The 57671-nt window shown below is 44.2% G+C and carries 58 protein-coding genes and 1 pseudogene (2 of these 59 only partly in view); 34 read left to right on the top strand and 25 right to left on the bottom strand.

Annotated elements, in window-relative coordinates; genetic code table 11:
- From glgA to BQ5367_RS04135, 4 genes are all read right to left on the bottom strand, one after another.
- Positions 1–1287, bottom strand: the 5' portion of a protein-coding gene (gene glgA / locus BQ5367_RS04150) for a glycogen synthase GlgA (RefSeq protein ID WP_071441278.1). Its footprint begins 156 nt before the window's first position; the window shows 1287 of its 1443 coding nt (coding positions 1–1287); the start codon lies at positions 1285–1287; the stop codon falls past the left edge of the window.
- The gene (gene glgD / locus BQ5367_RS04145) at positions 1287–2402 is read right to left on the bottom strand and encodes a glucose-1-phosphate adenylyltransferase subunit GlgD (RefSeq protein ID WP_071441277.1); all 1116 of its coding nucleotides are present in this window, start codon (positions 2400–2402) and stop codon (positions 1287–1289) included. Before glgD ends, glgA begins: the two co-directional genes overlap by 1 nt.
- A 5-nt stretch (positions 2403–2407) precedes the next feature.
- Entirely contained in the window at positions 2408–3535 is a 1128-nt protein-coding gene (locus BQ5367_RS04140) for a glucose-1-phosphate adenylyltransferase (RefSeq protein WP_071441276.1), read from the bottom strand.
- 207 nt (positions 3536–3742) lie between these two features.
- Positions 3743–4444 carry an IS1634 family transposase gene (locus tag BQ5367_RS04135; RefSeq protein ID WP_071441275.1) on the bottom strand — a complete coding sequence of 234 codons (702 nt, stop codon included), beginning with the start codon at positions 4442–4444 and terminating at the stop codon, positions 3743–3745.
- Between the two features lie 154 nt (positions 4445–4598).
- On the opposite strand from BQ5367_RS04135, the gene BQ5367_RS04130 reads away from it, so the two are divergent.
- The 3 genes from BQ5367_RS04130 to BQ5367_RS04120 all read left to right on the top strand — a co-directional run bounded on the left by BQ5367_RS04130 (position 4599) and on the right by BQ5367_RS04120 (position 6205).
- Positions 4599–4901, top strand: a complete 303-nt coding sequence (locus tag BQ5367_RS04130; RefSeq protein ID WP_071440699.1) for a transposase — start codon at positions 4599–4601, stop codon at positions 4899–4901.
- Positions 4865–5836: an IS3 family transposase gene (locus tag BQ5367_RS04125; protein WP_083383154.1), complete on the top strand. Its 972-nt coding sequence runs from the start codon at positions 4865–4867 to the stop codon at positions 5834–5836. The genes BQ5367_RS04130 and BQ5367_RS04125 overlap by 37 nt, the downstream gene beginning before the upstream one ends.
- 120 nt (positions 5837–5956) lie before the next feature.
- The gene (locus BQ5367_RS04120) at positions 5957–6205 is read left to right on the top strand and encodes a hypothetical protein (RefSeq protein ID WP_071441273.1); all 249 of its coding nucleotides are present in this window, start codon (positions 5957–5959) and stop codon (positions 6203–6205) included.
- A 695-nt stretch (positions 6206–6900) separates the two neighbouring features.
- Here BQ5367_RS04120 and BQ5367_RS04115 read toward each other — a convergent pair.
- Positions 6901–8157 (bottom strand): IS110 family RNA-guided transposase, encoded by a 1257-nt coding sequence (locus tag BQ5367_RS04115; RefSeq protein ID WP_083383153.1) that lies wholly within the window; start codon positions 8155–8157, stop codon positions 6901–6903.
- A 307-nt stretch (positions 8158–8464) separates the two neighbouring features.
- On the opposite strand from BQ5367_RS04115, the gene BQ5367_RS04110 reads away from it, so the two are divergent.
- Together BQ5367_RS04110 and BQ5367_RS04105 are read left to right on the top strand one after the other, a co-directional pair.
- Positions 8465–9097, top strand: a complete 633-nt coding sequence (locus tag BQ5367_RS04110) for a hypothetical protein (RefSeq protein WP_074021991.1) — start codon at positions 8465–8467, stop codon at positions 9095–9097.
- Positions 9098–9115: 18 nt separating this feature from the next.
- On the top strand, positions 9116–9325 hold the full coding sequence (locus BQ5367_RS04105; protein ID WP_071441272.1) for a hypothetical protein: 210 nt from the start codon (positions 9116–9118) through the stop codon (positions 9323–9325).
- Positions 9326–9516: 191 nt separating this feature from the next.
- Here the strand turns inward: BQ5367_RS04105 and BQ5367_RS04100 are convergent, their stop codons facing one another.
- From BQ5367_RS04100 to BQ5367_RS04050, 11 genes are all read right to left on the bottom strand, one after another.
- Positions 9517–9948: a hypothetical protein gene (locus BQ5367_RS04100; RefSeq protein WP_071441271.1), complete on the bottom strand. Its 432-nt coding sequence runs from the start codon at positions 9946–9948 to the stop codon at positions 9517–9519.
- A 205-nt stretch (positions 9949–10153) separates the two neighbouring features.
- Positions 10154–10729, bottom strand: coding sequence for a PduL/EutD family phosphate acyltransferase (locus BQ5367_RS04095; RefSeq protein ID WP_071441270.1), 576 nt, complete (start codon positions 10727–10729; stop codon positions 10154–10156).
- An 89-nt stretch (positions 10730–10818) separates the two neighbouring features.
- Complete coding sequence (locus BQ5367_RS04090; RefSeq protein WP_083383152.1) at positions 10819–12054, bottom strand: bifunctional folylpolyglutamate synthase/dihydrofolate synthase; 1236 nt, start codon at positions 12052–12054, stop codon at positions 10819–10821.
- Positions 12051–12722, bottom strand: coding sequence for a uracil-DNA glycosylase (locus tag BQ5367_RS04085; protein WP_071441269.1), 672 nt, complete (start codon positions 12720–12722; stop codon positions 12051–12053). Before BQ5367_RS04085 ends, BQ5367_RS04090 begins: the two co-directional genes overlap by 4 nt.
- Before the next feature lies 1 nt (position 12723).
- Entirely contained in the window at positions 12724–13884 is a 1161-nt protein-coding gene (locus BQ5367_RS04080) for a type 2 periplasmic-binding domain-containing protein (RefSeq protein ID WP_071441268.1), read from the bottom strand.
- A 53-nt stretch (positions 13885–13937) separates the two neighbouring features.
- A complete protein-coding gene (locus BQ5367_RS04075; RefSeq protein WP_071441267.1) occupies positions 13938–14315 on the bottom strand; it encodes a DUF2752 domain-containing protein in 378 nt (125 codons plus the stop codon).
- Complete coding sequence (locus BQ5367_RS04070) at positions 14296–14646, bottom strand: DUF4234 domain-containing protein (RefSeq protein ID WP_071441266.1); 351 nt, start codon at positions 14644–14646, stop codon at positions 14296–14298. Before BQ5367_RS04070 ends, BQ5367_RS04075 begins: the two co-directional genes overlap by 20 nt.
- Positions 14643–16808 carry a type I pullulanase gene (pulA, locus tag BQ5367_RS04065; RefSeq protein ID WP_235858729.1) on the bottom strand — a complete coding sequence of 722 codons (2166 nt, stop codon included), beginning with the start codon at positions 16806–16808 and terminating at the stop codon, positions 14643–14645. Before pulA ends, BQ5367_RS04070 begins: the two co-directional genes overlap by 4 nt.
- 131 nt (positions 16809–16939) lie before the next feature.
- Entirely contained in the window at positions 16940–17536 is a 597-nt protein-coding gene (locus BQ5367_RS04060; RefSeq protein ID WP_071441265.1) for a PH domain-containing protein, read from the bottom strand.
- Position 17537: 1 nt separating this feature from the next.
- Positions 17538–18869: a TldD/PmbA family protein gene (locus BQ5367_RS04055; RefSeq protein ID WP_071441264.1), complete on the bottom strand. Its 1332-nt coding sequence runs from the start codon at positions 18867–18869 to the stop codon at positions 17538–17540.
- A 4-nt stretch (positions 18870–18873) separates the two neighbouring features.
- Complete coding sequence (locus BQ5367_RS04050; protein WP_071441347.1) at positions 18874–20256, bottom strand: TldD/PmbA family protein; 1383 nt, start codon at positions 20254–20256, stop codon at positions 18874–18876.
- A gap of 257 nt (positions 20257–20513) precedes the next feature.
- Here BQ5367_RS04050 and BQ5367_RS04045 point away from each other — a divergent pair, with 257 nt between their 5' ends.
- Positions 20514–21395, top strand: a complete 882-nt coding sequence (locus BQ5367_RS04045; protein ID WP_071441263.1) for a Cof-type HAD-IIB family hydrolase — start codon at positions 20514–20516, stop codon at positions 21393–21395.
- Between the two features lie 21 nt (positions 21396–21416).
- Here BQ5367_RS04045 and BQ5367_RS04040 read toward each other — a convergent pair whose 3' ends face one another.
- Complete coding sequence (locus BQ5367_RS04040; RefSeq protein ID WP_071441262.1) at positions 21417–23378, bottom strand: alpha/beta hydrolase family protein; 1962 nt, start codon at positions 23376–23378, stop codon at positions 21417–21419.
- 295 nt (positions 23379–23673) lie between these two features.
- Between BQ5367_RS04040 and BQ5367_RS04035 the strand changes: the two genes are divergently transcribed.
- The 17 genes from BQ5367_RS04035 (at position 23674) to BQ5367_RS03955 (ending at position 42457) form a co-directional block, all read left to right on the top strand.
- Positions 23674–24801 carry a DUF6017 domain-containing protein gene (locus BQ5367_RS04035; protein WP_071441261.1) on the top strand — a complete coding sequence of 376 codons (1128 nt, stop codon included), beginning with the start codon at positions 23674–23676 and terminating at the stop codon, positions 24799–24801.
- A gap of 15 nt (positions 24802–24816) precedes the next feature.
- Positions 24817–25029, top strand: coding sequence for a DUF5348 domain-containing protein (locus BQ5367_RS04030; protein ID WP_003819042.1), 213 nt, complete (start codon positions 24817–24819; stop codon positions 25027–25029).
- Between the two features lie 42 nt (positions 25030–25071).
- Entirely contained in the window at positions 25072–25548 is a 477-nt protein-coding gene (locus BQ5367_RS04025) for a PcfB family protein (protein WP_055200123.1), read from the top strand.
- Positions 25545–27350 (top strand): VirD4-like conjugal transfer protein, CD1115 family, encoded by a 1806-nt coding sequence (locus BQ5367_RS04020; RefSeq protein WP_071441260.1) that lies wholly within the window; start codon positions 25545–25547, stop codon positions 27348–27350. Before BQ5367_RS04025 ends, BQ5367_RS04020 begins: the two co-directional genes overlap by 4 nt.
- 28 nt (positions 27351–27378) lie before the next feature.
- Positions 27379–27609: a hypothetical protein gene (locus tag BQ5367_RS04015; RefSeq protein WP_003819034.1), complete on the top strand. Its 231-nt coding sequence runs from the start codon at positions 27379–27381 to the stop codon at positions 27607–27609.
- A gap of 96 nt (positions 27610–27705) precedes the next feature.
- The gene (locus tag BQ5367_RS04010) at positions 27706–27921 is read left to right on the top strand and encodes a Maff2 family mobile element protein (RefSeq protein WP_002566673.1); all 216 of its coding nucleotides are present in this window, start codon (positions 27706–27708) and stop codon (positions 27919–27921) included.
- A gap of 72 nt (positions 27922–27993) precedes the next feature.
- The gene (locus BQ5367_RS13035; protein ID WP_005946756.1) at positions 27994–28857 is read left to right on the top strand and encodes a VirB6/TrbL-like conjugal transfer protein, CD1112 family; all 864 of its coding nucleotides are present in this window, start codon (positions 27994–27996) and stop codon (positions 28855–28857) included.
- Between the two features lie 12 nt (positions 28858–28869).
- A complete protein-coding gene (locus BQ5367_RS13030; RefSeq protein WP_456243193.1) occupies positions 28870–29442 on the top strand; it encodes an MT-A70 family methyltransferase in 573 nt (190 codons plus the stop codon).
- A gap of 6 nt (positions 29443–29448) precedes the next feature.
- The gene (locus tag BQ5367_RS13025; protein WP_003509300.1) at positions 29449–29898 is read left to right on the top strand and encodes a PrgI family protein; all 450 of its coding nucleotides are present in this window, start codon (positions 29449–29451) and stop codon (positions 29896–29898) included.
- Positions 29801–32206 (top strand): VirB4-like conjugal transfer ATPase, CD1110 family, encoded by a 2406-nt coding sequence (locus BQ5367_RS03990; protein WP_071441256.1) that lies wholly within the window; start codon positions 29801–29803, stop codon positions 32204–32206. The genes BQ5367_RS13025 and BQ5367_RS03990 overlap by 98 nt, the downstream gene beginning before the upstream one ends.
- A complete protein-coding gene (locus BQ5367_RS03985; RefSeq protein WP_071441255.1) occupies positions 32203–33114 on the top strand; it encodes a DNA cytosine methyltransferase in 912 nt (303 codons plus the stop codon). Before BQ5367_RS03990 ends, BQ5367_RS03985 begins: the two co-directional genes overlap by 4 nt.
- Complete coding sequence (locus BQ5367_RS03980) at positions 33111–35066, top strand: C40 family peptidase (RefSeq protein WP_071441254.1); 1956 nt, start codon at positions 33111–33113, stop codon at positions 35064–35066. Before BQ5367_RS03985 ends, BQ5367_RS03980 begins: the two co-directional genes overlap by 4 nt.
- Positions 35067–35089: 23 nt before the next feature.
- A complete protein-coding gene (locus BQ5367_RS03975) occupies positions 35090–35347 on the top strand; it encodes a DUF4315 family protein (RefSeq protein WP_003509287.1) in 258 nt (85 codons plus the stop codon).
- Entirely contained in the window at positions 35334–36101 is a 768-nt protein-coding gene (locus BQ5367_RS03970) for a DUF4366 domain-containing protein (RefSeq protein ID WP_071441253.1), read from the top strand. Before BQ5367_RS03975 ends, BQ5367_RS03970 begins: the two co-directional genes overlap by 14 nt.
- Positions 36098–38188 carry a DNA topoisomerase 3 gene (locus tag BQ5367_RS03965; protein WP_071441252.1) on the top strand — a complete coding sequence of 697 codons (2091 nt, stop codon included), beginning with the start codon at positions 36098–36100 and terminating at the stop codon, positions 38186–38188. The genes BQ5367_RS03970 and BQ5367_RS03965 overlap by 4 nt, the downstream gene beginning before the upstream one ends.
- 126 nt (positions 38189–38314) lie before the next feature.
- Entirely contained in the window at positions 38315–42253 is a 3939-nt protein-coding gene (locus tag BQ5367_RS03960) for an LPD25 domain-containing protein (RefSeq protein WP_071441251.1), read from the top strand.
- 3 nt (positions 42254–42256) lie between these two features.
- A complete protein-coding gene (locus tag BQ5367_RS03955) occupies positions 42257–42457 on the top strand; it encodes a transposon-transfer assisting family protein (protein ID WP_071441250.1) in 201 nt (66 codons plus the stop codon).
- A gap of 157 nt (positions 42458–42614) precedes the next feature.
- Here BQ5367_RS03955 and BQ5367_RS13020 read toward each other — a convergent pair whose 3' ends face one another.
- From BQ5367_RS13020 to BQ5367_RS03935, 4 genes are all read right to left on the bottom strand, one after another.
- Positions 42615–42971 (bottom strand): cysteine-rich VLP domain-containing protein, encoded by a 357-nt coding sequence (locus tag BQ5367_RS13020; protein ID WP_432205934.1) that lies wholly within the window; start codon positions 42969–42971, stop codon positions 42615–42617.
- An 11-nt stretch (positions 42972–42982) separates the two neighbouring features.
- Positions 42983–44317, bottom strand: a complete 1335-nt coding sequence (locus BQ5367_RS03950) for a relaxase/mobilization nuclease domain-containing protein (protein WP_071441249.1) — start codon at positions 44315–44317, stop codon at positions 42983–42985.
- The gene (locus BQ5367_RS03945; protein WP_002566656.1) at positions 44278–44607 is read right to left on the bottom strand and encodes a plasmid mobilization protein; all 330 of its coding nucleotides are present in this window, start codon (positions 44605–44607) and stop codon (positions 44278–44280) included. Before BQ5367_RS03945 ends, BQ5367_RS03950 begins: the two co-directional genes overlap by 40 nt.
- A 229-nt stretch (positions 44608–44836) precedes the next feature.
- Entirely contained in the window at positions 44837–45205 is a 369-nt protein-coding gene (locus BQ5367_RS03935) for a helix-turn-helix domain-containing protein (RefSeq protein WP_004070797.1), read from the bottom strand.
- A 210-nt stretch (positions 45206–45415) separates the two neighbouring features.
- On the opposite strand from BQ5367_RS03935, the gene BQ5367_RS03930 reads away from it, so the two are divergent.
- The 10 genes and pseudogenes from BQ5367_RS03930 to BQ5367_RS03890 form a co-directional block, all read left to right on the top strand.
- Positions 45416–45799: a GntR family transcriptional regulator gene (locus tag BQ5367_RS03930; RefSeq protein ID WP_015564335.1), complete on the top strand. Its 384-nt coding sequence runs from the start codon at positions 45416–45418 to the stop codon at positions 45797–45799.
- Entirely contained in the window at positions 45792–46652 is an 861-nt protein-coding gene (locus tag BQ5367_RS03925) for an ABC transporter ATP-binding protein (RefSeq protein WP_071441247.1), read from the top strand. Before BQ5367_RS03930 ends, BQ5367_RS03925 begins: the two co-directional genes overlap by 8 nt.
- Positions 46645–47295 (top strand): ABC-2 transporter permease, encoded by a 651-nt coding sequence (locus tag BQ5367_RS03920; RefSeq protein WP_015542934.1) that lies wholly within the window; start codon positions 46645–46647, stop codon positions 47293–47295. The genes BQ5367_RS03925 and BQ5367_RS03920 overlap by 8 nt, the downstream gene beginning before the upstream one ends.
- Before the next feature lie 128 nt (positions 47296–47423).
- A complete protein-coding gene (locus tag BQ5367_RS13015) occupies positions 47424–47603 on the top strand; it encodes a cysteine-rich KTR domain-containing protein (RefSeq protein WP_074021989.1) in 180 nt (59 codons plus the stop codon).
- A gap of 80 nt (positions 47604–47683) precedes the next feature.
- Entirely contained in the window at positions 47684–48307 is a 624-nt protein-coding gene (locus BQ5367_RS03915) for a VanZ family protein (protein WP_025580950.1), read from the top strand.
- Between the two features lie 574 nt (positions 48308–48881).
- Positions 48882–49139, top strand: a complete 258-nt coding sequence (locus BQ5367_RS03910; RefSeq protein WP_071441246.1) for a DUF3592 domain-containing protein — start codon at positions 48882–48884, stop codon at positions 49137–49139.
- Positions 49140–49702: 563 nt separating this feature from the next.
- The gene (locus tag BQ5367_RS03905) at positions 49703–50134 is read left to right on the top strand and encodes a sigma-70 family RNA polymerase sigma factor (protein WP_015554803.1); all 432 of its coding nucleotides are present in this window, start codon (positions 49703–49705) and stop codon (positions 50132–50134) included.
- A 6-nt stretch (positions 50135–50140) separates the two neighbouring features.
- Entirely contained in the window at positions 50141–50383 is a 243-nt protein-coding gene (locus tag BQ5367_RS03900) for a helix-turn-helix domain-containing protein (protein ID WP_004611627.1), read from the top strand.
- A gap of 433 nt (positions 50384–50816) precedes the next feature.
- On the top strand, positions 50817–51020 hold the full coding sequence (locus tag BQ5367_RS03895; RefSeq protein WP_009296579.1) for an excisionase: 204 nt from the start codon (positions 50817–50819) through the stop codon (positions 51018–51020).
- 79 nt (positions 51021–51099) lie between these two features.
- Positions 51100–52305, top strand: a pseudogene (locus tag BQ5367_RS03890) (tyrosine-type recombinase/integrase); the annotation flags it as partial.
- 460 nt (positions 52306–52765) lie between these two features.
- Here the strand turns inward: BQ5367_RS03890 and BQ5367_RS03885 are convergent.
- The 4 genes from BQ5367_RS03885 to BQ5367_RS03875 form a co-directional block, all read right to left on the bottom strand.
- A complete protein-coding gene (locus tag BQ5367_RS03885; protein ID WP_071441244.1) occupies positions 52766–55180 on the bottom strand; it encodes a glycogen/starch/alpha-glucan phosphorylase in 2415 nt (804 codons plus the stop codon).
- Between the two features lie 162 nt (positions 55181–55342).
- Positions 55343–55618 carry a hypothetical protein gene (locus tag BQ5367_RS03880; protein WP_071441243.1) on the bottom strand — a complete coding sequence of 92 codons (276 nt, stop codon included), beginning with the start codon at positions 55616–55618 and terminating at the stop codon, positions 55343–55345.
- Between the two features lie 45 nt (positions 55619–55663).
- Complete coding sequence (locus BQ5367_RS13885) at positions 55664–55792, bottom strand: hypothetical protein (RefSeq protein ID WP_268874430.1); 129 nt, start codon at positions 55790–55792, stop codon at positions 55664–55666.
- A 101-nt stretch (positions 55793–55893) separates the two neighbouring features.
- Positions 55894–56460, bottom strand: a complete 567-nt coding sequence (locus BQ5367_RS03875; RefSeq protein ID WP_071441242.1) for a virulence RhuM family protein — start codon at positions 56458–56460, stop codon at positions 55894–55896.
- Between the two features lie 346 nt (positions 56461–56806).
- Here BQ5367_RS03875 and BQ5367_RS03870 point away from each other — a divergent pair, with 346 nt between their 5' ends.
- Positions 56807–57671 carry the 5' portion of an ISL3 family transposase gene (locus BQ5367_RS03870; protein WP_071440743.1) on the top strand. 434 nt of this gene lie beyond the right edge of the window, so only the first 865 of its 1299 coding nucleotides appear in the window; its start codon is at positions 56807–56809; the stop codon falls past the right edge of the window.

Here is a 57671-nt window from a genome sequence, read left to right as displayed (position 1 = left end):
ATTGGAATTGTAGTTAGCAAAACTAAATCCACAGCCTTCTTGTGTATATTGATTATAAGGTTGTACCGTATCTCTTAATCCACCCGTTTCTCTTACAAGCGGCAATGTTCCATAACGCATGGAGATAAGCTGTGAAATACCACATGGCTCAAACAGTGAAGGCATCAGGAAGAGATCGCTGGCAGCATAGATTTCATGCGATAAGGCTTCATTATAGCCACAATAGAAACAAACCTTACCTCTATTTCCCCATTCAGCTTCTCTAAGCTTTTCTTCAAGTCCTGCTTCACCACTTCCCAGTATCACTAATTGAATTGGCTGGTTACAGATATTAAACAACTGTTCAATGATCAAATAGATACCTTTCTGCCATGTCAATCTTGAAACCAGGGAAATCATCATGACATTTTCATCAACATTGAGTCCCAGTTTTTCCTGCAAAGCCTTCTTATTTTCAGCTTTTCCTTTTTTATAAGTCTTAAATGTATAGTTTTTGGTAATCAAGGAATCAGTTTCAGGATTCCACATATTCGTGTCGATACCATTGACGACACCACACAAATCAGCTTCTCTGAATCTTAGTACTGCATCCATTCTCTCACCAAACTGTGTTGTCTTAATTTCTTGTGCATAACTTGGTGAAACAGTCGTGATTTTATCAGAATATACAATACCTGCTTTCATAAAGCTGATACCGCCATCAAATCTAACATTACCATTATCAAACACATAATTGCCTAACCCTAGACAGGATTCCAGCATATCTGCACCAAAATTGCCTTGGTAAGCGAGATTATGAATTGTATATACATGCTTGATGCCACGATAGCGATAATCGTGATTAAAATTTTCCTTGCACATAGCTGCAATCATACCTGTGTGCCAATCATGACAATGCATGATTTCAGGAAAATAATCAATCTGATTCAACATTTCCAAAACCGCTTTCTGGAAAAATGCAAATCTTTCACCATCATCATCATACCCATACATAGCTTCTCTTTCAAAATATCCCTGATGTTCAATAAAATAATAAGTAACATCATGATAGATATAATAGAAAAGATTTACCTGTGTTTCTTCATAATTAATATTTACAGTATAAGTTCTCAAATAAGTAAACTTATCATGCCAGTTAATAGCAATTTTTTTATATAAAGGCATGACTACTCTAACATCATATCCACGAGCTTTAAACTCATTTGGTAATGACCCAATCACATCTGCCAAGCCTCCGCTTTTAATAAAAGGCAATCCTTCGGCAGCAACCATTAAAATTCTTTCCATTAAATACGGTCTCCCTTTCTTACATATGCCGGTGATCCACAGACACCTTGTACATTCTTTACTCGTGAAATATTTGCTTCTTTATCTACAACGATATTATTTAAATAAACGTCTTCACCAATAACTGTGTTTGGACAAATAACAGCATTCTTGACTACTGCACCCTTTTTTACGACGCAGCCTCGTCCAATGATTGAATTTTCTACTTCACCATCAATCATACATCCATTAGAAATCACACAACGGCGTACTTTCGCATTTTCTGTATATTTTGTTGGTGCAGAATCATTAGTACGTGTATAAATCGGCCAATCTTCTTTAAATAGCTCAACAGCTACTTCTGGATCAATCAGCTCCATATTAGCTTCATAATAACTTGTTAGATCTGTGATAGCTACCAAAAAACCACGATACTGATATCCACGAATATCTAATTCTTCACATTTCTCATTTAAGATATCTGTAAACCAATAAAGCGAACTTTCCTTTAATGCATCATCTACTAACTGCATAAATAAATTTTTAGATAATACATAGGTTTCCATAGAAATATTACGGGTCTTATAGTTACCACGATTTTTTCCAAAAGACAAAATACCTTTCTGTTTATTTAAATTTAATGTATCACAATCTATAAAACGTGTCTTTGCATCATCTACTGACTTATAAACAACCGTGATATCTGCTCCACTTTCAAGATGTTTTTTCAATAAGGTATCATAATTCATCGAATACAACATATAACTAGGAGCAATTACAACATAATCCTTTGTTGATTTCGCAATTGTTCGCATATTCGCTTTAAAACTAGCTATATCAGTATTGTAGAACTCTGATTCCGGAGAATTTTCACCATATAAAATACTTATACCGCCACGCTTTGAATTAATATTGTAATGACGTCCAGTACCTACATGTGAAAATACAGAACGAGGACGATTTTTCAAATAAATCTGAATTTCTTCAATTTCTGAATTTGTCATATTTGACAAAGGAAAGTCAATCATACGATACCGTCCTAAAAATGAAAATGCTGCAATAGGACGATAATCATGCATCCCTTTTACCCGGACATTCGATCCCGGAAAATTAACAATACCAAGTGCATTACACATATTTATTACCTCACATTCTTGGAAACCAATTCAATTAGTTCGCTGTTTGGATCGCCAACGACTGCATTTGGCGCTATCTTAATACCATTTGCGACTATAACACGATGCAATACAGCACCTTCACCAATTTGACAGTCTGGAAGCACTACAGAGTCCTTTACAAGAGCGTCCTTACCGATTTTTACATTTGTAGATACTACTGAGCCATCCACTTTACCATCGATTACGCAGCCTTGATCAATAAATGAATTGATAATATCTCCATGATCGCCCACATACTGCGGAACTGCACTCTTATCCTGCGTATAAATTTTCCAGCTTTGATCTTGAAGATCTAACTCTTTAGACCGATACAACAGATCCATATTAGCTTCCCATAATGAAGAAATCGTTCCAACATCTTTCCAATAACCTTCAAAGCGCCATGACCATAAACGTTTACCATCATTTAACATCGTCGGTATAATATCTTTTCCAAAATCATGATGAGAATCTGGATTTTTATCATCATCATTCAATAATTTTCGAAGCAATTTCCAGTTAAATATATAAATACCCATAGAAGCCAAATTGCTCTTTGGTTCCTTTGGCTTTTCTTCAAATTCAATAATCTGACCATTCTCATCCGTATTCATGATACCAAAACGACTTGCTTCTTTCATAGGAACCGGCAATACTGCAATTGTACAGTCTGCATTATTCTCCTTATGATGAGCAAGCATCTTAGCGTAATTCATCTTGTAAATGTGATCTCCAGAAAGAATCAGCACATACTCCGGATCATAAGAATCAATAAAATCAATATTCTGGGTGATTGCATCAGCTGTTCCTCGATATACATTAAACTCTGTATCTGCTTTTTCACGAGGCGGTAATACAAAAACACCGCTATCCTTCGCATCTAGGCCCCAATGTCCGCCTCCAGCAACATAAGAATTCAATTGAATAGATTCATACTGGGTCAATACACCTACGATATTGATTCCAGAATTGGCGCAGTTACTGAGTGGAAAATCAATAATGCGATATTTTCCACCAAAATGAACTGCTGGTTTTGCAACTTTTTTTGTCAATGCTTCCAGACGTGTACCACGTCCACCAGCAAGAATCATTGCCAACATTTGTTGTTTCATAAATTATAACCCCCTGGTATTTCTATATCTCTATTATAAATACTTTTTCACAAAATATCTACTACTTTGAGTAAAAAAATGAAAACGCTTACCAGTTTTTACCTGTTTTTAAGCTCCTGCTTACAATAATTCTATTATTTTTTTATCACCATCCTGTATTTAACGTCAACTTCTCAAAAAATTATACATCTATATAAAATGGATATGTTAATTATTAACTAACATATCCATTTGTTCATTTACAAACTTCCTGTATTCTTCTTCTGTTGCTCCCAGTGCCTTTAATATCTTCTTTTGCTTATTTGTCAGTCGATATCTTATATGATATTTCTCATCCGCTAATTTAGTTACTCCCAGCCGTTCATAATCTTTCAATACTTTCGGTACTGTGTACTCTTTTCTATTCGTTTTATACAATTCCTTTAATGACTGATAAATCTCATTCCTGATAATCAATGCTATGAATGATACGAACACTTTGCTTTCAAGTTTCTCTTCCGAATGTACTCTGAATACATCATTCCCTAAATATGTCTTTTCCATCCTGAATATCTTTTCCACCGCATCCCTATCCCGATATGTTTCCAGCGCTTCTTCTGCACTCATCTTTTTTGACGTCACTATCGCAAAATATCCCGCTTTATTTATCAGCTTCATGATTTCGTTATCTTTTCTTTGATAATTCATGAAGTATCCATTCTCATCAAATCCCAATCGATAATATTTCTCATAGCTTTTCACATCTTCTGCTTTCTTTATCTTTTTCTCTTTCTTCTTCTCTAACTCCTCATCCATCTTATTGAATCTGTTATTGATCGTAATCTTTTCTTTCTCCGCTTCTATTCCATTATAATATACATGCACATATTCTTTTTTTCCTGTATTGAATAAATCCTTCTCTACTGTCATCCCGTACAGTTTAGTGCTAGTATTAATTTAGGGCCAGTTAAACTGAGAAATTCTCCAAAGATCAATCTTGATTTTTAATAAAGAAAAGACTATCTTTATTGCGAGAAAGATATACAGATATTGTTTATAAAATTGAAAAGAGGTTTTGAATACTATGAGCAGTAAAAAGAAAGTCATTGATAAAGAATTTAAAATAAATGCAGTCAAATACAAAGAAGAACATCCTGATTTAACCTGTGAAGAGGTGGCATCAAATCTTGGAATATCTACAAGTTCTCTTTACAGATGGGTGAATGAATATGCTTCAACCGATGATAAATCGAATGTTTTTAGGGGCTCTGGCAATTTTTCGAGTGATGAAGCTAAGGAAATTGCACGTCTGAAAAAAGAAAACAGAGACCTTAAGGATGCTGTTGAAATATTAAAAAAAGCTATGAACATTCTCAACAGCCAGTAGCTGCCATCTATCAGGCAGTAAAGGAATATGTTGAACAAAATATAGGAATAAGAGGCATTTCAATAAGGTCAGTATGTAGGATTATCGGCATATCACGAAGTGGCTTGACCAGCTGGCTCCATCGAAAGAAATCAAAGCAACAGAGCAATAAGGAGAAAATCAAGAAGATGATCAGGGGAATTTATGAAACAAGCAAGGAAGTCTATGGAGCACCAAAAATAACATATATTCTCCGACAAAAAGGACTAAAAATATCACAGAAGACAGTAACCAATTATATGCATGAAATGGGCATAAAAGCGTGCTACATCAAGCCCAAAACAAAAACAACGATATCAAAAGATTTCAGCAGCAAACTCAAGAATATCCTCAAAAGGGATTTCAATCCTGAAAAGCCGGATGCAGCATGGTGTACAGACATCACGTATATATGGACATATACAGATGGTTTTGTCTATTTAACGAGCATCATGGATCTGTATTCAAGAAAGATCATAGCATGGGTGCTTACAAAGGACATGAAAGCCTCATCAGTTTTGGAAGTCATTAAAAGAGCCAAGAAGCGGCGAAATGTGAATCATCCACTGGTCATACATAGTGATTGCGGCATACAGTTTACATGTGAGGAATACAGAGAATTAACTAAAGATTTAAAGAGAAGTTATTCAAAAAAAGGGACACCATGGGACAATGCATGCATAGAATCATTTCATTCATTATTGAAAAGGGAGTGGATAAACAGATATAAAATATGGGATTATGAACAAGCGAAGAGATTAGTGTTTGAATACATAGAAACATTTTACAACACAGTGAGAATACATGGACATTGTCAATACATGAGTCCAGATTCATATGAAAAAGAATATTACAATCGTCAAATACAATCACTACAAAATTACAAAACTATCAATTTAACTGGTACTTTTTCTTGACATAGTACCAATATCAGTTCCAAAAGGTACAGGATAGAGGAATGCTTCAGGATAACAAAAAACGATTTTGTAAGCAGGCCCTATTATCACCGTCTGAAAGAGAGAATTATCGCTCACTTCATGCTCTGTTATACAGCCCTGCTGATCTACCGTCTGCTGGAAGTACAGCTTGACAGAAACGGGACACACTTTACGACAAGACAGATCATAGAAACATTGAAGAATATGAATGTCACAGACTTTGACGGATTCATATATAAATCGCTTTATACAGATTCCAGAACATTGCAGGCCATCATGAAAATCTATCCGCTGAAGCTGGATCACCAGTATTATTTAAAAACGACCCTGGATAAATTGATCGGGTAAAGACTTTATATACAACATTTTAAAATACATTCAAGGCCCCAAATCCCTTTTAAATATAGGACTTAGGGCCTTTCTGCTTCTTTAAAACTGTCGAAAACGGGATATTAAATATTATATCATATAAACCATATTAAAAATAGACTTTATTTTAGTTATATTTTAGGTATTATATAGATGAAGATAGCAATGAAATGGGGTTTTCTTATGAGAAATGTATTAAAATTGATAATATTCGTTTCCTGTATAGGATGACTACCGTTACGAGGAAACTAAAAGCAAATGTGCTATAGAGGTACAAATCTAAAGAAAGATCGTCTAGCAGAGGAAAGACCAATGAGAGATTAAAATAATAATATGCTAAGTAGCAAAAGTGGTACTGTCTAAACATACTAAGTGACAGTATAATGACGTATGTGGATTTGAGAATGCCTTAGTTTGGGCTTTAATTACAAAGAAACACAGATTTTTATAGATCACACTCTATTTTTCTTATATACATAAATCGTATATATTAAATGATATAATAATATTATAATCAAAGCAGGATCATTTTTTTCTCTATAATTCTCTATAATCATTACAATATATAAATTAAGAATAATAACTGCTTTGATTTCTATGGAAGGAGAAGTGTGAATAAAAATACGAAAAATAAACGACTTAAAAACAAGTAGGAAAAAAATATCAAAAAAACTTTATAAGTTGACTGAAATAGAAAAAATATCAATACCAGATTGTTTCAAAAAGTTTAATGTTTTTTCAACTGTTAGTGAATGGCTGTCATTTGCTTTTGGATTCATAAAGGATTCATAGTCACATGGATTAAATTCTTCTCCTGTAAGGATCATATGATAAATGCTGACCAACATCATGCGTGCAATCGCAATGATTGCTTTCTTATGACCACGGCGTTTCTTGATATTGGAATATTTCCTTTCAAAATAAGATGTCTTATCTTTGATGGTCGATAAAGCACACCGGGCAAGCAGTGGCTTGAGATATTGTCCAGCTTTTGAGATACGAACCGACTTTTTCATGCCGGCACTTTCGTTGTTGGCAGGAGAAAACCCGACCCAACAGACAAGCTGTTTATCGGATTCAAACTGCGACATATCAATTCCTATTTCAGAGACGACAAGAATGGCCGATAGAGCACTGATCCCTTTAATTTGTGTGATGTGTTGGAAAGAATCGCGCAAAGGATAGGCACGTTTGATCAATTCCGCTTCGCATGAATCGATGAGCTGATCTAAACATTCCATATGATCCAGAGATTTCTCTAGCTTGAATCGTTGATCCGATTCGATGCGATAGCCATGAAGAGAGTCTAATATCTTATCTTTGTTCTTACAGTTTTTGTGGATGAGCTTTAGTATCTTGTCATCGTCAATCACATTGGCCTTCATGACTTCTTCCATGATGTTGGAAGCGGTCTTGCTAAAAGGATCAGAGACAACAGAAGCTAAACCGATATTGGAAACAGTCATACAGTTCTGATAACGATTTTGTTCTGAAGTACGCATGCAGACCAGCTTGTATCGGTAGCGCGCGATCTCTTGCAGTTCTCGAATCTCTTTTGGAGGGATGAACGAGAATTTGATCAAGTCGTGTTTGAAGAGATCACAGATCCATTTGGAATCTTTCTTATCTGTTTTCTTGCCTTTGATGGCTTTGACATATTTGGGATGATTTAAATAAACATTGATCTCATCTTCAAGAATGTTAAAAATAGGGATCCAGTATTTGCCGGCAGATTCCATACAGGCTTCAGAACAATGATAAGATTTCAGCCAGTCTTTTAAACGATATAGATCCGAGTTTAAAGTGGAAAAGGATTGTTGAAAGTATTCCGTAATGTTGGTCTTTCTATCGGTAATTCCAACAGTAGCGACAATTACGTCTTTGTGAACATCCATACCACAACAGTTGAACCGAACGATTTTCATTGCCATAAAAAAACCCTTTCATACAAAAGGAGAAGTAGCATTGACTGTCATCAAAGCGAATCGACAACAGTTGATTGAACAATCATAAGTGTCCAGGCTCAAAGTCCTACTTATTTGTGCTTGAGATGATGACGGCAACTTATAATTATACAGGTATACAGGATATTCAATTGAGTAGAATTCCTGCTCTCCTCCGCGTGCTCTGTAGTGTACCACCTCTCTTATATGGTAACACGAAAAATGTGGCGTGTGAGATTTATTGATGAAATATTTGTGTCCTCGCGACTTTAGGCGAGGGGAAATGGAGGAAATTATGAAAAAAGCAATTAGTTGTTTTATTGCATTATTAATCGTTGTATGTATGAGCTCTTTTCATGCATTGGCTGCTAATTCTGAAAATTCAAACGAAGTTTCTTTGGATGATAATGAAACAAAAGTTTCTGAAGTAATGACTTTTGATGAAATGGCAGATTGTATTGCTGAAGATACTGGAATTGCAAAAGATGAAGCAATTAAAATACTTCTTCAAAATCCATCTTATAGTGTTAATTCTTTAAGTATAGCAACTCCTATGGCAGCAACATATCGGACTTTATCAAAATCCATCGAAGTTACATCCGTATATAAACCGACAGTTAACTTTTATTGTCAAACTAGCGAAGCAAGTACAATGGCAGGAATCCGTTATATTGAATACGCTTATATTAATAGAGGATATAATGGTATAAGCAAGCAGTTTGGTGGTACATTTTGGTACAAATTATCTGATATTAACAACATCTTTTTTATCGTTAATGGTGATTGGTATAATAATGGTACTACAACATATACTGGTGGTGTTTCTATTGGTGTAGGAGGATATGCAACTATTAATTTTACTGTTTCTTATTCCACAAATCATTATAAATATACTTGCATTGAAGATACTCTACGCTGGGGACACTAATCATTTTGGAGAGAAAAAATGACTACAAATACTAAAAGAATCATTCTTGCTATCATATATCTTTTATGTATCATCTTATTTAATCAAAATATCAATTTGTTTACAGAAGCAAATCTAATTAGTGCAACTCATATTGGTTTACTGATCACTGGTTTTTCAATGAGCACTGCATTAACAGTTGTATATATTATTTTGGATAAAATGCTGAAGGAATCAGAAAAAAAATAATAGAGATTAAAAAATAAGATGAAAATAAAGGGGTAATTTAAAATAGCATGTGAGTAAGTGAAATGCATCATTAAGATAGGGTGTGTTTCAGAAGCATGAAAAAGAAGAGATGTCAGAGGTGAAAATGATTTTCATAGGTCTGACATCTCTTTTGTGATATACCGAGATCTGAATATAGATTTAATGGAAAATTATAAGTTCTGTTCTTGATTTTCCTTCACCTTTGTCAGAATGATGCGTTTCTTTGATGGAAGAGTATACCTTTTGGATTCAGTGAGCGTGTGAAGCTGAAAATCCCTTTGAAAATGGTAATATAAGTCTGCAGCTGTCCGTTGATGTTTTCCGACAGGGCATTGCTGAACCTGCGTTACAGAAATATGGTTCGACTGAGCGATCATGAGATAAGTGTCATTGAGATTCCTAAGCTGTTTCATGACTCTGTCAAGAAGAAAGATAGAGTTTTTGAAGATAAAAAAAGTAAAGGGATTTTTACCAGAAAAGGTTCTGCCGCAATAAGGGCAGGACGGAAACGTGGGAAAAAAGGTAATGTGGAGCCGGGTTTCCGAAGGAAGGGATACTGCTTCAAGATCCCCGATTTCATTTTCTGTGATAAAATGAAACATGGCAAAGCCCTCCTTTGTGTTTTATGAGATCCAGGCAAAGAACTCATAGCACAAAGGAGCTTTTTTATGAAACACACCAAAACTTAAACCTGAAACAGCCACAACCACACGCCATTTTAAAGCGCGCTTTATTAGTACGTCAAAAAAAGACTAGGAAACTTTTGTGCAATTAACAAAAGTAACCTAGTCCTTTTTCGTTTTTTTATTAAATAATAATTTCTCCCATTGCTGTACCGCTAACAGCAGCAGCATTTGCTTCATCTGTATCAATATGCATCGCAAGTGCATATGAGTCAGATACACGTACTACTGTATCACCAAAAGTTGTTGTTCTGCCATCTGTTTCTACTTTAACACTCACGATTTGACCGTTTGTTACACCATAGTACTCAGCATCTTTTGGTGTCATATGAATATGACGTTTCGCAGCAATCACGCCTTCTTTAATTTCAATTTCACCACATGGACCTGCAACAACAATACCATTCGTACCAGCAATATCTCCTGATTCACGAATCATTGCCTTTACCCCTACGCTTCTTGCATCTGTCAGTGAAAGTTCAATCTGTGTTGCCTTACGAGTAGGTCCTAAAACACTTAACTTTAACTCACCACGAGTTCCTTTGATCGTTACTTTTTCTTCACAGGCAAACTGTCCTGGCTGTGAAAGATCTTTTTTAGGAGTTAATTTATACCCCTTTCCAAATAATGTTTCTAAGTCAGCGTCTGACAAATGAGCATGACGAGCACTCACTTCTACTAAAACTTTTTCTTTTGACATAACATAATCTCCTTACTTAACATCTACATTATAGAAGTTTCATTTTACTTTTTCAATAATAAAATGAAAGCAAAATCTAAACTTTCATCTTATTTATTATTTAATTTTTTACTTAGATAACTGCGAGCAAGTGAAATAAAATAAAGGGATCCACAGATGACCAAGACTCCATCTTTTTTCATTCCATCATCAATTGCTTCTCGATAATCTTTAATTACCTTTAAAGAAAAAGGCTGAGCTAAACGTTGAGCTTCATCTGAACGTTCATTTTCAAAGTCACAAAGTACGATATCATGACTGATACACATTAATTCTTTTATCATCTTTTCTCCTTCTTTATCTTTCAGACAACTAAAAACAAAATGAATATTGTCATAGTTCTGTAAAGAAGAAACAAGTGCTTGTATGCCGTCTAAATTATGTGCTCCATCAATGATGATCAGTGGTTCTGCTCGCATCACTTCAAAACGTCCTGCCCAATTTGTATGAAATAAACCATCTTTGATGATATCTTCCCTAATATCAAACTTCTTTTTTTCATTTAGATAATGAATCGTTTCAATTGCCAGTGCTGCATTTAAACACTGATAAAGAGCTTTTGTATTTAATTTATAGCTTTGTTTTTGATATTCAAAATGTAAATGATCATCTACATATATATGCTCAATAGAAGCAATTCTTATAAGATGAGAATGATGTCTTTTTGTTTCATGTTCAAATACATTCAAACAGTCTTCTCTGTCACTGGCACTGATGCAATCTACTCCATCCTTGATGATACCTGCTTTTTCATAAGCAATCTTTTCATAAGTATCTCCCAGATACATCATATGATCCATACCAATATTCGTAATCACAGATACCAAAGGTTTTCGAAGAACATTGGTGGCATCTAAACGTCCACCCATGCCCACCTCAAAAATCGCAACATCTACCTTTTCATCCCTAAAATACAAAGAAGCGATCAACATATCAATCTCAAACATGCTTAATTCATATTTTGTCCACAAAGGTTCTGTTTCATTAATATAAAATAAAAGTTTTTCATCACTAATACTAAGATCATTGATACGGATCCGATCATGATGACTAATCAGATAAGGTGAAGTAAAGGTACCAACTTTATATCCTGCTTTTTGTAAGATACTGCGTAAATAATTTACCGTGCTTCCTTTTCCATTCGTACCGCCTACATGGATGCTTTGAAGCTGGTCTTGCGGATCATGCAGCTCGCTCATCGCCTTTTTAAAAAGCTCAAGGCCTGAATGATGATGGCGACGCTTTTCAATGGCCGCTATGGCTTCTTCTACATTCTTCCACATCATTCATCAATCTGCCAATCAATCGGTGCATAACCATGCTGCTTCAAAAACTGATTTGTCTTAGAAAAATGACGACATCCAAAAAAACCATTATAGGCGGACAATGGTGAAGGGTGGGCACACTTTAATATTAAATGATGAGGATTTGTAATCATAGCGCTCTTATTCTGAGCATTTCTTCCCCACAACAAGAAAACAATAGGTTCACTTCGATCATTTAAAATGGAAATAATGCGATCCGTTAATATTTCCCATCCCTTATTGGCATGAGAATTGGCATGTCCTTCTCGTACCGTCAATACCGTGTTCAACATCAAAACACCCTCTTTTGCCCATTTCACAAGTTCCCCATGACTAGGTATCGTACAACCTACATCATCCTGTAATTCTTTAAAAATATTCTTTAAAGAAGGTGGCGGCATGACCCCTTTCTTTACAGAAAAACAAAGACCATGTGCCTGATTTGGTCCATGATATGGATCTTGTCCCAATAAGACAACTCGCACATCCTGATAGCTCGTATATTTTAGCGCATTAAAAATATCATACATATCCGGATGTATCTTATAATGCTTATATTCATACGCTAAAAAACGTCTTAACTGCTGATAATAATCTTTTTCAAATTCATCTTTTAATAATTGATCCCAATCATTTCCAATATGTACCATACTATTTTAACCATTCCTGATATTCTTCATCTAACTCATTCTGACAAGTTTCTATTTCTTCCAGATTACAAGCTTTCATCTTCTCAATCGTTGTATCTAAATAAAGAAAATCCAAAGCTCCGTCCGTCTTATTTTCAATACCAACCCAGTTTCTTGAAATTGCTCCATTTAAAGCAATTGTCTTTTCCTTGATATGTTCATTTTCAAAAGCAAACTGATCCAGCTGATCTTCTAAGATCAAAGGAATCAATGTATCATCATTACATAACAGCTGCATTCCTTTGACAGAGTGCATCAGTTTCACTAAATTCTTAGCTGCATTCGGATAAGCCGTATCCTTATTGATCACATAACCATATGAAATGGCCTGCGTATAAAGCTGATGTCCATTGATCGCTGGCAGCTTTTTGATCTGATACCTTCCCTGATTCACTTCTTCATCCTGGCTCAACTGCATATGATCTGTGACAAAACCACTATAATATGTGTTTTGTATGAACCAGTTGTCAAAAGAAGCAGGATCATCACATTCAATTAGCTCTAGAATCTTTTGATAATCACTGAGTGCCTCTTGAAAAGAAGCTCCCGTAAAATTAATCGTATTTTTTTCTTTCCCAGGAAGATAATTCAGATTAGAGGTAAGAAAAGCTGATGTAAAATAAATATCATCCATATAATAAAAGCCATGATCTAATTCAGCTATTTTTTCTATTTCTTCAAACGTATCAATAGCCACCCCATCACTTTCAATTTTATTTAAATCAAGAGCATAATAACTCATTCCTTGCGCCATCATTGGCTGATAGACTTTTTTAATCTTATCAAATACATCATTGAAATTCGTATTTAAACTTACCTCAACATCACTTTCAGGCTCTAAAAGATCATCTATGATCATAGGAATATATTCATCTTCTATCCAGTAAACATCATAATCTAAACTTTCATCATTCGTTATAGCTTCCGTTATATCTTCCTGGCTCACAACGCTGATTTCAAGCTTGGCATCCGGATAAGTTTCATTCCACAATTCATTTAGTTTTTCTTTATAAGTTTCATCATGAACGGCTACTTTTAATACGGCTGCTTCTTCATTTTCAATAGGACGACTGCATGAAGTCAGCAAAAAAACAGCCATCATGAACATCAATATCTTTTTCATTCTTCTATAATACCATATCTTTCATCATTTCTAAAGAAAAAGCAGTTTTTCAACTACTTGATTCCTTTCAATATACGTGCAATCAAATTATCCTCTACATACGGCATTGGATAATCCGGAAAGATCGTGATCATCCGATAAATATAGATGCCAAGCCATATAGCTAATGTCAATATCAATAGTCTTCTAAACCATTTTCTATTTTTAAAATAGGTATAGATCAGTGGAATTGACATAACAACTAAAAGATAGATAACCGGATTGAAATAAAATGCTTTTTCAAAATCTAAGCGAAGCAGATAATATGCAGCCGTTGTTATCATGCATCCCGGACAAGGAATACCTGTAATTCTTTCAAAAGGACATTGCCACATAAAAAGAACTACTAAAATGACAATTACCAGCAAAAGATTAATAATACTCTTTTTCATCGATACAGTGATTCATTTCACTGACCAAAATCAGCATACTGATAAACCCCAACTGTAAAACAGCAAGTATTGGGCATAAAAGGGAAAGTGAACTTGCTCTCATTCCTAGATCATACTGAAGATTTTCAATCTGTTTGCCTATTTTATAATACCAGTAAATATGATAGATACCACAGGTAATTACTGAAAGCAGCAGATCCATTGCCGGATCATTTCTATAATCATACTGTAATTCATTCATTTCTTTAGAAATAGCAAAAATGAGATACAAATAATATAAACCACAGGTAAATATCATAAGCAAGATTGTAGTAACAAGATTTCTTTTCATTGTGAACCTCCTTTGCGCAAAACAATGACACTCAATGGCTGTATTGAAATATAACCATTGACAATTTCATGATCGACACCACCATTATAAAAGAGAAGATCTCGAATACCCTCAAAAGAATAACTAAATTCCTGATTGCTAGGATTAAACATAATTGTCAGATCCTCCTGTTCATCATAAATGTGATAACACAATACTGTTGAATTGATATCGCTAAATGATACATGTTCCTGCACCATCTGAGCACTTGGATAACGTAGACAGGCATAGTTTTTTCTCAAACGAATGCAATCTTTTGTATAATCAACGATTGTTTTATACATATCTTTTCTTTCCCAGTTTAACCAATTAATATCATCCTTGCTGTTATAAGTATTTGCTTTACCATATTTCGTACGAGCAAATTCCTGTCCTGAATGAATAAATGGTATTCCCTGTGCAAAAAGAACTGCCGCAATACACATCTTCTGACGCATGATCCTTCTTTCACGTGTATCTTCTTTACAACACTCCTTCAATTTATCCCAGCATGTCTGATTATCGTGACACTCCACATAATTAATGACATTGACAGGTTCCATGAAATACCGATAAGTATATTGATCACTTACTGAAGCATTTAATACATCCTTCATCATCGTTAACTGTGACAAATCACCACTGCAGTAACCCTTCTGATACACTTCTTCAATTCTTGTCTGACCTTTGACCACATCTCGGAAACGATCAGAAAAATGTGCAATATGTGGCATCTTATAGTCATTAATAATCGTTGCACGCTGTTCTCCATCCAAAAAGCTTGGCATATTCCAGCCCTCACCATAGATCATGACATTCTTATCGATCTGATGACAAGCTTCATAGACCTGATTCATCGTATCTACATCTAAGATACCCATTAAATCAAACCGAAAACCATCGACATGATAAACTTCCATCAAATAGCGACAGCAATCAATGATATATTTTCTTCCCATCGCCCTTTTGGAATCAAAATCATTCCCACATCCGGAACCATTTGAATAATAACCTTCATTATTCATCTGAAAATAATAATTAGGAACGCTTTTGGCAAGTGGCATATCTTCCATTTCAAAAACATGATTAAATACAACATCAAATATCACTCGAATTCCAGCTTCATGCAATTGATGAACCATTTCTTTTAATTCTCTGATACGGGCATAAGGATCATTTGGATCACTGCTGTAGCTGCCCTCCGGTGTCATAAACTGTGCCGGATCATATCCCCAGTTATAAAAAACTGAAGGATTGTTTTCATCAACGCTTGCGAAATCCATGACCGGCATCAGCTGGACATGAGTTATTCCAAGATGTTTCAAATAAGTAAAACCAATATCTTTTTGTATCGTATTTTCATTTTCTTCCACAACGCCTAAAAATTCTTTAGAATGCTTAAAATCATGATTTTGATTCTGAGCTGTAAAATCACGTACATTCATCTCATATATGATCGCATCTGTATAATGCTTTAATTCAGGAAGCGATGGTTTTTCATCTTTGAATTTCTCAATATCTACGACAATACTGTAGTTTGAATTTGCCAATGAACTTTTCCCATAAGGATCTTCACATGCCTGCCAGCTGCCATCTACTAAAATGTAATAGCGATATGCCTTTTTTTCCATATCACCAGTTATGCTTACCTCATATACACCACGTTCTTTCCTAGTCATTAGAAAAAATTCCCCATCTAGATGCAATGTTACTTTTACAGCAGTTGGAGCCCACAATTTAAACACTGTCTTTTCTTTTGTATAGGTAGCTCCTAAATCATTACCATCATAACTAAATTGCTCGTCAAAAGATGCAAGCTTTGTAATATAGCCTGTCTTTAAAGGACATCTGCGAGCATATTCATGAAGTATATGGTAGTTTTTTCCAACTTCAATTGGATTTTTTGTTTTACAAGTATATTTATTGTAGTTCCTGCTTGTTGGCTCAATCGTTTGAATTTCAAGATTTTCCAATTTTCCATTCTCATCTTCAAGATAAAAAAGACGGCTATTACCTTCATAGCTTTGTTTTGACATATAGATGACGATCTTATCAAAATCGTCTAAATAAGCTTCAAAATAATTGATCTGTCTCATATCAAGATTATACCATACTTTTAGCTCTTTCATACAAGTTTTTATCATGATTCCTCTCGTGATAAAAACCCCAGTATCACTCATACTAGGGTTTCCATTTTATTATGAAATCTTTATCTACAATTTAAACCCATTCTATAACTTTAAATTATGAAATAATTGTTTATTATAAATACCAGTTACTCTTTATCATCATACTTTGTCTGATATCCAGGATTGTTTCCCGGGCGCAAAGCATTTGGATATTCAATATCACTTTTTACATCAAAGCTTGTTCTTGTCAACATTTTATAAACTTTTACTGGTTCATTAATACTGATAAAATCAATCTTGCCTGAATCACTCGTAATATGAATTGAGCCAACATGTTTTAGTTTTTCAATCAATCCCATCGTAATATTCACATGGTCAATTTCATGATGATCAATGCTTCGAACTTCAACTCCTAAAGCACCTCCCACTTGAATCACTCGGTGATCCGTCACAGCATATTGTACATTTTCCCATTCAATACGTCTTCTAATATAAGAAGTAAATACGCTGTAACATGGATAAAGATGAATGGCAAAGAAAGCAATAAGCAATAATAACATAGGCCCTGAAGCAACTTGTAAAAAGCTAACTATAAATACAATGTCAAAACAGCCCCATATAATTGCTATAGGAAGCATTCTCAATGATGGCAAGAAACAATAACAGAATTTATCTGGTTTCATTTGAGAAAGAATCGTTTCGTTATTTTTTATTAAATCACAAATATCTACTCTCTCATCCATATTACTCACCACTGATTGATAACTCATTCAACAGCAATGACGGTGAACTGATACCTGAAAGCGAATCATATGTGTCGTCACCCACAGCCTCAACTTTTTTCATCATATCTAAAAAATTACCAGCAACTGTAATTAAATTAACAGGACGAACGATTTTTCCATTCTTTACAAGATAGCCGCTTGCCTGCAAGGAAAAGTCAGTTGAAATCGGATTTAAACCTGCATGAAGTCCATTCAGTTCATCAATGATTAATCCATCTTCCATGATTGTTAAAAGATCATCAAAACTATTTTCTCCATTTTCAATATAGAAATTAGTAGGAGATATACCAACACTTGATGCATAACCGCTCTTAAATCCATTACCTGTTGATTTACACTTCATCATTGCAGCTGATTTTTGATTGTGTAAAAACATCTTTAATCTTCCATGATCCACAATTGTTTTTGTGAAACAAGCCACCCCTTCATCATCAAATGGAGTACTTGATAAGCCATCTTTCTTTAACGGATCATCTTTGATCGTAATCTTTTCATCAAAAATTATCTCACCACATTTATCCTTTAGCTGACTAATTCCTTTATAAACATTTTCTCCATTAAAAAGTCCACATAATGCACCAAGCAAACTACACATCGTTTCATTCTTTAAAATAACCTTATATTTACCACTCTTTACCTGAACTGCATTTAATTTACTGGTTACTTTATCTCTTAAGATTTTCACATATTCATCTACATCATAATTTTCAAGATCTCTCAGCACACGAATTTCATAAGCTGATTTATTATCATTTCCCTCATTCGCTAATACATTGGCATAGAAAACACATATTTCATCTTTCTTTGAAATATCCATTCCTAATGAATTGACAATTCTTGTTTCTGCTTTTTCACTTTCCATCATTGTTTCCATGACCTGAGCAATGCGTGAATCTGCTTTTAATAGTTTTTCTTCAACTTCTTTCAAAAACTTGATCTTATCTGCAGCACTTGTATCAGACATACAGCTAACACTTTTCTCAATTACAGGATAGGATGTATCACCCTGATAAATCATGACACTGTCTTCACTTTCAATCGCCTGGGCATTTGATTTGATCATTTTAATACATAAATCAATATTATCATCACTATCTTCTTCTAAAAAACAATAACCCATCTTTCCCTGATACAAACCACGAATCGCTAAACCACCGCTTTGTGCAATCGTAAAGCTATCAACTTTTTGTTCATAAACATTGATTGATTCTTTTTCAGCTTTCTGAATATAAATTTCAATCGTCTCAATGCCCGCCTGTTTTGCTTTTTCAATTAGTTTCTGTGTATTCATACGCTTACTCCCTTCCTCCTACGATCATACTGCTCACACGAATTGCAGGCTGGCCAACATCTGTCGGAATAGAACCACTGCTAGCTCCACACATCCCTTGTGCACGTGCCAGATTCTTGCCGACAAAATCAATCTTCAAGAGCGTTTCAGCCCCATTACCAATCAAACTCGCACCTTTTACCGGCTTTACGATCTTACCATCCTGGATCAGATATCCTTCCTGAACAGCAAAATTAAAATCGCCGGTACTTGGATTGACGCTGCCTCCGCTCATAGACTTGCAGTAAAGACCATAAGGAGTTGCTTTGATCATATCTTCAAGTTCATCTTCTCCAGCTAAAATAAAGGTATTGGTCATACGGGAAGTCGTTTCATATTTATATGACTGTCTTCTTGATGAAGAAGTTGAAGGCATGTTCATTCTTCTGCCATTCAACGTATCCACCATATAACCTTTTAAGATTCCATTTTCAATCAATAAATTACGTTTTGTGAAATTACCTTCATCATCAATATTAGCAGAACCCCAGGCATTTGGAATCGTGCCATCATCAACAGCACTTACTTTTTCATTTGCAATCCTTTCACCTAGCTTGCCACAGAATACGGACTGTCCTTTGGCTACTGAACTAGCTTCCAAAGCATGTCCACAAGCCTCGTGGAAAATAACGCCACCAAATCCATTATCAATGATCACCGGCATCGTTCCACTTGGACACTCATCTGCAAACAGCATTGTCTTAGCAATACGTGCCGCTTCTCTGCCTGCTTTTTCTACATCAATCTCATCATAGAATTCCATCCCTTTACTGGCGCCTGGACCATAAAAACCGGTTTCCATCTTATCGCCATCCATTGCAATCGCCTGTACTGCTAAACGGGTACGAATACGTGTATCACGAATATATTTGCCTTCAGTATTTGAAATCACTACTTCCTGTTTTTCATCTAAATAAGATGCCATGACCTTTTTAATCACTTCATCATAGTTCATCGCTGCCAGCGAAGCTTTACGGGCAAGCTCTATCTTCTCATTACTTGACACGCTTTCAGGATCAATCTTAATAGGATGTGCATTTTCATAAACAACTTCTTTTAATTCAAAAGAGATGTTCTTCTTTTCATCTTCAAATGACTGAGCTAAACTTTTAGCCAACCGCATCATATTTTCCATAGAAGTATCATTTGAATATCCATATACTGATTCTGTTCCATGAAAAATTCTGATTCCTGCACCATAAATCATACCACTATTGGCATTATCCACTTTCCCATTCAATAAAGAATACTGGTGCGTCACCTTTCTTTCTTCAAATATTTCCGCATGATCACCGCCACTTGATAAACAGGCTTCTAATATCTCATGCAATTGTTCTTTTTCTAGCATATCATCACCTCTTGCATTCATTATACCAAACTTCAAACGAAAGTATTTACTTTTCTCTTAAAAAGTTGTAATTTAATAAGAAGGAGTGATGCTTATCAAACGTAAAGTCAGAGCGATTATATTGTTGCTCATATGTGCGGCTATGGTCATTGGACCTATTATTGGTTATTTATTATAAAAGACTTCTGTTTTCTTTTATAGAAAACAGAAGATTTTTTTGATATGATTATTTTAAATTTAAAGGAGAAACGTAATCAATGTCTATAAAGCTTATTGTAACTGATATGGATGGAACATTATTAAACTATGAAGATGAGATCAGTCAAGAAAACACTGAAGCTTTGATATCCGCTCAAAAAAGAGGAATTCAAGTCATATTGGCAAGCGGCAGAAGTCATCGACGTTTACTTCCATATGCCCAAAAGCTTCATCTAAGCGAATATGGAGGATTGCTGATTGAAGTCAATGGGATGGCTATCTATGATCCTAAAACTCAAAAACGTAAGATCTTTGAACAGTTAACTAAAAAAGCAGTATTAAGTATTTGTACATATCTTATTTCTTTTGATGTTGAAATACAGGTATACTTTGATGATGGTTTTTATTGTTATATTCCGGATGTCTTATATGCTTATAAAAAAGAAGAAAGAGAAAAAAGAAAGCTGCCTGATGATTATCCATGGGCAGGTGGTGCATGGAGCTGGGTCAGTGACAATCGAAGTGGCTATCCACACCAAAGAATAATCCAGGATTTTCAAATGATCGATAGAGATAAGCTGAATAAAGTAAATATCACCCATAATGCCGATTATCTGGATCAGATCGAAGCAAAGATCAAACATGATTTAAAAGATTATCAGGTAGTGCGGACTTGTCCTAGAATGTTAGAAATTACACCTAAAAATATTACCAAAGGAAAAACATTAAAAAGATATATGGATACTGTAGGATTATCTAAAGATGAAGTAATGGCTTTTGGTGATGGTGAAAACGATGTGGATATGTTTAAAACAGCCGGAATTTCAGTAGCGATGGAAAATGCCGAAGAAAGAATTAAAAAAGAAGCTAGCTATGTTACCAGCGCCAATACTCAAAGCGGGGTTGCAAAGGCCATATATCAATTTGTACTTCATGAATAAAAAGAAGGAAAGCTCCTTCTTTTATTTTAAATATTTTTCCATCCAGGCTGTTATTTCTTCTAGTCTTCTTATACGATGTTTTGGTTTACCGCTACGGCTAAGCTCATGATTTTCTCCATGGAAAAGCACAAAACGTGCTTCTATGCCTAAATCGATCATCGCTGTATACAGCTGTAAGCCCTGTTCCAATGGACAGCGATAATCCTGATCACTATGGATAAAAAGCGTCGGTGTCTGAATATTTTTAGCATATTTCAATGGTGAATGTTCCCATAATTTTTCATATGAATCAAAAATATTACCATGAATCTGATCTTGTGCAAAAGTATAACCTATATCACTGGTACCATAGAAAGAAAGCCAGTTGCTGATGGAACGCTGTGTGGCTGCACATCTAAAACGATTTGAATGGGATATGATCCAATTCGTCATGAAGCCGCCATAACTTCCACCGGTAACCCCTAATCGTTTCTCATCAATCGCCGGATATTTTTCCACTACAGCATCAGTAAATACCATTAAATCATCATAATCGATCGTCCCATACTTTCCAAAGATATCCATAAACTCATTATCTCTTCCATCACTGCCTCTTGGATTCGTAAAGAAAACAAAATAACCAAGATTCGCCCAAACCTGCATTTCATGATAGAATACCTTTCCATAAGCTGTTTTAGGCCCGCCATGGATATCTAGGATAGCCGGATATTTCTTACTTGGATCATAGTCTTTAGGTTTTAACACCCAGCCTGCAAAATCAATGCCATCATTAACAAAATGTACTTCTTCATAATCACTCACATATTTATTCTTCAAAACTTCTTCATTAAAATAAGTTTTCTGAATGATCTGAGAATTACAATACTCATAAACTTCCTGAAGCTTACCATCCTTCATACCCACAAATACAATTTTTCCATCATATACATCAAAACAATCAATACTGCCACTGATATGTACTGCTTCATAACATTCTTTATTAGCATTAATAGTCATCAATACACTATCTTCATTCTGTGTAGAAAGATAATAAAAATTTTCCTTATCCACTTTCATTGATTGTCCGCCACCATAACGGCAATCACTTCCTACAGTTCCCCAAACGCTTAATTCATTATTATAGAATAAGGAAATTCGACCACTATGATCTAATAGAAAGAAGCGTTCATTTTCACTCATTCCATGTTTCCATTCATAATTGCCAAGAAAAAGAATCTGATCCATAAAATAGAAAGCATCTGAGACATAATACTCTTTTTCAGGAAGTAAAACCGAAGCAGTTTTATTTTCGAAAGAATAAACCCATATTCCATTTTTGGACGTTGGTTTATTTAAAACTTCAGTCGCAACAAATAAAACTTCACTCTTATCCTCATTCAAATGATAAGAAGATATGTCAATTTCATCAGAAGTAATCGCACTTAATTCATTAAGATCCGCATTATAAAGATATAAACGTGTAATCGTATTTCCTAAAAAGCCGGCACCATTGAAATAGAAAGGAATCTTAGTAAAAACTTTATAATCATTTTCTTCTTTTTTATTTTTTAGATACTTCTCTTTGAGTGAAATATCATCACCATAAGAATAATCTTTATTATATTGTACAGCCAATAGATAGCGATCTTTAGAAATATGTTCAAAGGACGAAACTAAAAACGGTATATCAAATGCCTTTACAGCTTCTCCGCCATCTAATGAGATCTTATAGAATGAAGTTTTTTCTTCATCAGTCTCTTTTTCTTCACGATGGCTTATAAATAAAAGAGTTGTTAGATCGATAAACTGATACTGTCCATCTTTACCACTTTGTGTAAGTGCACGACAATTGCCATCTTTCAACATATACAAATTATTCCGATAACCATTCTCTTCTTCATCACATTCGCTAAGCGAAAATACACAAATGCTTCCATCCTCATTGTACTTTAGATGGCTAATAAAATGATACTTTAAAAAATCTTTTAATTCTAATCTTTCCATAATAAATCCTCTCTTTTTTATATTATACTATTAAATTTGTATGAACAACTCTGATTATCTCCAAAAAGCCCGGAAATACGGGCATTTCACGGGATATAAGAACTGAATTTACTACCGATTTACTACTTTCGGATTGAGCTTTGACACGCTTCTGCTTCCCGTGAAGCCCAGCGCCCAAATAGTGACACATCGAAAATTGAATACGACACCGCAGACAGCGGCGTTCTCTTTTCCCCTTTGGGGAGATCAGGACGCCGCTTTTTTGCGCCCAAAAACAGAAAGGAGGCGACCGCCTATGTACTTTACTTCCGGCAGCGACCGGGCCTTTGAACAGCTCATGCAGACGAGGCCGGGCGCAGATCATTTTGACAACGGCGAGGCCGGAGCGCCGGAGGACTGCGGCACCTGCCGTTTCTACCGCCCGCACTGGAAGTACCAGTTTTGTGTGTATGAGGAATGTCCCTACCAGCCGGGCAAGCTCACCGCCCTTGACGGCGCGGTGAAATTTCAAGTGAAAGGAGTGGACGACGAGATGGCAGTTTTTCGAGTGGAGAAAAACCGGGGCTATACGGTGATGTCCAACCACCACCTGCGGAACAAGGACTTGTCCCTGAAAGCCAAGGGGCTGCTGTCGCAAATGCTGTCCTTGCCGGAGAGCTGGGACTTTACGCTGAAAGGCTTATCCCTTATCAACCGGGAGCAGATCGACGCGATCCGGGCGGCTGTCCGGGAGCTGGAACAGGCGGGCTATATCGTGCGTTCCCGTGAGCGTGACAGCCAAGGCCGCCTGCGCGGGGCGGATTACATCATTTATGAACAGCCCCAGCCTGTGCCGGATTCACCTACATTGGAAAATCCAACATTGGATAATCCAACGCAGGAAAAGCCTACGCAGGAAAAACCAACGCAATTAAATAAAGATAGATCAAGTAAAGAGAAATCAATTACGGATGGATCAAATACCGATTCCATTCTTATCCTTTCCCCTCCCTCTCCTTTGGGGGAAGAAGCGGCTGCGCCGCCGGAACGGAAAGGAACGGGAGCGAAATCACAGAGCGCCGTAGAGATTTATCGGGAGATCATCAAGGACAACATCGAGTATGAACACCTTTGCCAGTACGCCAAGGGGATTGACCGGGATATGCTGGACGAGATCGTGGACTTGCTGGTGGAAACCGTATGCAGCGCCCGAAAGACCATCCGCATTGCCGGGGACGATTACCCCGCCGAGCTGGTGAAATCCAAGCTGATGAAGCTGAACAGCTCTCACATTGAGTTTGTCTTTGACTGTATCAGCAAAAACACCACGGAAATACGGAACATCAAAAAATACCTGCTGGCGGTTCTGTTCAACGCCCCAAGCACCATCAACGGCTATTACACGGCGCTGGTGGCCCATGACATGAACACTGGCAAAATCTGAAAGGAGGCCGACCCTATGAAACAGGGTGCTTTGATTTTTGACGAGCAGACAGACCGCTACGACATCCGCTTTGACCTTGCGGACTATTACGGCGGCCTGCACTGCGGAGAAACTTTTGATGTGATGGTGGGCGGCAGATGGAGGCCGACCCGCATTGAGATGGCCGAGAACTGGTATCTGGTAGGAATCCATGCCGACGACCTCTCCGGCCTGCGGGTGCGGATTTAAGCCATCCGCCTGCCTGCTGACTTTCCAAAGGAGGGATAGCAGTTGCAGGAAGAAGTAGACCAGAAAACCATAGCGTTAGCGGTTAAGACGGGCAAGCTCACCGCCCAAGTGCTGCAAGCGGCCATCCGAAAATATCTGTCCGCCCGGCAGAAAGGGACGGGTAAGGCCCATCACGGCCAGCAGAGCTTACGGCAGCTCAAAAAGGACGGTTCCGCCCTGTCCAACATTGAGATCACCGACGCCAACATTGGCCTGTTTAAGCCCTGCGCCAAGAAATACGACATTGATTTTACCCTGCGGAAAGACCGCACTACCCATCCGCCCCGGTATATCGTGATCTTCAAATCCAAGCAGGCGGACAATCTGGAACAGGCGTTTAAGGAGTTTACAGCCAAGAAGCTCCAACAGCAGGAACGCCCCTCCATCCGAAAAACCCTTGCCGTCCTGAAAGAAAAGGCAGCGGCCAGAAGCAGCCAGCAGGCCAAGGAGAAAATCAAGGAAAGGGGGCTGTCACGATGAAGCCGGAAATGAAAAAGCTGATAATCGCCAACCTGCCCTACCTGCTGTTTGTGTACCTGTTCGGCAAGCTGGGACAGACCTACCGGCTGGCGGCTGGGGCGGACTTGTCGGAAAAGCTGCTGCACCTTGCGGACGGCTTTTCCCTTGCCTTTGAAAGCGCCGCCCCCAGCTTCCACCTGTTCGATCTGGCGGTGGGCGTGGCCGGTGCGGTGGCATTGCGGCTGATGGTGTACTGCAAGAGCAAGAACGCCAAGAAATACCGCCGGGGCGTCGAGTACGGCAGCGCCCGTTGGGGAGGCCCCAAAGATATAGCCCCGTACATCGACCCGGTGTTTGACAACAACATCCTCCTGACCCAGACGGAACGCCTCACCATGAACAACCGGCCCAAAGACCCCAAGACCGCCCGGAACAAAAATGTGCTGGTGATCGGCGGTTCCGGCAGCGGCAAGACCCGGTTCTTTGTGAAGCCCAACCTCATGCAGTGTGTGTCCAAGGACTACCCGACCTCATTCGTGATTACTGACCCGAAAGGAAGTCTGATTGGCGAAGTGGGCCAGCTCCTTGTGCGGTGCGGCTACCGGGTAAAAGTGCTGAATACCATTAACTTTTCCAAGAGTATGCGCTACAACCCGTTTCGCTACATCCATTCGGAAAAGGACATTTTGAAGCTGGTAAACACGCTGATCTGCAACACCAAGGGCGAGGGCGAAAAGAGCGCCGAGGATTTTTGGATCAAATCGGAACGCCTGCTGTATTCGGCCCTCATTGGCTATATCTGGTACGAAGCGCCAGACGATGAAATGAATTTCACTACGCTGCTTGAAATGATAAATGCCAGCGAAGCCCGCGAGGACGACCCGGAATTTCAATCCCCGGTAGACCAGATGTTTGAACGGCTGGAAGAAAAAGACCCGGAACATTTTGCGGTGCGCCAGTACCGTAAATTCCTGCTGTCGGCGGGCAAGACCCGCAGCTCCATTTTGATAAGCTGCGGAGCCAGATTAGCGCCCTTTGACATCCGGGAGGTGCGGGAGCTGATGGAGGACGACGAACTGGAACTTGACACCATCGGGGATCAAAAAACGGCCCTGTTCCTGATTATGTCGGACACGGACACGACCTTTAATTTCATTCTGGCAATGGTGCAAAGCCAGCTTATCAACCTTTTGTGCGACCGGGCCGACGACAAATACGGCGGGCGGCTGCCCGTCCATGTGCGGCTGATTCTGGACGAGTTCGCCAACATCGGCCAGATTCCAAACTTTGACAAGCTGATTGCCACCATACGAAGCCGGGAAATCTCGGCTTCTATTATTTTGCAGAGCCAGTCGCAGCTAAAGGCCATTTACAAGGACGCGGCGGAAATCATTTCCGACAACTGCGACTGTACGCTGTTCCTTAGTGGCCGGGGCAAGAACGCCAAGGAGATCGCGGAGGTGCTGGGCAAGGAAACCATTGACAGCTACAACCAGAGCGAGAACCGGGGCGCGCAGACCTCCCACGGACTGAACTACCAAAAACTCGGAAAGGAGCTGATGAGCCAAGACGAAATTGCAACGATGGACGGAGGCAAGTGTATTTTGCAGGTGCGCGGCGTAAGGCCGTTTTTCAGTGAGAAATACGACATTACCCGCCACCCCCGCTATAAATACCTCTCGGACGCCGACAAAAAGAACACCTTTGATGTGGACAGCTACCTGTCGTCCCTGCGCCGGAAAAAGCGGCGCGTGGTAACGGAGGACGAACTCTTTGACCTCTACGACATTGAGCTGTCGGATGAAGATTTTGCCGCGGAATAAAGCGGCCATGGAGAAAGGAGCGTGACCGATGGGACACTCGGACGAATGGACATTTGCGGATTATTTCAAGCAGGAGCAGGCTGTTTTCCGTGGCATGATCTCCGCTGCCGTTGCATTGCGGTGGATGATCGAACACGATTTTGAACTGCCTGACGACGCCGGTTTGAAACAGATGGAGGCGGAAGTAAACCGTGAATTGTGTGAAGCATGGGGCGAAATTTTTTCGCTGGCTGTGCTGGAATGGCGGGACGGCCAGTAACTCCGGGCCGTCTGCGGATTGTGAGGCTGCCACTGTGTACGGCGGCTTTTTTTGCACCCAAACACCATCACAATCTGAATTTATGGAGGTAAATTTATGGAATTTTTCAATAGTGCAGTTGATACTTTGCAGACCATCGTTGTGGGCCTCGGCGGCGCGCTTTGCGTATGGGGCGGCGTCAATCTTTTGGAGGGATACGGGGCGGACAACCCGGCAAGCAAGTCACAGGGAATTAAGCAGCTTGTCGCCGGAGGTGGCGTTGCCCTGATCGGTATGACCCTTGTTCCGCTGCTGTCCGGGCTGCTGGGATAACCCCCATGTGTGTTAGAAAACCCTCCGCGCCCTCTCTGATCGGGGAGGGCGCGGGAAAGGAGGTGTCCCCACATGATCGGTGATTTAATCGGGGAATGGATCAAAGGAATCCTGATCGACGGTATCATGGGCAACCTGTCCGGCCTGTTTAACACAGTCAATACCAAAGTCGGGGAAATCGCGTCGGATGTGGGCAGTACCCCGCAGGACTGGAACGGCGGCATTTTCTCCATGCTGCAAAACCTGTCCGAAACGGTGATCGTCCCCATTGCGGCGGCCATTCTCGCCCTTGTGATGTGCTATGAGCTGATCGACATGATCGTGGAAAAGAACAATATGCACGACTTCGACAGCTCCATGTTCTTCCGCTGGATTTTCAAAAGCGCCTTTGCCATTCTCATTGTGACGAACACATGGAATATCGTCATGGGCGTGTTTGACGCCACCCAGCAGGTCGTCAACCAAAGCGCCGGGGTGATTATCGGAGATACCAGCATTGATTTTGACACGCTGCTGCCCGATCTGGAAAGCCGCCTTGAAGCAATGGACATCGGGCCGCTGCTGGGCCTGTGGTTCCAGACCCTTGTTGTGGGGCTGACGATGAACATTCTTTCCATCTGCATTTTCCTTGTGACCTATGGAAGAATGATTGAAATTTACGCCGTGACCGCATTGGGGCCGATCCCCCTTGCCACGCTGGGCAATGCAGAGTGGCGCGGCATGGGCCAGAACTACTTGAAATCCCTGCTTGCGCTGGGCTTCCAAGCCTTTTTAATCATGGTGGTTGTCGGGATTTATGCGGTGCTGATCCAGCAGATCGGAACCGCCGACGACATATCCGGCGCGATCTGGGGCTGTATGGGCTATACCGTTTTGCTTTGCTTCTGTCTGTTCAAGACCGGCAGCATATCGAAAGCCGTATTTACCGCACATTGACAGACAGGAGGAATACCAACCATCGAGGAAACACAAAAGAAAACCTACAACATCCTTTACGCCGACCCGCCGTGGAGATATGAGTGCAAACGGACAGGGGCGGCGGAACATCACTATCCCACCATGAGCATTGACGATCTGTGCGCCCTGCCGGTGGAAACGCTGGCGGGAAAAGACTGCCTCTTGTTTTTGTGGGCGACTTTCCCACAGCTCCCGGAGGCGCTGCGTCTGATTAAGGCGTGGGGCTTTTCCTTTAAGACCGTGGCCTTTGTCTGGCTGAAATTGAACCGCAAAAGCCCCACATGGTTTTACGGACTGGGCTATTGGACGAGAGGAAACGCGGAAATCTGCCTGCTTGCCAAGCGGGGCCATCCCAAGCGTTACTCCAAAAGCGTCCATCAGTTTATCATTTCCCCGGTGGAGGAACACAGCAAGAAACCAGACATTACCCGCGAGAAAATCATAGCCCTTGCGGGCGACCTGCCCCGCGCAGAACTGTTTGCCAGACAGAAAACCCCCGGCTGGGATGCGTGGGGCAATGAATTGGACAGCGATTTTTCCCTGTCCGTACCAGAAACGAGGTGACTTTTTATGGCTTATGTAACTGTCCCCAAGGATTTAACCAAGGTCAAATCCAAGGTAGTATTCGGGCTGACGAAACGCCAGCTCATTTGTTTTGGCGGCGCGCTGCTGGTAGGCGTCCCGCTTTTCTTTTTGATCCGGGGCCGCGTCCCGACCAGCGCGGCGGCGCTCATTATGGTGTTTGCCATGCTGCCGGGCTTTCTGCTGGCGCTTTACGAAAAACACGGCCAGCCCCTTGAAGTGGTGGTGCGCCAGATCGTAGAGTGCTGCTTCATCCAGCCCAAGGAGAGGCCCTACCAGACCAACAACGCTTATACCGCCCTTGTGCGGCAATCCCAAATGGAAAAGGAGGTCAACGCCATTGTCCAAAAAGCAAAAGAACGAAACGAGCGCAAAAGCGCCGGTCAAGCTCACCCGCGCCGAAAAGAAAGAGATTCAGGCCGTCATCCGAAAGTATAAGGGCGACGGCAAACCCCATTCGGCGCAGGCCAGTATTCCCTATGAGGCCATGTATCAGGACGGCGTGTGCCGGGTAACGCCCCGCACCTTTTCCAAGTGCATTGAGTTTACGGACATCAGCTACCAACTGGCGCAGGCGGACACCAAGACCGCCATCTTTGAAAACCTGTGCGACCTCTACAACTATCTGGACGCCTCCATTCATGTGCAGTTTTCCTTTATCAACCGCAAGATCGACCCCAAGCAGTACGCCAAGAGCTTTGAAATCCGGGCGCAGGGGGACGACTTTGACGACATCCGCAGCGAGTATTCCGACATTTTGCAAGACCAGCTTGTGAACGGGAACAACGGCCTGATGAAGCGGAAATTTATGACCTACACCATCGAGGCGGACAGCCTGAAAATGGCCCGCGCCAGACTGCGCCGGATCGAAACCGACCTTTTGGGCTATTTCAAGAGCATGGGGGCCTCCGCGTGGGGACTGGACGCCAAGGAACGGCTGGAAGTCATGCACAGCATTTTCCACCCGGACGGGGAGCCGTTTTCTTTTGACTGGAAGTGGCTTGCCCCGTCGGGGCTTTCCACCAAGGACTTTATCGCCCCGTCCTCGTTCCGCTTCGGCAATGCCCGGATGTTCGGGCTGGGCGGCAAATACGGGGCGGTGAGCTTCCTGCAAATCCTCTCCCCGGAGCTGTCGGATGAAATGCTGGCCGACTTCCTCAACACAGAAAACGGCATTGTGGTGAACCTCCATGTGCAGGCCATCGACCAGAGCGACGCCATTAAGACGGTCAAGCGCAAGATCACCGACCTTGACGCCATGAAGATTCAGGAACAGAAACGGGCGGTAAGAAGTGGTTACGACATGGATATACTTCCCAGCGACCTTGCCACCTACGGGCAGGACGCCAAGGAGCTGCTAAAGACCTTGCAGAGCCGGAATGAACGGATGTTCCAGCTTACCTTTTTGGTGCTGAACACCGCAGACACCCGGCAAAAGCTGGAAAACGATGTGTTCTGGGCTGCCGGGATCGCCCAGAAATACAACTGTTCCCTTGTACGGCTGGACTACCAGCAGGAACAGGGGCTTATGAGTAGCCTGCCGCTGGGGGCCAGCCACACCCAGATTGAACGCTCCCTGACGACTTCCAGCGTGGCCGTGTTCGTCCCCTTTGTAACGCAGGAGCTTTTTCAGGGCGGCGACGCCATGTATTACGGGATCAACGCCAAGACCGGCAACATGATTATGCTCGACCGCAAACGGGCGAGGTGTCCCAACGGGCTAAAGCTGGGGACACCGGGAAGCGGCAAAAGTATGAGCTGTAAATCAGAAATTTTGAGCGTGTTCCTCTGCACCCCGGACGATGTGTATATCTGTGATCCAGAGGCCGAGTATTACCCCCTTGTGAAGCGGCTGCATGGGCAGGTGGTGAAGCTGTCGCCTACCAGCAAAAACTATGTGAACCCGCTGGACATCAACCTGAATTACTCCGAGGACGAAAACCCGCTGGCCTTGAAATCCGACTTTGTGCTGTCGTTCTGTGAGCTTGTCATGGGCGGCAAGAACGGGCTGGAAGCCATTGAAAAGACGGTGATCGACCGGGCGGTACAGGTGATCTACCGACCTTATCTGGCAAACCCCAAGCCGGAAAATATGCCCATCCTTGCAGACCTACACAAAGCCCTGTTAGACCAGCATATCCCGGAGGCCGACCGGGTGGCGCAGGCCCTTGACCTGTATGTGTCCGGCAGCCTAAATGTGTTCAACCACAGAACCAACATCGACATTCAAAACCGCATTGTGGCCTTTGACATCAAGGAGCTGGGCAAGCAGCTAAAGAAAATCGGTATGCTCATTGTCCAAGACCAGATTTGGGGGCGCGTCACCCAAAACCGCAGCAAGGGCAAGGCGACATGGTATTTCTGTGATGAGTTCCACCTGCTTTTGCGTGAGGAACAGACGGCGGCCTTTTCCTGTGAGATTTGGAAGCGTTTCCGTAAGTGGGGCGGGATTCCCACAGGTGCGACGCAGAATGTAAAAGACCTGCTTTCCTCCCCGGAAATTGAGAACATTTTGGAAAACAGCGACTTTATCTGCCTGCTCAATCAGGCCAGCGGCGACCGCAAAATCCTTGCGGAACGGCTGAACATTTCGCCCCAGCAATTACGGTATGTTGACAATTCCGAACCCGGCGAGGGGCTTCTCATTTACGAAAATGTGATCCTGCCCTTTAAGAACCCCATCCCGAAAAACACCCAGCTCTACCAGATCATGACGACCCGGTTAGGTGAGGGGGCGACGGTATGAGCGCCTTAACACATTTCAGCCTGTTTTCCGGGATCGGCGGGATCGACCTTGCGGCGGAAGCCGCAGGGTTTACCACCGTATGCCAGTGCGAATGGGCGGATTTCCCGATGGAAGTTTTGAAAAAGCACTGGCCGCAGGTACCAAAATTCCGGGACATTACCACAGTGACAAAGGAGGCATTTTTTGAAAAAACAGGACGAGAAACCACCACACTTATTTCCGGGGGATTCCCCTGCCAGCCCTTTTCCAGCGCCGGGAAACAACGGGGATTTGAGGACGAACGGTATTTATGGCCCGAAATGCTCCGCGTTATCCGGGAACTGCACCCCTCTTGGGTGCTTGGAGAAAATGTTGCTGGCTTCATCCATCTGGGGCTCGACAAGACGGTTTTTGACTTGGAGCAGGCAGGCTACGCCGTTAGGGTTTTCGTACTTCCTGCTGTCGCCGTCGGCGCATGGCATGAGCGCAAAAGAACTTTCATCATCGGCCATGCTGCTTCCCACGCCCCTTGCCAGCGACACGGGGGATGTGGGGAAAACTGTCGATGTACGGATGACCCCGACCGGGAGCTTCCGAAAATACAACCCCAGCGGAACCGTATGGACGGCGCGGCTGTCATGGGCGGTTTACAAACTGCTGGGCAGCCCGCCGGGGGATGTGAAACTGAATCCCGACTGGGTGGAATGGCTGATGGGATTCCCCCGGAGATGGACGGACATTCCATGTGGGCCAAAGAACCGGCGCAAATCCCGTACTTAATCAGCGACCCGCCGGCGAATGTGGCAAAGCGGTTAAAGACTTTGGGAAACGCAGTTGTTCCCCCGCAGGTGTACCCCATCCTGCGCTATATTGCAGAGATCGAAACCGGGCGCTGCCGGAACAGACCGCAAGGAGGTGATGTTACATGAACCCATTGAAACCCCGCGACAAGGTAACGCAGCACATGACCCGCGACGGCCTGACGCTGGATAACCAGACCACCGGCGAAAGCGTCAATGTGTCCAGCCGGGAGGCCGAGCAGGAATACACCGCCCAGCCGGAGGGCGCGGCGGAAAAAATACTGGAACGGGCGGACGAACTGCACGACCGCCACAAGGCAAAGAAAGCGGCCAAGGACGCCGGGGAAACCGTGGCGCAGACCACCGGCCCCGTTTCCCGGTTGCAGTTTACCGCCGAGGAACGGGCCTCCCCAGAGCTGGCCCCGTATATCAAAAAGGCAGAAAAGCGGGCGGATAAGCTGGAAGCGGCCAAAGAAGCCCTGCCGAAAAAGCGCGTCGTCACCAAGGAAACCGTTTATGACGAGGCCAAGGGCAAGGCCAAAAGCAGGCTGTATTTTGACAAGGTGGAGAAAGCCCCTCCCCAGCTCAAACCAAACCCGGCCAGCCGTCCCATACAGGAAGCCGGGCTTTACCTCCACGGAAAAATCCATGAGGTAGAACACGAAAATGTGGGCGTGGAGGGCGGCCACAAGGGGGAGGAACTGGCGGAACGGCAGGTGGGCCGCATGATCCGCAGCGGCGTCCACCGCCACAAGCTCAAACCCTACCGGGCCGCAGCCAAGGCCGAGCGAAAGTCCATCGCTGCCAACGCCGAGTTTGCGTATCAAAAATCCCTGCGGGACAACCCGGAGCTGGCGCAGGCGGTCAAGAACCCCGTTTCCCGCTTCTGGCAGAAACAGCACATCAAGCGGGAATATGCCAAGGTAGCAAGGGCGGCGGGTCAGACCGCACAGGGGGCCGCAGGCACCGCCAAGACCACGGGTGCCGCAGCCAAGAAAGCCGCAGAAAAAAGCAGACAGGCCGCGTCCTTTGCCGCCCGGCACTGGAAAGGGGCGCTGATCGTCGGCGGCGTGGGCCTCATGCTCCTGCTGGTGATGGGCGGCCTGCAATCCTGCACCGCCATGTTTGGCAGCACCGGGACGGGCCTTGCCGCCACCTCCTATCTCTCCGAGGACAGCGATATGCTGGGAGCCGAAGCCGCCTATGCCGCGCTGGAAGCAGACTTGCAGCACGAACTTGACAACTACGAAAGCCTGCACCCTGGCTATGACGAATACCGTTTCGATCTGGACGAGATCAAACATGACCCCTATGTGCTGACCTCCATCCTCTCCGCGCTGCATAACGGCGTGTTCACTTTGGGGGAGGTACAGGGCGACCTTGCCATGCTCTTTGAAAAGCAGTACATCCTGACCCAGACCATCGAAACGGAAACCCGCTACCGCACCGAAACGAGGACGGACAGCGAGGGAAACACCTATACCGTGGAAGTTCCCTACACCTATTACATCTGCAATGTGAAGCTGGAAAACTTTGACCTGTCCCACCTGCCCATCTACATTCTCACCGAGGAACAGATGGGCTTTTATGCTGCCTATATGCAGACTTTGGGCAACCGGCCAGACCTGTTTCCCAACGGCAGCTATCCCCACGCCTCCACCCCGAAAGAGCCGACCTACTATGAAATCCCCCCGGAGGCGCTAAAGGACGAAGCCTTTGCCGCCATGATCGCGGAGGCGGAAAAGTATGTGGGCTATCCCTATGTGTGGGGCGGCAGCTCCCCAAGCACCAGCTTTGATTGTTCCGGCTTCATTAGCTGGGTTATCAATCATTCCGGCTGGAATGTGGGACGCCAGACGGCGCAGGGGCTTTACAACATCTGCACTCCCGTTTCCCCGGAGCAGGCCAAGCCCGGCGACCTTGTATTTTTCGTCGGCACTTATGACACTGCCGGGATGTCCCATGTGGGGCTGTATGTGGGAAATTCGGTCATGCTGCACTGCGGCGACCCCATTTCCTACACGAACCTCAATTCAAGCTACTGGCAGCAGCATTTTTATTGTTACGGGCGTTTGCCTTAAACGCCAGAAAGGAGTAAATCACTATGGCAATGAACAAATTGGAACGCATTGAAAAGGATATTGAGAAAACCAAGGGCAAGATCGCGGAGCTGCAAAAGCAGCTTCGGGAGCTGGAAGCGGCCAAGACCGAACAGGAAAACTTGCAGATCGTCCAGCTTGTGCGCGGCCTCAACATGACCCCGCAGGAGTTCGCCGCCTTTGTGCGCGGCGGCGCGTTGCAGGCGGCCCCGGCCCCGATCCCGGACTTTGAACAGGAGGACAGCGCCCATGAAGAAATCTAAACTGTTCCGCACCTTGACGCTGGCTGTGGCCGCTGCGCTCTGCATGGCGACCACGACCGTTACCGCCTACGCCGAGGGCGCTGACCCTGACCCGGTGCCGCTGCCGGAAACCACCGAGGCCCCCGCAGAAGTGCCGGAGGAAACCGAAGAACCCACCACCGGCGGCATGGAGCCGGAGGGCGTACCTGTCACCCCGCAGGGCAACGCTACGCTGGTGGATGATTTTTTCGGGGATAAGCAGCTTATCACCGTTACCACCAAGGCCGGGAATTATTTTTACATCCTGATCGACCGGGCCAACGAGGACAAGGAAACGGCGGTGCATTTCCTCAACCAAGTGGACGACGCCGACCTGCAAGCCTTGTTGGAGGACGGGAAAAAAGAGCCGGAGGTCTGCACCTGTACGGCCAAGTGTCAAGCCGGGGCCGTCAATACGGCCTGCCCGGTCTGTAAAAACAACCTGACCGCCTGCAACGGGCCGGAGCCGAAGCCCCAGCCGGAGGAAGAAAAGCCGCAGGAGGAAAAGCCAAGCGGCATGGGCGGCCTTGTGGTGTTCTTTGTGGTGGTGCTGCTGGGCGGCGGCGCAGCCCTCTACTTCCTGAAATTCAAAAAGGAAAAAGCCGACACCACAGGCAATGACGATCTGGCCGAGTATGACTTTGGAGAGGACGAGGACGAGGACGACGAGGACGAAGCCCCGGAGCCGGACGAGGATATGACAAGTGAAGATGGAAATAAGGAGGACGAAGTATGAGCTATCAGTTAGTAATTGCAGAGAAACCAAGCGTCGCCCGCAGCATTGCGGGCGTGATCGGCGCGGACAAGAAACAGGACGGTTACATGGAGGGAAACGGCTATCTGGTGAGCTGGTGTATCGGCCACCTTGTTTCCCTTGCCGACGCCGGGACTTATGACGAGCGTTTCAAAAAATGGCGCTACGACGACCTGCCGATTCTGCCGCAGGAATGGCAGTACATCATTCCCGATGATAAGAAAAAGCAGTTTGACACCCTGCGTTCTTTGATGGAGCGCCCCGATGTTACCGGCCTTGTGTGCGCCACTGACGCCGGGCGCGAGGGGGAATTGATTTTCCGTTTCGTCTACCAGATGGCGGGCTGCAAGAAACCGTTTCAGCGCCTTTGGATTTCCAGCATGGAGGACGCGGCCATCAAGGACGGCTTTGCCCATCTGAAACCGGGAACTGACTATGACAACTTGTATCAGTCGGCCCTTTGCCGGGCGCAGGCGGATTGGCTGATGGGGATCAACGCGACAAGACTTTTCTCCATCCTCTACCACAAGACCCTGACCGTGGGCCGTGTCCAGACGCCGACCCTGAAAATGCTGGTTGACCGGGAGGCCAAGATCAGCAGCTTTCAGAAAGAGAAATACCACATCGTCCAGATTGCGGCGGGCGGCATGGAGGCGGCCAGTGAACGCATGAGAAACGCAGACGACGCCAAGGCCCTGAAAGCCGCCTGTGAAACGGCGCAGGCCGTTTGTGTGTCGGTAACACGGGAGAAAAAGACGGAGCAGCCGCCCCGCCTCTATGACCTCACCACCTTGCAGCGGGAAGCAAACCGCCTGTTTGGATTTACCGCCAAGCAGACCCTTGACTATGCCCAGCAGCTCTATGAAAAGAAGCTGCTGACCTATCCCCGCACCGACAGTCAGTATTTGACCGATGATATGCTGCCAACGGCGGAAAGCCTTGTGTCCGGCCTGTGGCCGCTGCTTCCTTTTGCAACGGGGCTTGACCTGTCCCCGCAGTTTGGCCGGGTGCTGAACAGCAAAAAAGTGAGCGACCACCACGCCATTGTCCCGACGATGGAATTTGTGCAGAAAGGCTTTGACGGGCTGGCCGAGGGGGAAAAGAAACTGCTGTCCCTTGTGTGCTGCAAGCTGCTGTGCGCCGTGGCCGCGCCCCATGTGTATGAAGCTGTCACCGCCACATTCACCTGTGCCGGGAACACCTTTACCGCCAAGGGAAAAACCATCCTGACCCCCGGCTGGAAAGAGCTTGACCGCCGCTTTAAGGCGTCGTTCAAAACAGACGCCGACGACACCGCCCCGGAGCCTGCGCGGGAACTGCCGGAGATCACCGAGGGACAGACCTTTGACAAGGTAACTGCCGCCGTCACCGAGCATTTCACCGCACCGCCAAAATCCTACACGGAAGATACCCTGCTTTCTGCTATGGAGCGCGCCGGTGCGGACGATCTGCCGGAGGACGCCGAGCGGCAGGGATTGGGAACCCCGGCCACCCGCGCCTCCATCTTAGAAAAGCTGGTGCAGATGGGCTTTGTGGAGCGCAGGGGAAAACAGCTACTTCCCACCAAGGACGGCCACAACCTTGCCTGTGTGCTGCCGGAAGTGCTGACCTCTCCCCAGCTTACGGCACAGTGGGAAACGGAGCTGACAGCCATTGCCAAGGGGCAGGCCGACCCGGAGGGCTTCATGGCTGGCATTGCAGAAATGACAAGGGGCCTGATCGTGGGCTACTCCCAGATCAGCGAGGACGCGCAGAAGTTGTTTCAGACCGAGCGTGTGGTTATCGGCAAATGTCCGCGCTGCGGGGAAAGCGTCTACGAGGGCAAAAAGAACTACTACTGCGGAAACCGAAGCTGCCAGTTTGTCATGTGGAAGAATGACCGATTTTTTGAGGAACGAGGCAAGGCGTTCACCCCGAAGATCGCCGCCGCGCTCCTTAAAGACGGAAAAGCAAAGGTAAAGGGCCTGCGCTCCATGAAAATCGGCAAAACCTATGACGGGACGGTGCTTTTGGCCGATACCGGCGGCAAGTATGTGAACTACCGCGTGGAACAGAGGGGCAAAAACTAAAAACAGCAAGCATAGGGAGTGTAGCCACACTCCCGGCAAAATTCCTGACCCGGCGCACCTGCCGGGCCGGGGATTTTCTCTTTGGGGAAGCCCCAAACCCTTATATTATGTGAAAGGAGCGATTCAATGAGCGAAGTGTTTTCCGTACTTCTTCATAACCGACAGCGTTATGAGCAAGGCAAAGAGGGCCTATGGTTTTCTCTGCCGACCACAACCGAAAAACTGCAAGCAGCCCTGCGGGAAATCGGAATCAGCACCGACAATCCACAGGACTTTTTTCTATATGGGTATAGAAGCCCACAGAAGCGACCTATTAAGCTGCCCCGTGATATGGTGCTGTCCGCAGGCATGGATGAATTAAACTTCCTTGCTGCAAGATTGGAAAAGCTGGACGCCGCCGAACTTACGGAGCTGAACGCCGCCCTGACAAGCCCGCAGAGTGATTTTCACAATATCGGCCAGATTATCGACTATCCCGAAAATGTGGACTTTTATGTGCATTTGCCGGATGTCACCAGCACAGGACAGTTGGGCGACTACTATCTAAACCGTTCCGGCATGGTGGATATGCCGGAGGAATGGAAAGCAGGGATTCTCCTGCCCCGTTTTGGCCTGCATATTGCCAACACAGAGCATGGTGTTTTTACCGATTATGGCTATCTGGTAAAAAGCGGCGACGAATGGCAGCGCGTCCATGAGGGCCAGCCAGTGCCGGAACAATACCGGGTGATGGCCTATCCTGCGCCGGAAATTCTGCGGGAGGAAAGCAAGGTACAGCCGGAGGCGGCAGCGCCTACAAAGGCCCCGCAGCCTGTCACCCCCATTCTCTTAAACGGCCAGAACAGCGCCGAGCGCATGAAAGAGATCACCGACCGGCTGGAAACCGGCATACAGGAGCTTTTCGAGAGTGAACGCTACAAAGCCTATCTCACCACCATGTCCAAGTTCCACAGTTACAGCTTCAACAACACCCTCCTGATCGCCATGCAGGGCGGACAGCTTGTGGCGGGCTACAACAAGTGGCGGGACGATTTTCACCGCAATGTAAAGAAAGGCGAAAAGGCCATCAAGATACTGGCCCCGGCCCCGTTCAAGGCGAAAAAGGAAGTGCAAAAGCTGGACGCACAGGGCAGGCCGGTGATGGGAAAAGACGGAAAGCCTGTTACCGAAGTACAGGAAATACAGGTTCCGGCCTTTAAGATCGTTTCTGTCTTTGATGTGAGCCAGACCGAGGGGGAACCGCTGCCCTCTATCGGCGTGGAAGAACTGACCGGCAGCGTGGAACGCTACGGGGAATTTTTCAAGGCGCTGGAACAGACCTCCCCGGTTCCCATTGGTTTTGAGGACATTCCGGGCGGTTCCCACGGCTATTACCACCTGACGGAAAAGCGGATCGCCATTCAGGAGGGCATGAGCGAATTACAGACCCTAAAGACAGCCATCCATGAGATCGCCCATTCCAAGCTCCACGCCATCGACCCGGAAGCCCCGGCCATTGAGCAGGCCGACCGCCCCGACAGCCGCACCCGCGAAGTGCAGGCTGAAAGCGTGGCCTATGCCGTATGCCAGCATTACGGGCTGGACACCTCCGACTATTCCTTTGGCTATGTGGCCGGTTGGAGTTCCGGCAAGGACTTGAAAGAGCTGAAAGCCTCCCTTGAAACCATCCGGGCCACCGCCCATGAACTGATTACCACCATTGACGGCCACCTTGCCCAGCTTCAGAAAGAACGGCAGGCCCAGCAGGAGCAGCCGCAGGCCGCGCCGCTGGAACAGGCCGCCGAGCAGCCAGACCCGGACAGCGTATTTTCCAAGCTGCCCCCGGAGCAACAGCAGGAAATGACCGCCAGCGTAAAAGCTATGCTGCAAACCCTGATTGACGCGGATTTGAAATCCACCGGCGAAGTGTCGCAGGGAACCAAGGAGGCGGCGCAGGTGCAGGGCTTTACCATTGCCGGGGATGGAACGCTGGAACAGGCCAAAGCCCCGCAGGAGGCCGCCTACCGTCTGGAAAGCGGCGATTACCTGTATATCCAGACATCGGAAACCGGCTATGATTACACGCTGTACGGCCCCGACTACAAAGAACTGGACGGAGGCCAGCTTGACAATCCCGGCCTGTCCCTTGTGGAAGCCGGAAAAGAAATCCTTGCGATCCATGAGCGACCGGCTGGGACAATGGAACCCCTGACCGGCGACGGGCTGGATGATTTTCTGGAAGCAACCGAACAGGCCAACGCCATTCCCCAGCCGCAGGCGTGGAATGGGATCGACGGCCTGTTGAATGGAAAGCCGTTCATGCCGGAGGCGTCCCCGGCTGACCGAGCCGCCGCTCTGATTGAACTGGCAGAGAAAAACGCCCCGCGTTTGGGCAGCGAGGAACGGCAGTTGATCGTGGCCTATGCCGAGGCCGTGGGCGATACCGACAAAGTAATCGGGCTTATCAACCGCCTGTGCGAACAGGGCTATGAGCTGCAAAAGGGCCAGATGGATTCCTTTGTGAAAAGCGAGATCGGAAGTGAGATTGCCGTTGCCAACGCCCAGCGGCAGATCGCGCAGAATCCGGCAGCGGAGCCGGTTGTCACGATCCTTTGGAGCGAAAGTCCCCATCTGAAAGACGGACAGCAAATGCCGCTGCATGAGGCCGAGGCCGTTTTCAAGGAGCTGGACAGTGCCAGACGCCATGAACGGGAGCAGCCGGGCTATACGGGCCATTGGTACGACAAGACCAAGTTCCGCATTGACTTTACCATGCAGGGCCAGCCGGACAGCTACGAGGGACGGCAGGACTTTGGCGACGGGGACGGTTCCCTGATCCAACATATCCGGGGCTACCACGAATACTATGCACAGGATGAAAGCTGGAAAAACCATGTGCTGCACCATGAGGGGCCGGAGGCATGGGAGGCGGACAAGGCCCAGCGGGATATGCTGCTGCATGAGTTCGTCCCATATATGGAACTGCATTGCAATCTGGCCGCTATGGAGCAGGAGGCCCGGCGTCCCCTGCGATCCGGGGAAACCCTGACGCCGGAACAGACCGCTTATTTCAACGCGGTTCTGGACTATGTAAAGGAGTGCCGCCCGCTTCTCAATCAGGGCCAGTACCATTTGCCGGAGCCGCCGCAGCTTGCCGATTTCGACCAGAACTTGCAGGACTACAAAAAACAGATCGAGGCAGAGCTGGAACAGGAGGCCGCCGCTGCCGGGCTGACGGTGGAGGAATATGTTGCCTCTGATTATGAAGCACCAGCGCAGCCCAACTTTTCCATCTACCAAGTGCCGCCCGGCCCAGAGGGGCGCGACTTCCGCTATCGTTCCTATGAGGACTTGCAGGCGGACGGGCTTTCGGTGGACAGGAAGAATTATCAGCTTGTCTACACCGCGCCGCTGGACAAGGACACCACACTGGACGAGATTTACCGCCGCTTCAACATAGAACATCCCTCCGATTACAAGGGACATTCCCTCTCTACGGGGGATATTGTGGTGTTCCGGCAGGATGGGAAACAGACTGCCTACTATGTGGACGAGGGGGCCGACTACCGGCAGGTGCCGGAGTTTTTCGCCCAGCCGGAAAAGCAGCTCACGCCGGACGAGTGCATGACCGGCGAACAAATCCAGACGCCAAGGGGCCGTTTCTATCTGACCGACAGGAGCCGGGAACAGATGGAGGCCGCCGGGTATGGATTCCACCACCAGTCGGAGGACGGCAGGTATCTTATTATGGCAAACGGCACAAGGGCCTTTGCCATCCCCGCCCAGCAGGAAAGCCATATCAAGACGGCGGAAATGTCCACCGAGCAGAACTACAACATGATCGATGGCATGATGAACAATGCCCCGTCTATGGAGGAACTGGAAGCAAGGGCAAAAGCCGGGGAACAGATTTCCCTTTTGGATGTGGCCGAGGCAGCCAAGGCGGAGGCCAAAAAGCCCAAGCAGACCCGAAAGACGACGCAGAAGCAAAAGAAACCGTCCATCCGGGCGCAGCTTGCCGCCGCCAAGGAGGAACAGAAAAAGAAACCCCCGGCGCGGGAAAAATCAAAAGAAATGGAGGTATGAGGAATGTATTTCACCGTGGAAGAAGAAAACCTGATCTGTCTGTACCACAACGCCGACCGCCGCAAGACGGCGGCAAATCTCCGGGCAGCTTTGCCGGACATGGACAAGGAAATGGCGGTGCTGGCCTGTCAGACCGCCGATAAGCTGGACGCCATGAGCGACGCCGACTTTGCGGCGCAGCGGTTCCACTTCACAGACGAATAAGCAAAACGCCGGGTGCGGGGGCTGTCAAAGCCTCTGCGTCCGGCGCTTCTTTTTTTGTCCATTTTCCCGCATTTAGAACCCCGTTTTGAGGGGAACAGGATAACTTTATCCACCTGCCTGCCGACCATGCGGAAAAACCCTTGATTTCCGTGGACTTTTACCGCCCTAAATGCGTAGACAGGAGGTATCTTTTCCGCTGGCGTTCCGCCTCTTTCTTCCGGCGTACCTGCACCGCACAATCCGGGCAGTATTTGGCCCGGTTGGAGTTGGGCGTAAACGCCGCCCCGCAGACGGCGCAGCGTTTGATCTCGTCCCGGCCTTTGGTGATCTCGGCGCACAGGGCCGCGTCCAGCGGCAGGACGGCCACCTTGAACCACCGGCACAGCAGCGAATAGGAAATACTCTGCACACAGACACATTCCTCCCCATCGTCCAGCAGGAGGCAGTTCCCGTTACAGTAGTTGCAGCACTCATGGGTGAGCCTGCGGGCCTTGCGGTATTGGGGGTAACTCATTCTCGGTATGTTCATCGTTCCTGCGTATGCTCCTTTCCCGGCGCTGTCCGCAAAATGCTGTCTACATTCTGTTTGACAATGCCGTATTCTTTCAACTTCTGTTTCGCTTCGCTGTACTGTGCGGACAGCCGTTCCCGTTCTGCGTCCAGCTTTTTATACTCGGTTTTGAGGGCGTACAGGTTGGGGAGCTTTGTGACCCCGGCCTCTTTGAGCGCCTTTGCCGCCGCCTCATACAAGATCAGTTGGCTTTCATGCTGCCGCCGGAACGCGGCCTTGTCTTTGGTATTTCGCAGTTCCAGCGCCACAGGCCGGAGCTGCTTGTAGGCGGAGAGGTTTTTTATCAGCAGCGCCATATCCCCAAGGCGGCGTTCTGCGTCTTTCAAGGCGGAGGCCGCCGCGTCGTTTGCCGCGCTGATCTCGGCCAGCCTGCTTTCCAAGCCCTCGTAGCTGTCGATCTGGTGTTCTGTGATGAAGTTTAAGGAATTGGCGGCCTGCTTCAAGTTGTGCAGCTTCGCCCACCGCGCATAGCCCGCCGACTGCTGGGCCTTGATACTGTCCTCCAAGGCGATCCGCAGGGAGATTTCCCCGGTGCTTCTTCTGCGCGGCCCCCGGTCTATGGAAATGCCCTTGATTCGCTGGGTGATCCGTTCCTCGGTGTAATCCTCCCCCAAGGTCTTGCAGCGGGTGAAGCGTTCCTGTCCGGGGGCGCGGAATGAAATAAACTTGCCCTGTTTGACTTCATAGCCCTGCGCCTCCATGAGCCGCAGAAAACTATCAAAGTCTTTGGCCTGCGGAATGGCCGCGTCGATAGCAATTTTCAGTTTTGCTTTCCAGCTCTTGCCCTTTTTCTGTGCGTCCCACTCGGCGTAGGTCTTGCCCTTGTCCTTGCCGGGCTTTACCACAGACAGGCCGTGTTCCTTGCACAGCCGGTCGCTGGTGCGCCGGATAAAGGCATAGCTCTGGCGGTTGGAAATGTACTTGCGCTGGTTCGCCATATCCACGGCACAGAAAATGATGTGGTTATGCAGATGGCCCTTGTCAATGTGGGTGGTAATCACATAGGGGTATTTGCCTTGCAGCACTTCATCGGCAAGCTGCCGCCCGATCTCGTGGGCCTGCTCCGCCGTGGTTTCCCCCGGTTCAAAGGCTTGTATCAGGTGGTGGGCCAGATTGTTGCCCTTTTGGTACGCCTGATCTAACAGCATTTGAAATTCAATATCCGCCGTTTCATAGGAACAGCCATAGGAAGAAACGAACAGCTTTTCATCGGTCTTGTCCGGGTTCTCGATGTAGTCCAGCGCTTTTTTCAGCGTTGACTTGATAGGATGGATCTTTGTAACTGCCATATCTGTGCCAGCGCCCCCTTGATGTCCTCCAAGTCCTGCGCGTACACAGTCCCGGTACTGTTGATACGCCTTGCAATCTGGTTGATGTTGACGCCGATTTTTTGCAGCTCTGCGGTCTGCGCCCGGACAGGGCCGGTGTCGATATGGACGATATAGCCGTCAATCAGCATTTTCCGGGCGTAGGCAGAAAAGTTTTTTGTGCCAAGCTGGGCCATCTTCTGCTGGATCAGCGCCCGTTCCTCCGGCGTCACCGGGACGCGCAGCACAAACTTTCGTTTTCGGTTTGCCACTTTCGCACCTCCATTCATTCAGGGGTTTGGGGATTTCCCCAAGATACAAACGGGAAGCCGTTTGCCGGGAGTGTGGCTACACTCCCTATGCTTGCTGTCTTTGTTCTTCTTCCCCTAAAAAGCGTTCTGACCCCAAAGAAATACCCGCAAAATCCCGGTTTTTCCGAAAAACGCATAAAAAAAGAGAGGGCGCAGCCTTGCGTCCTCCCAAAAACAAAACAGAGGGTTGTCATGCACCCTCCGTTTCGTCATTCTTCTGTTGAATTTGAATGGCCCCGTCAATCGCGCCCTCGATGATCGGCAGAAATTCTTCCGGGCAGAGTTTCAGCTTGTGGCTGACCCGCTGCCGCTGTGCGCTTTCCTCCCGCATGATCTCCGGGTTAAAATACCGTTCCACGGGAAGCCCGCAGATTTTAATAAGCTGTATGATAACCGGCAGGCTGGGAATCGTGCCGTCATTTTCGATGTTGGCAAGATAGCGCCAGTCGATATTGACCTGTTCCGCCAGCGTCTTACGCGATAACTGCTTGACTTTCCGCGCCTCTTTTACATCTGCGCCGAAAGTTTCAAAGCCGGGACAATCTTTGATATTTGCCATATAGCACCACCCATTTACATTGTATATTTCATATTTTCTCAATGGAATGTTGCTATATGCAGTAAGATTAAACTTTATAATTCATATCCCGAAACATAGGCAGAGGAAATTATTGCCACCCCCCTTTTTGAAATATTGACAAGATACGCCTCTCGTGTTATACTGTTATACAAAACAGCATAACAGTTAAAACACACGGAGGATGCAGCAATGAAACTGATTATTTCAAATGTATCTGGCATCCCCATATACGAGCAGATTAAACAGCAGATCAAGGCGGCTATTTTATCTGGCGAGCTTCAAGCCGAAGAAACTTTGCCCTCCCTTAGAACACTTGCCAAAGACTTAAAGATCAGCGTCTTAACAGTGACAAAGGCATACACAGAATTAGAGCAAGAGGGCTTTGTTAAAAATGTGCAGGGGCGTGGATGTTTCGTAATGGGGTCTGGTTCAGAACTGATTAAGGAGCAGCTTATTTGCAAAGTAGAAAACAATCTCACCGAAGCAATAAAAGCTGCAAGAATGGCAAATCTATCCACAGAGGAATTACATCGCCTTTTGGACATTTTAACGGAGGTAAAAACAGATGACTAATTATTTAGAGGTAACGAATCTTTCAAAATCTTTTGATTCTTTTCAGCTTCACAATATCAGCTTTACTTTGCCAAAGGGATATATTATGGGCTTGATTGGCCCGAATGGTTCTGGCAAAACAACGACAATCAAACTGATTTTGAATATGCTCAAGCGCACCGGTGGCACAGTCAAAGTGATGGGGCTGGATAATATCGCAGAAGAACAAAAAGTAAAATCAGAGCTGGGCGTTGTTTTCGATACAAATTATTTCAGTGATGATTGGAAAGTGTCGCAGGTTGAAAAATCCATTTCGGTATTTTATCCAAATTGGGACAGCCAGAAATTTGCGGATATGTTACGGAAATTTCACATTGCACCAACCAAAAAGGTAAAAGAACTTTCCAAAGGTATGCAGATGAAGTTAATGCTTGCCTGTGCGTTTTCATACGACGCCAAGCTGCTGATCCTCGACGAGCCGACCAGTGGACTTGATCCGGTTTCCAGAGATGAACTTTTGAAAATTCTTTCAGAGTATATTGAAGATGGCGAGCATAGTGTTTTGTTCTCCACCCATATCACAGGCGATTTGGAGCGTGCAGCCGATTATATTACCTACATCAGTTATGGCGAGCTGTACTTTACTGGCAGCAAAGATGATTTTGTAGATATGTTCCGCATTGTAAAAGGTGGAATTGAGGAATTGTCCGATGATCTGAAAAATAAGGCGGCTGGTATTCGTGCATTCCCTACGGGATTTGAGGCTCTGATGAAAACCGAAGATATTAGCGGTTTCCCTAACCTGACCGTTGATCCTGCCACCATTGATGAAATTGTAGTGTTTACAAGCAAGAAAGGTGACGATTATGAGTAATATTTTGAAATCCACAAAATTAGATATTGCATTGGTAAAACCATATTTTAAGACGATTTGCTTTACCCTGCTCCTGCCGATTGTGTTTGCCGCAATCAATCGTTCTTTGCTGACAGGGGTATCATTTGCTATGTGCTTTATTGCCATGACGACGGGATATACCTTTTCCATCACAGAAAAAAACAGCATGGATCGTCTGTTTGGTATTTTACCTGTTCGTAAAAGCGAGCTTGTGATCGGACGCTATGTTTTTGTCCTTGCAATGGGGCTTCTTTCCTTGATTATTTCTTTGATTGCACAGCCGCTTGTCTTGAAAGTGCTGGGTGAAACAGTTGGCGTATTTGATATTGTAACTGCCGCTATTGCAGGAGTATTCTTATTTGCACTCTATACCGTGTTCCAGATTCCGGGATATTACAAGTACGGCTCAATCAAAGGACGGGTATTTATGTATATTCCAGTGGCCGGTTTTTTGGTGACTTTACTTCTTCTCTCTAAAATGCCAGCTATCGGGAACTCAATTATTTCAGTCGTTGAATCTTCTCCGATACTTCTCGTTTTCCTTGCGGTTTTTGCTATTGTCGTGATGTATGCGGTTTCAATCTTCTTGTCCATTCGGGTTATGAAGAATAAGGAAATGTGAGGTGATTGTATGGATTTCACAATTTTGGCAGTTGTGCTTTTGATTGGTGTTGGCGTTCCTATCCGTAATAAACTCATACGGAAATATCGGGATAAGAAAAAGAATGATCGCAATTCGGAGTGAACAATATGGAGAAAACAGAGTTCATCCGCTGCCCAGTCTGCGGGAATAAAACACGCGACAAAATTCGGGAAGATACCGTACTTAAAAATTTTCCTCTCTTTTGTCCAAAATGTAAAAGTGAATGTCTAATCGACATTGAACAATTAGACTTACGATTAGCATTATGGGAATACCGTCGTTACTAATGACAGTATTCTGTTTGCTTTATGAGAAAATGCTCAATGCTGGAATGGGCAATAAATTTGAATTTGACAAGGAGATAATAATGATACCAATTTCTGATATTCTCATCCGCTCAATTAGTGGGTATGTGTTTATGGTTCCAGTCTTCGTACTGTATTTCTTGTGGCTCAAAAAATTGGGGAGAACACAAAGTTTTCTCCATACCGCTGCAGTGTTTGTTTTTGGTTATTATTTATTCGGACTTTTGACCGTCACAGGCATCGGCTTTACAAGCACAATGACCTTTCGCCCGAACATTTCTTGGACTCCATTTATCGGTATGATAACTGGGCCAATTGATACCATTCTGAATATTATTCTGTTTGTCCCGTTGGGATTTTTCCTGCCGCTGCTGTACAAGAAATATCATCACATGAAGACGGTTGCATTGACTGGCTTTCTGTTTTCTTTGGCTGTTGAAATTGTCCAGATGTTTGGCTGGGGTTCTTCCGACATCAATGACTTGATGACAAATACCGCTGGAGCCTGTATTGGATTTTTAGTTTATTGTCTGCTGTCAAGAATCTTGCCTGCCAATCTGAAAAAGCAACTTCAATCCAGCCGTGTCAATGCTGTGGCTGAAGTACTTCTCTTTGCTATTTGCACATTTGCCATTATGGTCACGGCTCAGACTTGGTTTGTCCATGATGTGCTGAATGTTCCATAAATTGTATCGGAAACAATCGGTCTCAGATATAAAAAAATAGTGTCTTCTGTTTGACACACCTGCAGACCGATTTTTCCGTATTGAACTTAGTCGCGTCAACGAAGCCACTACCTATGGAATTTCAATCTTTTCCTTCCTGTTATGCTTGGACAGATTGAATAATTCTCTTTGTGTTATATCTATTATTTTTAGGTAATAGTCCACAACGGCTTCTAACATGAAGGTACAAAAAATAAAAGTTGATCCTCAATCAACCCTATTATTGTACTCTTCAATTCATACTTTTCGATCTCAATGGTAGTATGGTTAGATAGACATCTGTTGCCGCTATCCCTTGGTAAGTTACCCGTTCAGCTTACCTACAAATTTAGAATACAATAAATGGCATCATTTGAACAGACTATATTTTTGGGATGAACTGTTCTACTATGAGAGCTTCGGTCTGTTTGCTGTGCTGATTCTGGTACAGTTGGCGGCCACCGGCGCAGCAGCGTTCCGCTTTTACTACAAACAAAGAAAAGGCTGAATAGAAAATAGGTATCATCAATCAAAAATATCATTGGAGGTATAACTTATGGAAAAAGAAACAATGGGAACTGTAATTTCAGTTATAAAACAATGGTGGTTAAAAGTGAATCGTAAACCTGCCCGCGTTCATGCGATGGATGGCGCAGCCTTTCCGCATACTATCAAGGTCAAATATACGATAGACGGCAAAGATTACATCTGCCGAAAATGGATTGGCGCAGGAAACAAAGTCCCTGACAAGGGAACAACGATTAAAGTTATCTATTGTGAAGATAAGCCATCGAAAGCAAGAATTGAACTCTAATTCAAATTGAATGACTAACATGGTATGTTTTGTGGCCTTTGCGGCATGAAACATACCTGCATATTCAAACATCTGCCTCCACAGCGGGGAAAAGAAAAAAACCGCTGACGGGCAGAGGATTTCGTGCGCTTTCCTGTATCACTGACGGATACGGCGGTTTTGAGTAGATCAAGGCCGCCGTTTCTTTTTGCTTCGACGACCCCTGCACCGTGTTCTGGCATGGCGGCTTTAGGAGGGAGCCGCCATGCAACGAAAACTACTTCGACAAATTCCGACAGGGGTTAGCCTGTCAAAAAAAGCCGTCCCCCGGCAGCGGGGACAAGCGGCTGTGCGTATGTACTATACTATGTAGGAAAAGAACATATTGCTTTTTGTTTCGCCCAGCGGGTCTTTGATCTGCCGGGCGAATTTTGTTATTTCCTGCGGTCTGCTATCCGGCGCAAAAAGAAATTTCAAAAAAGTGAAAAAAGGAGGCGTTTAGCGGGCAGCCAGAGAGATTCCATTCGCTCTATTGGCGGAAAGGGAGAGAACCACCACATCCCCCATAGAAAGGGGGTGAGAAGATGGAAGCGATCCCCCGCAAATACGGTGAATGGGGCCAGTTTGACCGCTACTGCAAGCTGGTTCTGTACCATGAGGCGATAGATTATCTGCGGGAAATGAAGTGCCGCCGCGACCGTGAAGTGTCGCTGGACGCTCTTTCCCCGGCTGATTGGGACAAGCTCTCGACCGTAGATCGGTATTCCTGCGACAGCTTTACATTCAGTTCGCATGGCTATGACCTACATATCGACAACGAGCTTGTGGCCGAAGCGTTTGCCAGCCTGCCAAAAGACGAGCAGAGTATTTTGATTCTCCGCTTTGTTCTGGATTTGACTGACGAAGAAATTGGCCGCCTGATGGGAATGTCCCGCAGCGCAGTACAGCGCCACAGGACAAGCACCTTAAAAGACCTGCGTGTAAAATTGATGGCGTTCATGCCGGAGGGAGGTTAAACGCGGATGAAGCAATCCAGTTACAAGGGCAAAAGCCCTCTGCCTGATTTTGTGATCGACGCGGCCTGCGCCGGTAACGCCGAAGCCGTGGAGCGTGTCTTGCAGCATTATGACGGCTATATCAATAAGCTGTGTACCCGGACGCTCTATGACGGCAGCGGTCAGCCTCATATCTGCATTGACGAGTATATGAAGCGCCGATTGCAAATCAAGCTGATCCATTCCATCGTTAGTCCCATTGGCGACTGACGGTTAAGGCCCCGGCCATAGACAGGCGGCTTTCCCTTTCCCCGCCTGCCTGTTTTCCCGGCGGCCCCTTTGCTCCTTGACAAATACGCCCGCAGGACAATGGCGGCGCGTCATAGGGCAGACGGATACATTCTGTCTGCGCCGAGCCGGGCGGCAGGTGCGCCAAGAGGTTTTCCCTCATTGGGATAAGCGGAGCGATTTTACCGGGCCGTAAAGCAGGTGTGGCAGCCTGCGGGCGACGACGCGCAGACAGGACAATGATACTCCCTTGCCGTCGTAGTCCGAGCGTTTGAAGCGTCGCAGGCAACGAGCAGGGCCGCGTGAGAACCACGCAGGGGTGAGATTCCCGTGGAGCTGTGCCAGCAGCCGTCCGTTACTTTCTGCCCACTTTCACAACAATAACCTTTGTTTTGAAAAGAAAGGGGGCCATGTTATGAGTAATAACGATGTGCCTATTTGGGAAAAATACACGCTCACCATTGAGGAAGCGTCTAAATATTTTCGGATCGGGGAAAACAAACTGCGTCGGCTTGCCGAGGAAAACCCCACCGCTGGCTGGGTGATCCTGAACGGCAACCGCATCCAGATCAAACGGAAGCAGTTTGAAAAAATTATTGATTCCCTTGACACAATATAGTGAAAAAGGGCCTTGCTCGTGTTATAATAGGTTATAAGCGTGTCAAGGCTCTTTCCGTCATGGAAAGGAGCATGACGAAATGCCAAGAAAAGAACGAGATGAAAAAAGACGGGACAACAAAGGCCGCCTTTTGAAGTCTGGAGAGAGCCAGCGATCAGATGGAAGATACGCTTACAAATACATTGACACCTTTGGAGAAACCCAGTTTGTTTACTCATGGAAGTTAGTACCTACCGACAAAGTACCTGCCGGGAAACGGCCCTGTCTTTCCCTGCGCGAGAAGATCAAGCAGATACAGAAAGACCTTGACGACGGGATAGACACCATCGGCAAGAAAATGACCGTGTGCCAGCTTTATGAAAAGTACACCCGGCAGCGCGGGAATGTGCGGAAAGGAACCCAAAAGAGCCGCCAGCAGTTAATGAAACTTCTGTCCGAAGATAAGCTGGGCGCGGCCAGCATTGACAGCGTGAAGCTGTCCGACGCAAAAGAATGGGCCTTGCGTATGCAGGAAAAGGGCGTTGCCTACAACACCATCTGCAACAGCAAGCGTTCCTTAAAAGCCATCTTTTATATGGCCGTACAGGACGATTGCCTCCGCAAGAATCCTTTTGACTTCCAGATCAATGAGGTTATCAACGACGATACCGTACCAAAGGTGCCGCTTACCCCTACACAGGAAAACGAGCTTTTGGACTTCATGCAGAACGATCCTGTCTATGCCAAGTATTATGACGAGGTGGTGATCCTGCTGGAAACCGGGCTTCGTATTTCCGAACTCTGCGGCCTGACGCCAGCCGACCTGAATTTTGAGAAGCGCTTTGTGAATGTAGACCACCAGCTTTTGAGAAGCACCGAGGACGGCTACTATATCGAAGCGCCAAAAACAGAAAGCGGATTCCGTCAAGTGCCGATGAGCGCAGCCGCCTATGAAGCGTTTGAGCGCGTGTTGAAGAAGCGCAGGGACGGCAGGTGCATTAAGGTTGATGGTTATAAGGACTTCCTGTTCCTGAACCGGGATGGCCTGCCCAAAACCGCCGTCAACTATGACGCCATGTTCAAGTGCCTTGCCAAGAAGTACAACAAGTGCCACAAGGAGCCGCTGCCCGATGTGATGACGCCGCACACCATGCGGCATACATTCTGTACCAGAATGGCAAACGCGGGCATGAACCCCAAAGCATTGCAGTACATCATGGGACACGCCAACATTGTAATGACGCTGAACTATTACGCCCACGCTACTTTCCATTCCGCACAGGAGGAAATGGAACGGCTGCAAGCCAAGGCAAAAACCACCACAGAGGCCAAGCCGGAAACTGCGGCGGAAAACGCCGAGGAAACCAAGGCGGCATAAGTAGTACGCAGAATTTACTACTACTTTTACTACTTTTGAGAGTGAAAACATGAGGGGTAATAAAAAGATTTGTGAGGTTCTTCCGATATGAAAAGTGCCGGAAAAGCCCGAAGTAACGGGCTATACCGGCATATAAGAACATCTAAAGAGATAATTAGAAATCTATTAAATTATTCTAATAAAAATATAGGTAGTATTCTCTTTGAACAATTTATTTTTTTTCATTTTAAATTCTTTTTCATCATAGTATTTTCTCATAGTATCTCCTCCCTCGTCTAACAACTGTATCGTAAAGACAAAAGTCTTTTTTGCCAATAACTTATTAGTTGAAAAGAGGAATTCAACTGATAGTTGAACCAAAAAAATCTCTATGTTTTCACATAGAGATCTATTTTACTGTAATCTTATTTAAATGCCAGATATCACGAGCATATTCTTCTATCGTTCTATCACTTGAGAAGTAACCGCTCTTAGCAATATTTACTAAACACATTCTTGCCCAGTGATGACGATCTTTATAGTGTTCACGGATGCGTGCCTGAGTAGCCTGATAAGCATCAAAATCAGCTAATAAGAAATATTCATCATTCTTAAACATTAATTCATCATAAATGATCTTGAACTCATCTTTGTTGTCTGACCATGTACCATCAATAAATGAATCAACGATTTTCTTTAAATGTGGAATATGGTTATAATAATCCCACACATTATAAGAATTCGCACGCTTCATCGTTTCAACGTCTTCTACCTTTAATCCAAATATCAAGGCATTATCATAACCAACACGATCAACGATTTCTACATTCGCACCATCTAAAGTTCCTAAAGTAATCGCACCATTCATCATAAATTTCATATTTCCTGTACCACTGGCTTCTTTTCCGGCAGTTGAAATCTGTTCACTGACATCAGCAGCATTCATTAAGATTTCCGCAATGCTGACACCATAATTAGGAATAAAGACAACCTTCATATACTGTGAAATATCAGGATCATTGTTAACTCTTTCAGCAATCGCATGAATCAGCTGAATAACTTTCTTCGCAAAAGTATAGGCCGGAGCTGCCTTAGCCGCAAAAATGAAAGTACGTGGGAAGATTCTAAAATTTGGGTCTTCTTTCATTTTCTGATACAAGTAAATAATATGCATGACATTCAGAAGCTGACGTTTATAAGCATGCAGACGTTTTGCCTGGACATCAAAAATAGAATTAACATCTACTTCAATTCCTGTTACTTCTTTGATATAAGCCGCCAAAATCTTCTTTCTTTCCAGTTTTACTTGTAAGAATTCTTCCTGAACCTGAACATCATCTACATAATTCATCAGTTTTTCTAAATCCTGAGGATGTTCGATATAACTCTCACCAATTGTTTTATCTAATAAAGCCTTTAGTTGTGGATTTGAATATACCAACCAGCGACGATGTGTAATACCATTGGTCTTATTATTGAATTTTTGAGGTCCGATCGCATACTGATTCTTAAAGACATCATTGATCAGAATATGTGTATGCAATGCCGCAACACCGTTCACAGAATGAGAACCAATGATGGCTAAATTAGCCATATGTACTTGTCCATCAATAATAATTCTTGTCGAATTAATCAAATCTGAACGATAATATTTATAATTCAAATCATAGCAGTAACGACGATCGATTTCTTCAATGATCATATAGATTCTTGGCAATAAAGTACGAACCATATTTACCGGCCATTTCTCTAATGCTTCTGACAATACTGTATGATTTGTATATGCAACTGCTTCCTGAACGATTCTAAATGCATCATCCCATTCATACAGATAATCATCCATTAAGATACGCATCAATTCAGGAATTGCCAATACAGGATGCGTATCATTTAACTGAATTGCATTCTTTTCCGCAAAGTTATCTAACGTATCATATACACGTAAATGAGCTTTGATCAAAGCCGTCAGTCCTGCTGACACAAAGAAATATTGTTGTTTTAATCGTAGATATCTACCAGCTTCAGTAGAATCATCCGGATAAACATTTTGATTGATTGCAATCACATCTCTGATATATTCACCGAATTCCTGTGAGTTAGAAGCATCTTCAGCAGGTTCAGCACTCCACAAACGAAGAGTATTCGTCAGATTTGTATTATGCCCCACTACTTCCATATCATATGGCACAGCACGAATGATCTGAGCACCTACATGATTGATCTTCGCCTTTCCATAGATATCCATTTCCATTTCTACTGAACCATAGAACTTAACATTAACTGCATGTTTTGGTTTTCTTACTTCCCAAACATTTCCTAGCTTTAACCACTGATCAGGCACTTCTACCTGCTTGCCATCTACAATTTTCTGTTTGAAAAGACCATATTCATAACGAATACAGTTACCATGTCCGGCATAGCCCAATGAAGCTAGTGAATCAAGGAAGCATGCAGCAAGACGCCCCAGTCCGCCATTTCCTAATCCAGCATCGCTTTCCATTTCTTCAAGTTCATTAATATCAATACCTAAGTCATTCAAACCATCTTTGACAATGTCATAAATTCCAAGATTCATTAGATTGTTTGTCAGTAATCGGCCAACTAAAAATTCCATAGAAAAATAATACATCTGTTTTTCATTTTTCTTAGCAATCTCTTCCTTGCTTGCTTTCCAGTTCATAGCAGCATAGTCACGGATCATTGTTCCAAGTACCATATACTTTTCGGTGATGTGGGATTGTTCAATGGAACGGCCATATTTTGCGATAATTCTAGTTTTAAATTCTTCTTTAAATTCTTCTTTGTCTTTAAATTTATATCCCATAATTACCTCCCATAGCGCTATGATTTTAACACTTTTTAAGCATTAAAAAAAGCCTTTTTTGCGATAAAAGGCTTTTCATATAAATTCTTTTCTAAAATTTTCATGCATATCATCACGATTCACTACTATCATCAATATCTAAAAATGATCCTCATTCATATTTTATATTGCAGATGGTACTAATAAGTTCATGACAATATCAACCATCATCTCTTTTTCCTGAGGCTTTGATTCTGCAATCATCAATGTTATCGCTACTAAAGCATCATTACTTAAAACCATATTTTTTTCTTCATCAAACAAAGCATGATTGCGATTCAAAAATTCAAGAAACAAAATAGCGGCCAAACGTTTATTCCCATCAAAATAAATATGATCTTTGACAAGAATTGAATACAGTTCTTTTCCAAATAAATCAGATTTCTTAGAAAACTTCATTGTTTAAAACCACTTTATTTATGGAAGTCTGGTTATTTTGGAGTTTCAATTCTTGCCATTTCCTTCTATATATTCATCAATCATATCTTCTTTAATTATTTCAGTATTATTTATTAAGTCTAATTCTTTTAGTTTAATTATAGACCCTGGTTTACCACCTAACGGATTTTCCACATGCGGATTATCCACATACGGAAAATGGGGATCTGGATGAAAGTCATTGTTTTGGTTGTTTTACTTGTTTTCACAGGAATCCAATAATTCATATTCATACATCATTTTCTTCCTTGAGGTTTTGTAATTCTTTGATGATCATAATCATCAAGCAGATCCAGTGCCTGTGAATATGCTTCGATAACCTGAAGAATCTCATCTGCTTCCAGTCCAGCCATATCAGCAAAACCACTTATAAGAGTTTGCTGCACCTCTATTTTTCTCTGCAATAGTGCCATTCTTTTTTCATTAACAGCATATCCCTGAATCATGTAATCTTTTAATATTTTAGTAGCCCATTTTCTGAAGGCAATGCCTCTTTTTGATTTTACTCGATAGCCGACAGAAATAATCATATCAAGATTATAATAATAGGTAGGCTTATCACTAAATTCGGAATTTCCGAATTTAGTCATAGTAGTTTCTTCTTCCAGTTCTTTGCTTTTATAAATATTTTTTATATGCTCATTTATCGTTGATGCAGCTCTGCCAAATAATTCTCCCATCTGAGTTTGAGTAAGCCATACAGTTTCTTCTTGCGGAGTAACCGTTACATCAAGTTTTAATTCACCATCTACGAACTGAATAATTTCATTTTTTATATTTATCTCGAACTCACCTCTTTTCATTCTAGAATCAGCCACTACTCCCTAAGCTTAAAGTTTTAAATTTAAACAATAAACGATACTATTTACATATAAATTATATCATATAATACAATATAATGATATATTTATTTTGCTATTTAAATCAAAAAGAGCTATTTTTCGGTATATACCATATCGTGTGGTGTGGTTACCCCTATAACAGAAAATGTGGTTATGTGAAAATTATGTGACTATGTGGTCTGGTATAACAGTTTTTGTGGTAGTCCTATGACATTTCTGTGGTTTTTGCTTGTAAAATAAAATCCTCCTTGTCGTATAATGTGTGTGTTCAAAATCACTTTATACAGAAAAGGAGGTAGACATATTCATGTCCTTACATAAGTTTATCACAGATATGCTGAACATTAAACCGGATAATATTGATAAGATTGATTCCTTTGATCTTTCTGACGGTTCTGTAAATCTTAGAATCAGACTGAAAGCCAAGAAAGATATCTGCTGCCCTGTATGCGGCGGAAAAGTCCATATCCATGGCTATTCCTTAAGAAAACTGATCCATTCCACTCTTGTCAACAGAAAATGCACCATCTTTTATGAACGCAGAAGATTCAGATGTGATTCGTGTGAGATGACTTTCTTTGAAGAGAATCCTTTCATCAATTCTTCTGAAAATGTGACCTTTGAAACCAAGGTCAATGTTCTCAAGGATCTCAAGTTCGTCAATAATACCTACACTTCTACGGCTGCCCGCTATCATCTTTCTGCCACCAAAGTCCAGCGCATCTTTGATGCCCATGTCAATATCCCCAGAAAGCCTTTGCCGGAAGTCCTGTCTATCGATGAACACCATTTTCCTGAATCCAGCTATGATTCTCTCTACTGCTGTCTTCTGATGGATTTTGAGGACGGCACCATCATCGATGTGCTTCCTGACAGAAAAAAAGATTATCTTGCCGGCTATTTTACTAAAGTGCGGCTGGATACTTACGATGAAAAGACCGGAAAAAGCGAACTCGACAATGTCAGATATGTCTCGATTGATCTCTACAAGCCTTATAAAATCATTGCTCAGATTTATTTTCCTAAAGCTCTCATCTGCGCCGATTCCTTTCACGTTCTCAAACATCTCACTGAGGCCTTCAGAGCTGTCCGTCTGAGGTGCAGAAGAAACACCGAAGATGAAAATCTCCGGTATCTTCTTACAAAGTTCAAGTATATCTTCAGTCATGGCT

Source organism: Traorella massiliensis, assembly GCF_900104665.1.
Lineage (GTDB): Bacteria > Bacillota_I > Bacilli_A > Erysipelotrichales > Erysipelotrichaceae > Traorella > Traorella massiliensis.
The sequence above is the reverse complement of the archived record's forward strand: the minus strand, read 5'-3'. Positions and strand labels throughout refer to the sequence as shown.

Excerpts from the sequence above, each read along its gene's own strand:
- BQ5367_RS03955 (WP_071441250.1), top strand. The coding sequence starts at position 42,257 with ATGTATTTCACCGTGGAAGAAGAAAACCTGATCTGTCTGTACCACAAC.
- BQ5367_RS03900 (WP_004611627.1), top strand. The coding sequence starts at position 50,141 with ATGAAGCAATCCAGTTACAAGGGCAAAAGCCCTCTGCCTGATTTTGTG.
- BQ5367_RS04050 (WP_071441347.1), bottom strand. The coding sequence starts at position 20,256 with ATGCTAGAAAAAGAACAATTGCATGAGATATTAGAAGCCTGTTTATCA.
- BQ5367_RS04135 (WP_071441275.1), bottom strand. The coding sequence starts at position 4,444 with ATGACAGTAGAGAAGGATTTATTCAATACAGGAAAAAAAGAATATGTG.
- BQ5367_RS03915 (WP_025580950.1), top strand. The coding sequence starts at position 47,684 with ATGATACCAATTTCTGATATTCTCATCCGCTCAATTAGTGGGTATGTG.
- BQ5367_RS03965 (WP_071441252.1), top strand. The coding sequence starts at position 36,098 with ATGAGCTATCAGTTAGTAATTGCAGAGAAACCAAGCGTCGCCCGCAGC.
- BQ5367_RS03975 (WP_003509287.1), top strand. The coding sequence starts at position 35,090 with ATGGCAATGAACAAATTGGAACGCATTGAAAAGGATATTGAGAAAACC.
- BQ5367_RS04120 (WP_071441273.1), top strand. The coding sequence starts at position 5,957 with ATGCTCTGTTATACAGCCCTGCTGATCTACCGTCTGCTGGAAGTACAG.
- BQ5367_RS04130 (WP_071440699.1), top strand. The coding sequence starts at position 4,599 with ATGAGCAGTAAAAAGAAAGTCATTGATAAAGAATTTAAAATAAATGCA.
- BQ5367_RS13035 (WP_005946756.1), top strand. The coding sequence starts at position 27,994 with ATGATCGGTGATTTAATCGGGGAATGGATCAAAGGAATCCTGATCGAC.
- BQ5367_RS13025 (WP_003509300.1), top strand. The coding sequence starts at position 29,449 with ATGGCTTATGTAACTGTCCCCAAGGATTTAACCAAGGTCAAATCCAAG.
- pulA (WP_235858729.1), bottom strand. The coding sequence starts at position 16,808 with ATGATAAAAACTTGTATGAAAGAGCTAAAAGTATGGTATAATCTTGAT.
- BQ5367_RS04040 (WP_071441262.1), bottom strand. The coding sequence starts at position 23,378 with ATGGAAAGATTAGAATTAAAAGATTTTTTAAAGTATCATTTTATTAGC.
- BQ5367_RS13020 (WP_432205934.1), bottom strand. The coding sequence starts at position 42,971 with ATGAGTTACCCCCAATACCGCAAGGCCCGCAGGCTCACCCATGAGTGC.
- BQ5367_RS04105 (WP_071441272.1), top strand. The coding sequence starts at position 9,116 with ATGACTACAAATACTAAAAGAATCATTCTTGCTATCATATATCTTTTA.
- glgD (WP_071441277.1), bottom strand. The coding sequence starts at position 2,402 with ATGTGTAATGCACTTGGTATTGTTAATTTTCCGGGATCGAATGTCCGG.
- BQ5367_RS03920 (WP_015542934.1), top strand. The coding sequence starts at position 46,645 with ATGAGTAATATTTTGAAATCCACAAAATTAGATATTGCATTGGTAAAA.
- BQ5367_RS03875 (WP_071441242.1), bottom strand. The coding sequence starts at position 56,460 with ATGAAAAGAGGTGAGTTCGAGATAAATATAAAAAATGAAATTATTCAG.
- BQ5367_RS04100 (WP_071441271.1), bottom strand. The coding sequence starts at position 9,948 with ATGTTTCATTTTATCACAGAAAATGAAATCGGGGATCTTGAAGCAGTA.
- BQ5367_RS04020 (WP_071441260.1), top strand. The coding sequence starts at position 25,545 with ATGAAGCCGGAAATGAAAAAGCTGATAATCGCCAACCTGCCCTACCTG.
- BQ5367_RS03960 (WP_071441251.1), top strand. The coding sequence starts at position 38,315 with ATGAGCGAAGTGTTTTCCGTACTTCTTCATAACCGACAGCGTTATGAG.
- BQ5367_RS04110 (WP_074021991.1), top strand. The coding sequence starts at position 8,465 with ATGAAAAAAGCAATTAGTTGTTTTATTGCATTATTAATCGTTGTATGT.
- BQ5367_RS04030 (WP_003819042.1), top strand. The coding sequence starts at position 24,817 with ATGAAACAGGGTGCTTTGATTTTTGACGAGCAGACAGACCGCTACGAC.
- BQ5367_RS13015 (WP_074021989.1), top strand. The coding sequence starts at position 47,424 with ATGGAGAAAACAGAGTTCATCCGCTGCCCAGTCTGCGGGAATAAAACA.
- BQ5367_RS04055 (WP_071441264.1), bottom strand. The coding sequence starts at position 18,869 with ATGAATACACAGAAACTAATTGAAAAAGCAAAACAGGCGGGCATTGAG.
- BQ5367_RS03950 (WP_071441249.1), bottom strand. The coding sequence starts at position 44,317 with ATGGCAGTTACAAAGATCCATCCTATCAAGTCAACGCTGAAAAAAGCG.
- BQ5367_RS03895 (WP_009296579.1), top strand. The coding sequence starts at position 50,817 with ATGAGTAATAACGATGTGCCTATTTGGGAAAAATACACGCTCACCATT.
- BQ5367_RS03985 (WP_071441255.1), top strand. The coding sequence starts at position 32,203 with ATGAGCGCCTTAACACATTTCAGCCTGTTTTCCGGGATCGGCGGGATC.
- BQ5367_RS04140 (WP_071441276.1), bottom strand. The coding sequence starts at position 3,535 with ATGAAACAACAAATGTTGGCAATGATTCTTGCTGGTGGACGTGGTACA.
- BQ5367_RS03970 (WP_071441253.1), top strand. The coding sequence starts at position 35,334 with ATGAAGAAATCTAAACTGTTCCGCACCTTGACGCTGGCTGTGGCCGCT.
- BQ5367_RS03910 (WP_071441246.1), top strand. The coding sequence starts at position 48,882 with ATGGAAAAAGAAACAATGGGAACTGTAATTTCAGTTATAAAACAATGG.
- BQ5367_RS03925 (WP_071441247.1), top strand. The coding sequence starts at position 45,792 with ATGACTAATTATTTAGAGGTAACGAATCTTTCAAAATCTTTTGATTCT.
- BQ5367_RS04045 (WP_071441263.1), top strand. The coding sequence starts at position 20,514 with ATGTCTATAAAGCTTATTGTAACTGATATGGATGGAACATTATTAAAC.
- BQ5367_RS04075 (WP_071441267.1), bottom strand. The coding sequence starts at position 14,315 with ATGAAAAAGAGTATTATTAATCTTTTGCTGGTAATTGTCATTTTAGTA.
- BQ5367_RS04070 (WP_071441266.1), bottom strand. The coding sequence starts at position 14,646 with ATGAAAAGAAATCTTGTTACTACAATCTTGCTTATGATATTTACCTGT.
- BQ5367_RS04010 (WP_002566673.1), top strand. The coding sequence starts at position 27,706 with ATGGAATTTTTCAATAGTGCAGTTGATACTTTGCAGACCATCGTTGTG.
- BQ5367_RS03885 (WP_071441244.1), bottom strand. The coding sequence starts at position 55,180 with ATGGGATATAAATTTAAAGACAAAGAAGAATTTAAAGAAGAATTTAAA.
- BQ5367_RS04090 (WP_083383152.1), bottom strand. The coding sequence starts at position 12,054 with ATGATGTGGAAGAATGTAGAAGAAGCCATAGCGGCCATTGAAAAGCGT.
- BQ5367_RS04080 (WP_071441268.1), bottom strand. The coding sequence starts at position 13,884 with ATGAAAAAGATATTGATGTTCATGATGGCTGTTTTTTTGCTGACTTCA.
- BQ5367_RS04115 (WP_083383153.1), bottom strand. The coding sequence starts at position 8,157 with ATGGCAATGAAAATCGTTCGGTTCAACTGTTGTGGTATGGATGTTCAC.
- BQ5367_RS03980 (WP_071441254.1), top strand. The coding sequence starts at position 33,111 with ATGAACCCATTGAAACCCCGCGACAAGGTAACGCAGCACATGACCCGC.
- BQ5367_RS03905 (WP_015554803.1), top strand. The coding sequence starts at position 49,703 with ATGGAAGCGATCCCCCGCAAATACGGTGAATGGGGCCAGTTTGACCGC.
- BQ5367_RS04035 (WP_071441261.1), top strand. The coding sequence starts at position 23,674 with ATGTACTTTACTTCCGGCAGCGACCGGGCCTTTGAACAGCTCATGCAG.
- BQ5367_RS03880 (WP_071441243.1), bottom strand. The coding sequence starts at position 55,618 with ATGAAGTTTTCTAAGAAATCTGATTTATTTGGAAAAGAACTGTATTCA.
- BQ5367_RS04015 (WP_003819034.1), top strand. The coding sequence starts at position 27,379 with ATGGGACACTCGGACGAATGGACATTTGCGGATTATTTCAAGCAGGAG.
- BQ5367_RS03930 (WP_015564335.1), top strand. The coding sequence starts at position 45,416 with ATGAAACTGATTATTTCAAATGTATCTGGCATCCCCATATACGAGCAG.
- BQ5367_RS04095 (WP_071441270.1), bottom strand. The coding sequence starts at position 10,729 with ATGTCAAAAGAAAAAGTTTTAGTAGAAGTGAGTGCTCGTCATGCTCAT.
- BQ5367_RS03935 (WP_004070797.1), bottom strand. The coding sequence starts at position 45,205 with ATGGCAAATATCAAAGATTGTCCCGGCTTTGAAACTTTCGGCGCAGAT.
- BQ5367_RS04060 (WP_071441265.1), bottom strand. The coding sequence starts at position 17,536 with ATGGATGAGAGAGTAGATATTTGTGATTTAATAAAAAATAACGAAACG.
- BQ5367_RS04085 (WP_071441269.1), bottom strand. The coding sequence starts at position 12,722 with ATGGTACATATTGGAAATGATTGGGATCAATTATTAAAAGATGAATTT.